This is a genomic window from Verrucosispora sp. WMMA2044, assembly GCF_027497155.1.
In the GTDB taxonomy this organism is placed as follows: domain Bacteria; phylum Actinomycetota; class Actinomycetes; order Mycobacteriales; family Micromonosporaceae; genus Micromonospora; species Micromonospora palythoicola.
Map to the genome: position 1 here is coordinate 3671995 of NZ_CP114913.1, position 57671 is coordinate 3729665.

A 57671-nucleotide genomic window follows, 5' to 3' on the forward strand; every position below is an offset into this window, starting at 1 on the left:
TCGCCGAGTGTGCTCCCGCAGCAGCGACCATACGCGGACCGGGGGCACGCCACAGCCGGCGAGCGTGATGTGCAGGTCCACGGTTGCCTGATCCGAGGTGCGGCGCCAGGTGGACGCATGAGGGGCGCGCTCGTTGCGCCGGGCGCCGGCCATCAGGTCGACAAAGCCCACATCTGTGAGGATGGCCTCGGCGTCGGCATGCCGACGCGGGTCGACGAGCAGATCGACGTCGCGATAGCTGCGGTTCACTGCCTTGCCGTCGTACAACCGGTCAACGATGCTGCGTCCCTTGAGCAGGATCGAATCGATTCCGTGCTGCCGGAAATCCGCGACCAGGCGCGCACCGACCGCGTCCAGCATCAGGCATCGCATCAGTTTTCGATTGAGAAACATCGCGGCCGTAACTGTCTGCTCCCGATCAGGATGGGCTATTCGCCCGGGACCGTACGTCTGCATCTCAACTGCCCCTTTCATAGGTCCTCGCCAGGATGGCCGAACGCCATGATCTCGACCATCCTGGCGACACCTACGAGCGAGACTCGCACCAGTTGCGACTTGACCGCATCCAATAGGCAGCGCGGCCTCGGGAAAGCAGATTCAAGCCACTGGCCAGGCTAGGAGTCCAAGCCGATAAGTGCGTCGAGGATCAGCAACACACCGCTGGCCGTGGCTCCCGCCGCCAGGCGATTCAGGCGCGGGGGCGACCAAACCGGCCTGCTCTCGCCTTGTGACAAGCGGTTCCCCGATCCGCTCGGACGTGACATGCTCATCTTTCCTCCTGTTGAATCTAAGGTGCGGAAAAGCCCGCTTCCCTCTCTTACGGCGTTTGACGCCTCTGCGATTCTGACATTTCACACCGGCATCACGCAGGACATTCGACAGCCCCACCCACCCCCGCAGAAGTTGTTTCCGACCGAAGCCAGCTCGGCCAGGACAGGCAAGGACGAAAGAATTCGCCAACCGAATGACCTCGATGCGGCCAATTTCCGATAATCTTTCATAATGGTGTCGACTGACGGTTCGGAAGCCGCCCGCCACCTGTCCACCACCGTCCGGGTGTCGGCAACGATCAGGGAAGCCGCCGATCACGGCGCGAAGTGCGAGGCGCGTTCACGGGCCTGCGGTGGTGGTGCCGCGACGCTGCGCCGGTCGGCCGTTGCATAGTGACGAAGCCAGCGCAGGTACTTACTCGTCGCCAGCGCTCGGGGCAGCAGCAGCGTGTAATCCCGCGCCACCACCGGATCACCGGCCTGGTCCGGAGTCGGCCAGTCGCGTATCAGCGCGTCGAGACGGGGCAGGTCCATCAGCTCCTGAGTGGCCGGATCCACCCGCGCGGCGGCGAACTCGTCGCGGATCTCGTCGCGCCGGTCGGTGATCCGGTCGTACCAGTCGGGCAGTTGGGCACCGCGAACCACACGCAGTCTGATGCCGTCCGGGACCCGTCCCGCCATGCTGGCGCGGGCGGCGGCCCGACCCCGTCCGCGATGGCGACGCGCCCAACCCGGCTGCCTGGCGGAGAGCTCGATCAGGGCGAGGTCGGCGGTGGGGTCCACGACACGGCCACGGCACCGCACATCGAGAGTGGCCATCACCTCGGCGTGCTGGGCATTGTCGTCGACGAAGCGGCCGAGGCCGGAGATCCTCCGGTAGGCGTCGATGCCGCCGGCGATGCGTGCCGCGAGCGCGGTCGTGGCCAGGTGCGGCCGCAGCGGGCTCGCGGCCAGCCACTGGGCGGCCGTAGACCGGTGGCCACGACGTAGCTCGATCAGTCGGTGCATGGACCCGGGCAGCATCGGACGCAACACCCCCTGGACCAGGGTCTCGCGCCAGCCGCGCCGGGCCGACCAGGCGGCGGCCTCCCGCCACGCCTCAATTAGCCGCCCGGCACGCGCCAGGTCCACCAACCACCGAGGCTCGTCCCGGGAGAAGGTCAGGTTTCCGATGCCGCCGGTGAACAGGATTGACACGTTGTCGGTCACCGCCCGCTGGTGGATGGCTCTGACCCACATCATGTTGAGGGTGTTGCGCACCGGGGTACCTCCGGCCGCGAAATAGGCGTCATCACCGTCGATGGCATGGGCGCCAACGGCGTCGACGAAGGCCGGCGCAAGGTTGGGATGCGCGCCGGCCAGCAGCCTGACCAGGGAGGATTCGTCGGTGTCCCGTCCGTTCGCCGATCCCGTCCAGCCAGCTGGCGGCACCGAGGTGTAGGTGCGCAGCCGCGCGGGGGCGACCTGCTCGGCGAGGGTCGCCGCCACAGCGGTCGAATCCAAGCCTCCACTGAGCATCACGCCGACCCCACCTCGATGCCGAAGGTGCGCGCGTACCGCCTGGTCCATTGCGGTGCGCAGCTCCTCGGCGTGCTCAGCGGCGGACCCGGACCGCCGGGGCGTGTCGTCCAGCGACCAGTAACGTCGGTGTTGCGTCCGCTCAGGGGTGATCCAGATCGTGCTGGCCGCCGGCACGGGAGCGACGTCCCTGATCCAGCTGCGTCGGGTGTCCTGGGCGACAGCCAGGAACTCGACAGCCCGATCGAGGTCCGGTTCCAGCGGCACCTGCGGCATTGCGGCGACCGCGAGCGCGGTGCTGCCGAAGCCGAGCCATCCAGCGCTCTGGTACAGGTGTAGCGGTCGCCGTCCGAGATGGTCGCGGGCGAGTAGCACTCCCCCGCGCCGCCCGTCCACCACTGCGAAGGCAAAGTCACCGCGCAGCCGGCGGCAGCAGTCCGCGCCCCACCGGGTGTAGGCGTGGGCGATCAGCAAAGAGTCCGGTACGGCCGCGGCACCCCGCAGTTCCAACATCCGGCACAACTCCACCCGGTTCGTGAGCACCGCGTCAGCGACCACCACCGTCCCGGCTTCGGCCGACGCCCATGGTTGCCGGTCCTCGTCGTCCTCGGGGACGCGACAGTGCACGACCGACGCCACTGCCGCCGCAACCGCCCCCGTTCGACCGGCCCAGCATCCGCGGGCATCCGCGCCGAGAGCGGTCAGCACGGTGATCGCGCCATCCAGATCACGCTCGGCGTACGGCCGGCCGTCCAGACTTACGAGGCCCGCGAAGCCCGTCATGTGTTCACCCGTCTTCACCCGAAAGCCGACCTACCCGAGAGACGGTATGGCACCATTTGTTCCGTGTCAGTCACTTTGTCATCTCAGGTGGTGCGCAGTTCCGCAGCACTGACCGCCACCGTCAACGACGAGATCGTCATGCTCGACCCCGAGCAGGGTGCGTACTTCGGTCTCAGCCGGGTGGCCTCCCGCATCTGGGAACTCATCGCGGAACCGACCTCCGTGGAGGACATCTGCGCCACCCTGCGCACCGAGTACGGGGTGGAGCCCGACACCTGCCACCACGACGTGACCGCATTCCTGGACGACCTGGTGCGAGCACGCCTGATCACTGTCACTCCGTGACCAGGCCAAGCACGATCGCCCTCGCGCTGGAGGCCGCCGCCCGGCTCACGACCGCCCAGATCCTGGTCGCCGTCTGTTCGGGACCACGACTCATGCGCCTGCTCGGACCAGTCGAGCGGTCCGACACCGCGACGGAGGACGCCTGCCCACGCTGGCCCGCAGCGCGCCGTGTCGCCCGAGTGGTGGACCGAGTCGGAAACCTCCTGCCCTGGCACCCCGTGTGCCTGCCGCGGGCCATGACCACCCGGGCCATGCTGCGACGTCGCGCCATCCCGTGCGAACTGCACCTCGGCGTCACCAGCACCGCACCCCTCGCCGCCCACGCCTGGGTGACGGTCGGCGGCCGGGTCGTACAGGGTGGGTCAGTCGAACACGTCACGCCGTTGGCAACATTGCGTTGAGCGCATCTGGTTCGTGGGTCGGTCGGACGGGTGGGTGATCCGCTCGCTGCGGTACTACGACGACCGGCGCCTGCCGTCCACAGCGCGGACATCGGCTGGACACCGGACGTACCGAAGTCGCGATCGACAAAGTCATCCGCCGGTGCCGGCCGTGCGGGCGGCGTACACGATGCTCCAGGGCCTGCCGCGTCCTGCAACGGGACGGTGATCGGCGGTGACGCCGCCGCGTCCAGCGTTTCGGCGGCGATCTCGGCGAACCGCTCGGCTGCAGGGTGCGGTGACTGCGCCACCGTGCCGCGGCGGTGGTCTTGTGCGGTGGATGACCGATGAGAGGACGCCAGACCACACGCGGCTCACGTCGAGCGGCGTTCTCCGGTTCGAAGGCGACGCCGTGGCCGGCGAGGCAAGCAGTCGCTCGCAGATGGCCGCACACCCGGCAGATGAGGATTCCCGATCACCTCCCGAGCCTTCCTCAGCGGCCATCACGCGGATCCTGCCAGCCGAGTGTGGACCCTCGTCTCCGAACCCGGCTACCGGCGCTACCTGCACCAGCTGCCCTGCGACCACGGACCCGACACGGTCACCAACCCACAGCGCTTCGACGACCTCTAGACACCAGCAGGTCGACCCCGTCGGGCGATCGCGTGATGACCCGGACAGCGGATGCTCCTATTCGCGTTCCTCGGTCCGCCCTTCCATCTGAGCCCGAGGTGGGACGGACGCAGGGCTGGGGAGCAGGCGCCCGGGCGGCCGGCGGCTGGTGGTACGCGGGCGGCTTGGCGAGAGAGATTCCCCGCTGGTCACAAGAGCTGCGGTGAGTAGCGGCCCGTCGACGGTGCGGGAGTCGAGCGCGGCACCGATGTGTGCCGCAACCACCTCCAGGACCGGCATCAGCCGCGAATGCGGCGAAGGACGTAGGCGAGGTGAACCTCGACAGCGTCCCACCAGGGGTGTGGTGGTTGCGGCTTCGTGAAAGTCATGCCGGGCTCGAAACGCTCGACGCGTCGACCGTCACGCCAGTGGGCGAAGCTGTTCATGCCGTCGGCGCCACGCAGGACGCTGAGGGTCTCGGTGCCCTCGGACAGGGTGGTACATGTGCCGGACATGGCGCCGGTGATGCCGTGCTCCTCGAAACAGAACGACCACATGCCCAAGGAACCGGCACGCAACATCGACCCTTCCTGCGCGGTCTCGGCGTACAAGGAGTTGGCCTCGTCGCCGTCGAGCAGGCGGGCGACTCGCGGGTCCGCGCCGTATCGCCCGAGCACTTCCGGGGCCGTGATGGCCCGGGTGAATGTCACACACCACATGGCCAGGCGTGGATCCCCGGCCCACGCCCACTGTCCGGCCGTCGTTTCACTCATGTACGTCTCCTGCGCTGTCCCAGGGGGCCGGGCGGGGCCGGAGGCTTCTTCGGGCCCCCGCCCGGCCACGTCTTCGTCAGCTCACGGCGTGGACGTCGAACTTCTCGGTGTCGAGGACACGCTGGTTCCTCACGAAGGCACCGTACTTGCCGCCGGCGGAGGAGTTCGCGTCTACGTCAACATGGCCGCGTACGCACGGTTCGTTGAAGGTCACCGGCTTGTCTGCCCGAGCCTCGTAGAGCACCCACTGACCGTTCTCGTACAGCGGGAGGATGTCCGCGCACAGCCTGCCGTCCGTTCCTCCCTCGTAGGTGCCGGCGAAGGGGAACTCGTCGCACGAGTCGTTCGGGACGTACTCCGGCATGTACACGAACGGGTCGCTGCTGCCGGCGCCGCAGGTGCGCTCCCGGTTGGCGTCCGCGATGGCCTGGCTGTCGGTCCGGCTCAGCGGAGCCCAGCCACGAAGGTACGCCTGGGCGAACTGGTAGAGCGCGCGGCTTCGCCGTGGTTCCGATCCGAGACGGAGTACTCAAGGATTGCCCGCCGTTCCGGGATGACGCAGCCGGGCGTGCTGAGTTCCGCGTCGCAGCGGATCGGCGCTTGGACGGGGGCTATCCCAGTAGACGTTCGGCGTGGTAGGGATGCTGCCCGCCGTCGTGACATACATGTGGTACTTGGTCTGGATGTTGGTGTCCCGCGCCCCGGATGCCACGGCGCTTCGGTACGTGACCGTGCCGGATGCCGAAGCGCCAGGACCGACATTCCGTGAGCCGGGCCAGGGTCGGTTGGTCGTCGCGGAGCAGGTCGACGTGCAAGCCACATCGAAGGCGATGTCGAGGCTCCTCACCTGCCCCGTCACGCCGGTCACCCGGACAGTGACCGACTCGTTCCACGCGGCGCTGCTCTGGCTGAGGGTCATGCTGGTGACGATGTTCATGACGCCGGTGCCCAGCACCGCGCCCCTGTCGCTGTACAGGGTGTAGGTGACCGTCATGCCATTCAGGCACAGGCCGCTGGTCCGCGTCCACGTCCAGTAGCCGGGCATGGTGATGTCGCAGGCCTCGTTGGCAGCGGTGGTGCCCGCCGAGCCGCTACGGCTCACGGCCTGCGGTGTGGTGTCGACGCAGGATTTCACCGCGCCACCGACAGCGGCGCGAGCGGCCGGCGCGATGGCCGTACATAACTGACCAGTTCGGACTTTCTGCTGACCGCGCCCTACTTCCGTACGGGGAAGGTCAGCAGGGGTGATGGTGGCGATTGCCTGGTGCCGGCTGTCGGCCCGTGGATTCTGGCCCGCGGCGACAGATTCGGCTGCTTGCGCTGGTGCGCCTCCGGAGGCGATTCCGCCGCCCACCAACAAGATGAGGAGGCGACTGATCCACTTCATCCGGCGAGCATCACACAAGGCTACCCCTCCGTCTCTTTGGGTTACGGGAGTGTGGAGGCTACCAAGAGATCAACAGATGCATTGGTCCCGATATTGTCAGCCAGTGCCAATTGATAAGAATGTTTACATGATGGCGATAAGAGACCCCTCGGATTTCACCATAAGTCCCAGCTACAAGGGGAACGTTGCCCGTGTGCGCGCCGGCCGCGCCGAGGGCGCCGCGCTGGTCCTGAACGGCAACTGGCTCCTACTTCACCCGCACCATCGGAACCCTGAGCACGCACCAGCCCGAGTGGTGGGATACCTGCGGCACCAGGAACCTTCTTCCGTAGGGGACCTTCCTGGGGCGGCCGTCACCTCGGTGGGCACTCCGGCCCCCAGGCGCGGGCCCGCCACCCATGACGGCAGATCCGGCAGCGCCGGACATGACGTACTCGGCATCGACAATCTTTAGGAGTAGTGGTGGAGTTGTCCCGGCGCCGGCAGACGAGGGCTTTGGGCTGATGCCCCAGCGGCATTCGAGTTCGAAGTCGAGCCAGGGTGCCAGTTGTCGGCCAGGAGCGTGCTGGGGCGAGGACTCGGCGGCGAGCGCGGTGACCTAGCGTTCCAGGACCTGGCTGCCGCACTCGGCGTCGTGGTGCAGGAGTAGGTGTCCGAGTTCGTGTGCGGATCCATCCGCGAGCAGGCCTTGCCGGTCTTGGCGGGGTTGAGGAAGACGAAGGGCCGTTGGCCGCACCAGCGAGAGAAGTGGTCGACCCGTTCGAAGACCTCGGGTAGTTGCCGGCATTGCCATCGGGTGACAGGCGCTGCGAGCACTCAGCGGTGGCGTCCCGACCTCCAATGAGCCATTTCCAACCTGATGGTGCAGGTCAGCGGCGTGGAGGAGGCCTGTAGCCAGGTGAGGTGAGGCTCCCGGTAAGACAAGCAATCGACCAAGAAAGATGCCCCTCCCGGGAGCCTCGTTGCTGTCCTACCCTGCCTCGATCCCGTTGTCCACTCGATCCCTGAACCACGTCGCCGCCCTGATCCGCACCCATCGCCACCGGCGACGATCCCGGTGGCGGCGCCTCGACCCCGGCCGCCAAGCCCTGCTCGTGCTGGCCCATCTCCGTAACGGCGACACCTTTGCCCGTCTGGCCGCCGGATTCGAGATCGGTCTCGCCACCGCCTGGCGCTATGTCCACGAGGCGATCACGCTGCTCGCCGCGACCACCGACGACCTGCACCAGGCGATGAGCAGGATCCGACGGCTGGCCTACGCGATCCTCGACGGCACCCTGATCCCGATCGACCGCGTGTACGACCAGAAGCCGTACTACTCCGGGAAACACCGACGGCACGGGATGAACGTGCAGGTCATCGCCGACCCGGCCGGACGCCTCGTCTGGACATCGGCGGCGCTGCCCGGCTCGGCACACGACCTGACCGCCGCCCGCACCCACGACATCATCGCCGTGTTGACCAGCGCGAACGTGATGACCTTCGCGGACAAGGCGTACCAAGGCGCCGGCGGTTCAGTCCGCACCCCCTTCAAGCGCCATCGCTACCGCCCAACGCTGTCACGTCGGCAGAAGGCCGTGAACAAGGCCCACGCCCGCATCCGCGCCCGCGGCGAACGAGCCGTCGCCACCCTCAAAACCTGGAAAGTCCTGACCAAGCTGCGCTGCAGCCCATCCCGAACGACCGCGATCGTGCAGGCCATCCTCGTCCTGCACCACGTCGAGAACCCGACCTACCGAGGATGAAAAACGCTCACTGTCCGTCAGTTTCTAGGTGCTGCGTGCGCCGTGTAGCTCTCCAAGGTCTGTTGGGAGTACCGAGTGCGAAGACTGCGTCATCTCATTGCCATTCCCCTTGCGTTCCTGGTGACTCTGTTGATCTCGAAAGTGGCTCTTTCGGCCTTCTGGCCGGGCAGCACCCTCAGCTCTACTGTCTGGTCCGTTGTGATTGGACTCGCGTCGGCGGTCGCCACCGCCGCCGCGACCGCAGCCACGACCGCGAAACCAGTCCCGCCCTCTTCCGCCGCACCTGAGGATCGAGCTACCTACCACGTGTCCGCAACGGACAGCAGCATTGCCATCGGCCAGAACAGCGGGTCGATCGTGTTCAACGCCGAAAGACGAGCCCGGCGTGACTGAGTCTTCGGTACTCCCCAGCGATTCTGAAGGACGACAAGCCGCAGGGTCCACAACCAGCCAGTTCGCCGTCTCTGCAACCGGCCAAAGCTTGGGCATCGGCCAAAACCATGGGGACATACACATCGGCCGCTCGGCGTCGGTCAACGACCGGGTTGCCACGCTTTGCAGCATGAAGCCGAAGGTCGGTTACGACGAGATCTTCCGCGAACTCGACGAGCAGCTCCAGCGGACCCTGCTCACCGAACTGCCCGAGAACCTGGCCATCGCCTTCGTAGGGCTACAGGCCGAGGACGCACCCCGGCAGTGTGGCAGGGTCGTGTCGGGCATGCAAACGGCAGGTGTGTCCATGATCCTGCGTGGCCTGCCACGGTCCGCTGCCGTGCAGGTGCTCAGTTGGATGGTACTCGACCATGCTGGTGACGATCTCGCCGCGCTGCTGCCCCACGAACTCGATCTGGTGGCCCACCTATTAGCTGGAATTGCAGCCGAGCCGGATGACGGCCGTCCCTGCGGTGGCCCGAACCGTACCGTTGCGCTACTTCATCAGGACGCTCTCGAAGCCCGCCGCACCGAGCTACTCGGTGCCCTGCCAGCGTCTGCGGGTACGGTCATGCTTCTGAGCTGCCTTCCAGCGCAGGAGCTGGCGACGGCGCTCCTGCACCAGCCAGAAGACCGGTGCCGCTACCTGCTCGACCGTCTGGCCGCCCGTCATCCAACGACCCTACGAGACGTGCTCAGACACCTCGGTGCCAAGAGCTCTTCTCCGCTGCTTCAGCTCCTGGACCCGAGAGCAGCCGACAAGCTCCTCAACCTACTCAGCCGCCCCGAAGTCATCGACCATCTAAGCCCACTTCCCGGCCAACGGATCGCGGAGCTCCTGCGCTCCATGCCGCTTGCGGATGCTGCAGCTTTGCTGGTCGAGTTGCCTGTAACCCGCGCGGCCGCCGCGTTGGCCAACCTCGACGGCGGCTACCTAGCGCGGCATCTGCTGGATGTAACGCCTTCCCGGTGCCTGGCTCTTCTCCAGGAGCTTGGTACAGCCTTGAAGCCGGATGACCGGGACCCTCGACCCGTTGCACTGGCCACGATGAGCGCCCACCGGTTCGCTGCCACGTTGGTGACGGCGCTGGAGCGGCACGGAGAACCGATGCGTGGCCGCATGGAACAGGTACCAGCTGCCGAGCCGCTCGACGGGTCACGGGTCGAGGCCGTCCATGTCGTAGCTGGCGCCGCAATACGGGCGATCCACCGGATCTTCCGCCATCAATTTGGAACCGGTCCACGGACCAGCTTGCGAACGGAGTGGACTGACCTCGGCCTCCTCTGGTCGATTGTTCGGCGCTCTGCCTCACCCAACATCACTGGCGCGAGCCGTGGTCCGACACAAACCGAGGGTGCTCTGGCTGTCACAAGATTCGCTCTAACAAATCGGCACGTCGCGTTGCCAGCGCTGTCGGCCTGCTCGTCGCGCTCGGACTGCTGGCGGTCTTGGTGAAGCCGAGCAGTCTCCCAGGAATCGGCAAGGACGAGAACGGACACCCCGTACAGGACTCGGCCATGCCTACAGCGTCCTCGCCTGGTACGGCCATCTCGCTCGCGCCGGTGCCATCAGTGGGCTCCTCGGAGCTTGAGCGCATCGAGGCACTGATGCAACTCGACAACCAGTGGCGCGCCAGATGTCCGCCATCGACGCCAGAGATACGCGGGGGAAAGCTGCGAATTTACTGCCTTCTCGCAGATCCGAGCACGGGCATCGGCATCGACCGGTGGGTCCTTCAGTACCCACCGGGAACGAGTGAGTCAGGAAGTCCGGCGTTCTCCGAGGACACCGTGCAGGTCTCGCCACCGCGGACCTGGACAGGACCAGAAAATCACGGCGGGGAGTACTTCACGTATCGGTTGAAAAAGACCGGCGCTCCGGCTGTCTGGTTGCTGGAGGCGAAGCACGACCTGGCCCTACAGCTTGTCGGACCACGGGAGCTACGCGACTTCGAGCCCCTTTTCCAAGTGGCCGCCGATCATGGATACAAACTAGAGCGTTAACTAACCCGTCTGTCACTCGTGGCATGGGTCTTGTGGTCGGGTGAGACTCCCCGCCACCAATCACGGCTTATTAGGCGGAGCGGCTCGCGACGTACCGGCGGGCTGACAGCGGCTGCTACATCCGGCTGGGCTTGCCGGATAGGGCTGTCCAAACCGGAGGTGCGGGACGGAGACCGTTCTGGTCGGGTGGCGATGGTGCCGCTGGCCCACAGCTCGGCGTCGTCGGGGTGGGCCATCACCGTCAGCAACGTGGGGCCGTTCGCCAGGGGCCGCGGGCGTCGATGACGTCGGCCGGACACGGCAGTGGTGCGTGCGCTGGCTTGGCCTGTGAGGGGTCAGCGGTACTCCCAGATTACGGTCGAGACGATCATGTCGCGCCACTCGACGGCCAGGTCTGTCGCACTGTACGCGGATAGTTCGTCCTCGGCCGGTGTCGAGCCGGCGAGGCGGGCAGGCAGCCGAGGGCGAGTCCGCCGGCAAACAGGGTGGCGGCCGTCTTGACGCCGATGCCGCGTACGCCGGGGATGTTGTCGGCAGGGTTGCCGGTAGGGGCGCAGAAGTCAGCCCATTGCGCAGGGCGACCTGGTGCCGTTCGCAGACCTGGGCAGAGCCGATGTGGCGGTGGCCGGATCGCATCTTGGTCGATGGCGGGGCTTGACGCCAGGTTGCAGAAGCCGAAGCAGCCAATCCCTCCTGTCAGAGTCTGGCTACGACCTCGGCGGCGCAGCCCCAAGAGAGCGTGATGCCGGCGCCGCCATGGCCATAGTTGTGGATCAGCGTGGCGCTATCGAGGCGTTGTCCTTCCACTCGGACGCGCGTACGGGTAGGGCGTAACCCAATCCGCTGCCCAAGCACTCGTGTGCCACGAAGACGTGGTTCGACCTCGCTGCACCGATCGATGATCGCTGCAGTCGTGTTCGGGTCAGGCTCCCGACTCCAGTCGCCAGGCTGGGCAGTGCCACCGAGGACGACGGTCTCGCCTTGCGGGTAGAAGTGCAGCAGGTCAGGAGACGGCCCTGTGTCTTCGGTGAAGAACTCGGTGATGCCGGGGTTCTCGACGACGACGAGTTGTCCGCGGATCGGGGTCAGTTCAGGATCCGGTACGAGGGCACGCGCGCCCATGCCGGCACAGTTGACGACAACAGGCGCGACGCCCACAGGTTGGTCGAGCGAGTGGATCCGCCGAATCTCAATTCGGCCGCCGCCCACAGCGAACCGCCGTTCGAGGTAGCCGAGGTAGATGGGCATGTCGACGATCGGCGCGGTATAGCGCCACCCGGTGGCGAAGCCGTCCGGCATCTCGTCCGCCTCGCACAGCCGGAATCCGTCGAGTTGGTTGCCCCACTCGGGCGGGTCGACCGGCTTGCGGGAGGCTTCGATGCCAGGGACGAGGCGTACTCCGGTCTGCGGGTCGGTGGCGAGTTGCCGCAGAACAGCCAGGGTACGGGCGCTCCAGACACGTACCCGGTCGATGGGTTCGGCGAGGTACGGACCCCACATCGCGCCTGCCGCATACGAGGTGGTCTGGTGTGGTGGCTCGGCTGTCCAGATGGTGACGCGGAGGCCGGCTTCGGCGAGGCAGATGGCGGTGGTGAGGCCGGATACGCCAGCGCCGATGACGAGGGCGTCGATGTCGCGGCGGCTCATTGCTCGACCGTAGTGTCAGGTCGGCTGGCGCGCGAGGGCGTTCTCCAGGTTGGGCAGGAGGTCGGCGACGGCGTGGTTGCGTTGGCGGCGGCGTAGCTCCTGGGCGAGGCTGTTGAGCAGGGCGGTGCTGCGGGGTGAGCGGACCTGACCGAGGCGGGGTAGCGCCATCCGGGTAACCGCGCAGGCGTCGTCGAGTTTGCCGTGGGCGGTGTAGCCGAGAGCGAGCCAGGCGCCTTCGTAGAGGGCGCGCCGCTGGTAGGGCGCGTCTGGTCGGCGAGCATATGCACCGGTGCGCAGGAGTGCTTCGCCCTTGCGGAGCAGGGCGCGTCCGTCGCCCCCTCGGCCGGTGGCGACGGTTTGCCGGCCGGCGAGAATCATCGCGTATCCGGCCTGGCAGTCGAGGTGGTTAGGGGTCAGGTAGTACATCCACTCCGGGTCACGATCGTGATGTCGCTTCGCGAGCTGGTCGTGGGACTCTACCCAGGTGCGCTCGCACTGGTCGACGCGGCCGGCGGCGGCGTAGGCGTACGCGAGGCGGGACAGCACGGACGCCTGGACGCTCGCGGCGGACCGGTCGGCCACCCGGCTGGCGGCGACGCCGAGGCGTAGGCCGTCGTCGGCGTCGCCGAGTGAGGCGGCCTGAAAGGACAGGTCGGCCAGGATGTGTGCCTCCATGGAGCGGTAACCGGCGTCGTGGGCGGCGCGGAGGCCGGTGAAGAAGTAGCGCTGGGCCAGGCCATGCTGCTCGGCGTCGAAGGCCTTCCAGCCGGCGAGTTGGGCGAGGTCGGCGAGGGCGACCAGGAGGCGACGGGCGGTAGCGTCGGTGTGGCCACCGTCGCGCAGGACGAGCAGGACCGCGCGGACCTGGGCACCGACGTAGCCGAGGCCGGCGGCGCCTCCTTGTTCGTCGTCGAGCAGTTGAAGGCGCGGCACACTGGCTTCGATCTGTTCGACGAGTGGGTCGTCGGGCGCGGCGGCCGGGGGTGCGGTGCCGGCGGGTAGCTGGGTGTCCAGGTAGATGTTCACCGCCTGGGCGAGGGCGGCCCCGGATACGGAGAGGAACATCCTCCGGTCCACCAGTCCTCCCAGCAGCCAGTCCTCGGCGACCAGCATGGTACTCGCGCGGGTCCACGGTCCGTCCATGCCGGTGCTGGCCGTCATCACCAGGGTGCCATCTACGGCGTCGGGTCGCCCGTGCCAAAGGTCCCCGGCGGTCACGACGCGGCCGAGCCGGCGGGAGAGCACGTACGCGGTCAGTGCCGGCAGTGGTGGACGGGGTACTCCGCCGGCATCACGCCAGTGGTAGGGCGCGGTCTCGGCGAGGGTGCCGGCACCGAAGAGCCGGTTGATCTCTCGGGCGAGGGTACGCGGGGTAAGGCCGGCGTCGGCCATGTGTGTGGCGAGGGTGTGGTTGGTGCGGTCGGGTCGCGCGGCCATCGGCTCCTCCGCAGGGTCGACCGACAGTATCGCGAACGTACCGGATCGTGTTGGTGCTGTCGGTCAATGAATTGACGGTGTTGACGGTTCTATCCCCTGCCTGGGGTGGGCTGGTCCGGGGTCTGCTGGACGTGGCCCCGCCGGCGTACCGCCATCAATGGCTGCGTCGGCGGGTGATCCGACCGGCGAGCGGAGGACCGATGCGCACCTCAGCGATGACCCAGGCGAAGCCGCCGTGGGAGTGGGAGTTCGACTGGCACCTGACGAACCGCTGCAACTTCTTCTGCGAGTACTGCCATCCGCAGATCCGGTACGTGCTCAACCGGAAGCATCTCGACGAGCCGGCACCCGAGTTGGTGGTGAGGCGGTTCGACGAGTTGGGCAAGGTCTGCCTGGTGCACATGTCCGGCGGCGAGCCGTTCATGTACCCCGGCTTCGTCGAGCTGTGCGCGGGGCTGACCACGGGCCACTTCGTCAGCATCAACACCAACCTCGCCTCGGAGGACGTGCAGCGCTTCGCTGACAGCGTGCCGGCGGAGCGGGTGGCGAAGATCGTGGCGGCGATCCACCAGCCGGAGCGGGAGCTGCGCGGGCTGGAGTTGGACGCGTACGCCCGGAACTATTTGATCCTGCGGCGGGCCGGGTTCGATGTGACGGCGCTGTACGTGCTGTATCCGCCGCTGCTGCACCGGCTGGGCGGGGACCTGGCGCGGTTGCGGGAGCTGGGTGTGGACCACGTGCGGGCGAAGGTGTTCAAGGGCGTTCACCAGGGCGTGCGCTATCCGGAGGGCTACACCGAGGAGCAGAAGGCGCTGATCCTGGCCAACTCCGGCGAGTACGTGTTCAACCGGCCGTACATGGACGGCATGCTCTCCTTCTGCGGCCAGCCGTGCACGGCGGGGGTGACCTCGTTCAAGGTGACCGTCACCGGCGATGTCCGTCGCTGCGCCTCCGTGCCGACCGCCTACGGGAACCTCTACGACGGCACCTTCCGGCCCGCCCACGTCAACGAGGCGTGCCCGGCCAGGCGGGTGCTGGTCCTGTCGCAGTGCCTGTCCTATCTGGTCGATCCGCCGGTGCAGGCGGACACCGACGCCGACGACCTCTGAGCCCGAGGGACCTCTTCACATGCAGATCTCGATTCGTCATGCCTGCGTAGCACCCGACGACCAGCCTTTCGATGTAGCCGAGCGAAAGGGCATCGGTCATCCGGACAGCCTGGCCGACCTGGTCGCCGACGCCTTCTCGCAGCGGTACTCGTCGTGGTGCCTGCGGGAGTTCGGTGCCATCCCGAACCACTGGGTCGACAAGGTGAACTTGGTTGGTGCCGCCGCCGATGTCCGCTTCGGTGGCTTCGACATCCGCAAACCGGCCGACTGCTACCTCTTCGGAAAGATCACCGACCGGGTCGGTGACATTGCGGTGCCGGTCGAGGAACTCTTCCGCGAGGTGGTCCTAGACGTCCTTCCAGCCGCGCTCGGCGACGACCGGATCCTCGAACACCTGCGCCTGCACATCAACAACACCCGAGGCAGCGCGGTCGACCACGACCCGAGGTTCTACCGCCCCGACACGGCGCGAGACATCCGCGCAGTGCTCGAAGTCGAGTCGGTGGCCAACGACACCGTCGTCTGCGTCGGCACCAGCCGGCGAGGGCTCGCCGCCGACCTCGCGGTCGAGCTGGAACGCCGGCTCACAAGTGCCGCGTTCCGGCTGGACGTACCTGCTGCGGGCACGGACGTGAAGGTCATGGTGGTCCGGGTCGGCTCGACGCTGGAGGTCACCGCAGCGCTGCCGCTGCACCCGGAGCGGATCGGCTCTTGGGCGGCGTACCGGGTCGCGCTCGGCGAGGCGCAGGTGGTCATCACGGCCGAGTTGAAGGCGCTACTCGACCGCGACCCGCGAGCGCGGAACGTCACCGGCCTGGCATTGCATCTCAACACCAAGGACGTACCGGGACGCGGCTACCTGGCGCCGTTCGGCACCTCGCTGGGCAAAGGTGACTGCGGTGCGGTCGGCCGGGGCAACCGGTACAGCGGCGTCATCGAACCGCTGCGGCCAGCCAGTGGCGAGGCACCCGCCGGGAAGAACCCGGTCCACCACGGCGGGAAGATCTACACCGCCGTCGCCGCCGAGGCCGCACGGCGGGTGCTGGCAGACCTTTCGATGTACGCCGAGGTCACCATCGTCGCCCGCAACGGCGGCGACCTCGGCGACCCGGCTCACGTCCTGGTCTCCGTGGACCGCCCCCTCGACGCCGCCACCACGACCCGCATCGAGAACGCGATCCGTCACACGATCGCCACCACCCCGACCTTCGCCGATCGGTTCCTCACCATCGATCCACTGAGCCGGTTCCGCGACGGAGACCGGCTGTGAGCCGGCCCGTCCTCTCCGAGGTACATCGACGGCACATCACCCGACTACGCGCCCAGCCCGCCACGGTCGATGCCGAAGGGCTGCGCATCGGGGCGCAGTACGTGATGTTCTTCGCCGAGGCGGACCTGATGCGCGAACACGCGCGCCTGCTCACCGAGGGGTGCGACCGGCCACGTGTGCTGGAGGTCGGCCTCGGCCTCGGTGTCTTCGCCACCCAACTAGGCCGGGTCGGCTCGTACACCGCGATCGAGCCGCACCCCGGCGTGGCCCTGATGACCCGTGACCATGTGCTCGACCACGTCACCGCACCCGTGCGGGTGCACGTCGAACCCTGGCAGTTGGTGTCCCTGCCAACCGAGGCTTTCGACGCGATCATGTACGACACCTGGCCGCCGGATGGACACGCCGACGCCGACTTCGCGCAGTTCGTCGCCGAGGTCGCGATCCCCTGCCTGCGACCAGGCGGGAGGTTCAGCTTCTTCCACAGCGGCACCTCGATCAGCCCCGCCCGTCGGCAAGTCCTCGACCGGCATTTCGCCGACTGGACCGCCCACCCTTACACCATGCCGGCCGCACAGACCCCTGCGCACTGGACCAAATCCACCCGTGACTTCCTCATCCCGATCGCCACGAAAGGCGGCAACGCATGACCTCGCCACTCGCGTCAGCCCTCTCCGCACAGCAGATCGACCGCTTCGCCACGCACGGATACCTCGTCCTACCCGACCTGCTGCCCGCAGCCACCATCCAGGAACTCCGGGTCGAGGCCGACGACCTCCTCGACCAGCGGCTCGCCCAGATGGTCGCCACCAGGTGCGCCGACCCTCGGGTGACGTGGTGGCGGCTCCCCGACGGCACACCGTACGTCCTCAAGGTCAAGCCAGTGCTCGACCTGTCCCCGACCGCCACCGCGGTGGCCGACGACACCCGGCTGTGCGGTCTGGTCGCGGACCTGCTCGGCGCTCCGGCTCCGACGCTGATGGACAACAAACTCATGTACAAGCGCACCGTCGACATCGCCGCCGGGTGGGCAGCGTTACCGGTCCTCGGCGAAGAGGTCCGCAAGCACACCGACGCCGCCTACTACGCCGCCCACGGCTACCCCCGAGTGCTCACCGTCGCCGTCTGCCTCGACCCCTGCACCGAAGCCGCCGGCGCACTGCGAGTCTGGCCCGGCAGCCACCGGCGCACCATCGAGATGGTCCCTACCCTGCACCAGGGACCGGTCGTACCCGACCAGGATGCCCCCGACGACGTGGCTGTGACCCTGGTCGCCGCGCCCGGGACCGTGCTGATCTGGGACGCCGCGCTGGTCCACGCCAGCGGATCCAACACCTCCGGCCATTCCCGCCGTCTGCTCGTGCTCGGCTACAGCCCCACACCAGCCGGCAGGCCACGATGAGCAAGATCCTCGTCCTCGGCGGCACCCGGTTCATCGGCCGTCACATCGTCGAGCAGTGCATCACCCGCGACGACGAAATCACCCTGCTCTACCGGGGCCGATCCCCCTCACCGTTCAGCGGCATCGCCCGGCACGTCCTGACCGACCGCCGGGCACCCACCGCCGAGGCCGCCACGGTCCTGGCCGAACCGTGGGACGCCGTCATCGACACCAGCGCACAGGATCTCGATGACCTCCGCCCCGTCCTGCCCCTCCTCACCGACGTCGGCAGGTACGTCCTCATTTCCAGTTGCGGCGTATACCGCCGCGACCTCGGCCGCAACGGTCTCAGCGAACGCTCGCCCACCATCCCCGCCGACGCATCCCACCCGGTACGCGCCTCCGCCACCCGCAAACTGCGCTGCGAGCGCTACCTCGAACGACGCCTCGCCCGCCTGGCCATACCGCTACTCATCGTCCGCCTCGGCCTGGTCATCGGCCGGCACGACGACAGCGAACGCCTCGCCTACTGGCTCGAACGCGCCCTGCGCGGCGGCGACGTCCTCGTCCCCATGCCCGACCGCCAGCCCCTCCAACTCGTCGACGCCACCGACGTCGCCCGGTTCATCCGCACCGCCGCCGAGCAGCAGATGACCGGGATCGTCAACGTCGCCGGCCCTACCACCACCGCCCGCGTCCTGGTCGACACCGTCCTCACCCACGCCGGCCGCGCCGTCACACCCTGCCGCGTCGGCGAGGAGTTCGCCCTCGCCCACGGCATCCGCCCCTGGACCGAGATTCCGCTGTGGCTCCCCGCCACCAGCGCCGAACTCGCCCTCATGTCGGTCAACACCAACCGCGCCGTCAGGGCTGGCCTGACCCACCGCTCGCTCAGCGACTCCATCGCCGAGGCCCTCACCTGGCAGGCACTGCGCCGCCGATGGTCCCAACGCTGGCTCGACCGCACCCGCGAACAGCTCCTCCTGCGGAAGTGGCGCGGGTGAGAACCGTGCTCCCCTACACCCAACCCGCGCCCTACCACTCCCAGTGGGGCGAGGACCGCTGGATCGCCGAGAACCTGCACCTACCCACCCACGGCGTCTTCGTCGACATCGGCGCCGGCGACGGCGTACGCGGCAGCAACACCCTCTACGTCGAGAACCTCGGCTGGCGCGGCCTCTGCGTCGACGCCGACCCCCGCAACCACCAACGCCTCCGCCAACGCTGCTGCGCCGTCGACACCTGCGCGGTCTCCGCCACCACAGGCCTGTGGCCGTTCGGCATGTACCGCCACAAGCCGTCCTGGTCAGGCCTGCACCGCACCGGCACCGACTACCAGCAAACTCTCGTCACCTGCCGAACTCTCGAAGACCTCCTCGACCAGTGGTGCATCAACGGCATCGACCTGCTCAGCATCGACGTCGAAGGCACCGAACTCGACGTCTGGAAATCCTTCAACCCCGACAAACACCAACCCAAAATCGTCATCATCGAGTACGACGACAGCCACCCCGACCGACACCGCCGTACGATTCACGACCGGCTCGGGCAGGAGACCTATGAACTGGTCCATGTCACCCCGGCCAACCTCGTCCTACACCGCACCGACCCTCGCGGGCGGCACCACCGATGAGCCACGGAGCGCACCTCACCGGTCAACTGCCGCTCGACGGCCTCGTCATCATGATCTGTGGCCGGGCCGACGACGCGCAGGCGTGGCAAGAACTACTCGGTTCGCACAGATGCCTCGCGCTCACACTGGACGATGCTCCGCCTCAGGCGCGTACCCGGCCGATACGCGGTGCTTCTGACCAGCTCGTCTGGCAACACGACGCCATCGCGGGCCTCGACGGCTCCGGTTGGCTCGCGGCTCGGGCCGATGCCTTTGACCCCGATCAGAGCGCCTCGCTCCTGCTGCCCGACCCGCTCGACCCACCCCGAACTGGGGACCGGCGGCGCGTCGGTACGCGGCAGCCCGCGTGGCGCATGTTCGAGGACAAAACAACAGTGGACGTGCTCTGGGACGTCGCCGGGATCCCACGCGCACCCTCGGTCATCACCAACAATCCTGCCGACATCGGGTTACTCGGGAAACTGGTCGACCGAGGTGCCGGTGTCGTCTGCTCCTATCAACCTATCGGCACCGGCCCGACAGCGGGCGGAGACGGAATCTGGTGGTGGCGCGACGGAACCCCACCGGCACGGATGCCCATTGCCGAGGTCGGAACGTGGCGGATCCGACTCATGCCCCTGCTCGAAGGCACCCCGGTACGCCTGCACGGGATGGCCCTCGGCAGCGCCGTGGTCCCGTTCCCGCCCATGGAACTCGTCACGCTGCCTCGCCCCGAGCACGGAACCTTCCTCTGCGCGGGCGCCGTACCCACCCTCGGCCACGACGCTGACCTCGTCACCCAGACCACCCGCCTGGGGGCTGGCCTACGCAAGCATCTCGGCTACCGCGGTGGGTTCTCCGTCGATGGCATCCTCACCACCAACGGATTCCTTCCCACAGACTGCAACGCGCGGCTGACCTCCGCCATGGAGGCGGCGCCCTCTGAGCTTCGCGTCCAACTCCACACGGTCAACCTGCTCGCGCGCGAGCGCATCGAGCCCGATACCAGTGCCGTCCAGCAGTTGGCGGAAAAGACCTTCACCGCTGGCGCGAGCTGCACGCTCTTCGGCGCTGCCACGCGCGGCGGTGGGACGAGCCTCCGTGAGACGGCAGTCCGTTGGAGCGGCGACCGACTGGTTGCCGCCCCGAGCGGTGCCGCAGACGGGAGTCTCATTGTCGCTCCGTCTCCGCGCGGCTGGCTGCTGACCGCGACCCTCGCGGCCGACCGGCTTCCGAGTGGTAACCAGATCGGCCCCTGGGCACCCGAGGTGTTCCGGCTCAGCGACGAGGTGCTCGGCACCAACTTCGGCAACCTCGCCCCACCCTTCGATTTCGCTACCGCCGTTGCTGGCAGGGACTGCGGACAGGGTTTGAGGGCACGGCTTGGTCCTGTGCGGCCCGGAACGGCAAGCGCAGAGCATTAGTCGCTGACCGCTCAGCTCCGCGAAGGCCGAGCTGTCGGGTCTACTTCCGAGTCAGGAGCGGACGGCCGGGTGGCACCGGTGACCAACGTCAAGTTGACCGGCGGATCGATCCGCCGGCCGCAATAGGGGTCAGCTCAGGCGGTCGAGTGCGGCCCGTAGGCGAGCCAGGGTTCGCTCACGTCCGAGGGTCTCGATCGACTCGAACAGCGGCAGCCCGACAGTGCGACCGGTCACCGCAACTCGTACCGGTGCCTGCGCTTTGCCGAGCTTGAGCCCTCGCTCGGCGCCGATCGCCTCCAGCGTCGACTTGAGCGCCTCGGCCTGCCACTCGCACGTCTCGTATGCATCGACCACGGCGGCCAGCAGTGCTGGGGCGTCGGCTTTCATGGCCTTCGCCCACGCGGCCTCATCGGTGGCCGGCTCGTCGAGGAAGAGGAAGTCGACCATCGGCACGATCTCGGAGAGCACTGCGATCCGGGTCTGCGCCAACTCGGCGACAGCTGCGAACGCCTTGGTGTCGTACGCCTCCGGTCGCCACGGCGCGGTCTCACCGGTCAACCATGGCTGGCACGCTTCGACGAACTCCTCGACCGACAGCGCGCGGATGTAGTCGCCGTTGAAGGCGCGGAGCTTCTTGACGTCGAAGAACGCCGGTGAGGGGTTGACGTCTTCCAGCCGGAACTCCGCCACGATGTCGTCCCAGGGCAGGATCTCGCGGTCGCCGGAGGGTGCCCAGCCGAGCAGCATCAGGTAGTTGCGCATCGCCTCGGCTAGGTAGCCCTCGGCGCGGAAGTCTTCCAGGGCGACCCGGTCGCGGCGCTTGGACAGCTTCTGCCGCTTCTCGTTGACCAAGATCGGCGCGTGCACCCATACCGGCGGCTCCGCCCCGAGCGCCTCCCACAGCAGTTGCTGCTTCGGCGCGTTGGGCAGGTGCTCCTCGGCCCGGATCACATGGGTGATGCCCATGAGCATGTCGTCGACCACGTTCGCCAGCAGGAACACCGGCGAGCCGTCGCCGCGCGCGATGACGAAGTCCTCGATCAGGGCGTTCTCGAACGTCGGCTTGCCGCGCACCAGGTCGACGATCACAGTTGAGCCCTCGTCGGGGGTACGGAAACGCAGAGCGCAACCGTCCCCGGTGGGCAGGCCACGGTCGCGGCAGTAGCCGTCGTAGCCCTTGTGCTCGCTGCCCGTACGGGCGACGACCTGATCCCGGGCGCAGTCGCAGTAGTAGGCGAGCCCGGCGGCGAGGAGCCGGTCGATGGCCTCACGGTGATGCTGCACGTAGTCGGACTGGAACAGCGGGCCTTCGTAGTCCTCTTGGCCGACGCCCAGCCACGCCATCGCGTCGATGATGCCCTGCACCCATTCGGGCCGGTTGCGGGCCGCGTCCGTGTCCTCGATCCGCAGAACCATCGTCCCGCCCGACTGTCGGGCCAACACCCAGTTGAACAGCAACGAACGGGCATTGCCGACGTGGAACATTCCAGTCGGCGAGGGGGCGAAACGGACACGAACCGCAGAACTGCTCACGGCCCACAGCCTACCGGCCAGGCGACGATCACCAGCGCTGATATCCGCCCGTCCGCACCCGCCGCCGGGCGCGGCAGCGGATAGACGTGACAACGCCTCCCGGCGCGGGCGTTCCTGAGGTGACAAGCTGCGCGGCGACCGCGAGGGACAGCGCTGTACCTTCGCGGTCGAGCACCTTTGCTAGCTTCGATCGATAGGCGGTCGGATGTCGCACGTTGACAAGATCACTGGTGAGCTGCGTGCCCTGCTGACGGGTGTCGAGCGCGCGCAGGGGCTGGCGGCCGCTGCCGACCGGCAGACTCAGGAAGTGGCCGTACGGGCTGCAGGGGCTGGCTTCGCCGCTGTGGCGGCGGGTTTGACCCGGGTCCGTAGCGCCGTCACCGCGATCCAGGGCGGTCTGGGTAGCCTTTCCGGTGCGATTGGCGAGGCGACGAAAGCGACCGCGGCAGTTCCGCGCGAAGCCACTCCGCAGGAAACGATCTCCGGGTTGGCGCCTGTTCAGGCCGCGGTGGACAGTGCCCGTGATGCGGCGGCCGGGACCATCAAGCAGGTCGGTGAGGCGCAGCAACTCGTCACCATGGTGTTGCAGGGTGGGCAGCCTGGGCCGCTGTTGCAGGCATTGGAGAGCATCAAGCAGGTCTTGGTGCTGGTGGTTCAGCGCACCGGCACCGCGCGGCAGTACGTTGAAGCCGCGGTCGCCGAAGCGCGTCAGCTCGGTTCCTCGGGAAACTGAGCGGGGCTGGCGGTCACGAACCGGCCAGCCCGAACACGTCTATCGCCGGAGAGTCAATCAACCCTGCTCCCCTGCATGCTGGTCGCGATTCCGATGAGCACAACCTGCTCCCGTGGAGCCGGCAGCCCACCGGTGTCCTCGGCGGAAGGCCGAGCGGCCCGCGGACGCCGATTCCGCCACGGGAAGACGCACGGGTGCAGCGTGCACTGGAGTTGGAGAACGCCTGCGCCGACACGGTCGCCGGCAAGGGCTACCGGGTCCACCAGAACCCGACAAGACCGGAGATCGCCGCAGCGCGTCAGAACACCGGCGACATCGGGAAGCCGGACAAGGAACCGGACTATCTGATCGAGGGTCACGTTTTCGACTGCTACTCACCGACACCCGCCAAGGCCGTGCGAGGCGTGTGGACGGAAGTGTCGGAGAAGGTGACCAGTCAGCAGACCCAACGGGTGGTGCTGAACCTGCAGGACTGGCGCGGTGACCTCGGTGCCCTGCAGAAGCAGTTCAACGACTGGCCGATCGGCCACCTCAAGGAACTCACGGCGGTGACCCGCAACGGTGACATCATTCAAATCGTCCGGCGAGACTGAGAAGGCAGGCAACGCGTGGCTATCGAGTACCGATTGACGCTGGCGGGGGACATCCCGCTGGAGCAGGTGGCCGCACTCGCCGCTCCGGAAGGCGTCGAGGAGTCGGCCTTGCCGGGCTACCCTCGGCTGCTCGGCGCGGACCTCACACACACCTCCGGGTACTCAGTCAGCGTCTACGGCGGCAGTAACGGCTACTTCGACGCCGAGAACGACGACGGCTCCCAATGGGAATGGGAACCCGGCACCTACGTCAACATCGTCTTCCACATGCCCAAGGACGACCCCGCCGGCAGGGCGGCACCTGACATGGTCGCGGCCGTGGCCCGGGTGCTCGCCGGCCGGCCTGAGGACGCCGCGCTGGTCCTGAACGGCAACTGGCTCCTACTCACCCGCACCGCCGGAACCCTGGCAACGCACCAGCCCGAATGGTGGAACAGCTACGGCGTCAGGGGCCTCCTTCCATAGCCGTTCGTCCCGGAGTAGCCGTCTGTGGCATCTGGGAGTCGTGTCGGCTCCCCACTCGGTCCCACCATTCGCGTCGGCGGACCGCTGACGCCGCTGGTGTCGCCGCCTGTGACCGAGGTGTGATGACGCGACGACGCATGCGGCCGGTGGTCGCCAGTCGACGAGGGATCACGCCGCAGCCATCGCGAGCCAACCTGACTCGGTGACCATCCCGCTCTGCTCGGCGGTGGCGCTTACGCGGTGCCGCGTCGCCGGTTGCTGATCTTGCTGGCGACGGCGTCGGGCGGCGTCGCCCCGGTAGACGAGGGCTTTGAGACTATGCCCCAGCGGCGTTCGAGTTCGAAGTCGAGCCAGGGTGACAGTTCGTCGGCCAGGAGCGTGCGGCGAGGACTCGGCGGCGAGCGCGGCGACCTCGCGTTCCAGGACCTGGCTGCCGAGATCGGCGTCGTGATGCAGGAGCAGGTGTCCGAGTTCGTGTGCGGCCCCCATCCACGAGCAGGCCTTGTCGGTCTTGGCGAGGTTGAGGAAGACGAAGGGCCGTTGGCCGCACCGGCGAGAAGTCGTCGACCCGTTCGAAGACCTCGGGTGGTTGCCGGCATTGCCATCGCGTGGCAGGCGCTGCGAGCACTCAGCGGTGGCGTCCCGACCTCCAATGTGGGACAAGGTCGACAGTGCCTGCAGGTCAATGGCGGGCAGCAGAATCTCCGCGACGCCCACCGGTCCAAGAACCGACCTGTCCGGGCTGCGGGATTTCCGATCCTGCTCTGGCGATCTCGACAGCGGCCACGCGGTCGTCGGCCGCCGGAATGGCGGGCGGGGAGGCCCGGCCCGCGTCATCGCCAGCCTGCTCCCAAACTGCTCCCAATTCAAGGGGTGACAGCCAAGAAGCTCGTTACCGACCCAACCGGCAACGAGCTTCTGACCTGCACATATCGATGGTGGGCGATACTGGGATCGAACCAGTGACCTCTTCGGTGTGAACGAAGCGCTCTCCCGCTGAGCTAATCGCCCTCAGCGCGGATGACTCTACCCGATCGGGCGCGCGGACCGCGAACCCGGGGTCAGTGCGTCGCGAGGTAGTGCAGCACCTGGGCGATCACGTCGATGCCCAGGCTGTACTTGATCGACAGCAGGGCGACGGCGCCGACGAAGACGAGGCCGACCGAGCCGATCACCAGGCGTACGGGCAGGGATTGTTTCTTGACCCAGGCTGTCCAGCCGTGGACGTGTCGGCGGGTGAAGGCGAGTAGGCGTTTGGCCCAGTGGAACTCCACCGCCCAGATGCCGAGGCCGGCGATCACCAGCAGCCAACCGGGGCCGGGCAGCGGGATGAGTGCGATGCCGAGGGTGACCACCAGGGCACCGAACACCCCGAAAATGATCTTTAGTGCGATTCGGCCGGTGGGGTTGGCCCGGATCAGGGCGAGAGTGGTGGATATCCGCTGCCGCCACGGCGGCGGGTCGCGTCGCTCGGACACGGCGACACCACCCCTCTCGCGCTGCACGCCCCCGGTCATCTCCCCACGATGCCCCTTCCCGGTCGGTCTATCCCGGCTTCCCCCCGGGTAGCCACGTCCGTTACGCACCTGGACGGCCGCAGTGCCACGGCCACCCGACCGACCGTGATCGATCACTGACCGACCGTGCCGGTTCCTGCGCTTTTTCGGCACCCCGTACCCCCGCTGTTCGGCTGTGCGGACCGCGACGTTCGACGGGTCTCGCCCGGTCACCGCATCCACTGAGGAGCGCGTCCGCGACCATTTCCCGCCCCAGTGTGGCGCGGGCCGTCACTGCAACCGCCGACTGGACGTTACCGGAGTAAGTCGACGACTCAACAAACCCGATGCCGGGCAGGATGAACCCACTGGGCAGAATCGGAAATTCTACATGAAGTTTCACTTTCATGAGGCCCTTCCGACCCCCTTCCCACCACTGGGTGAAGTCAGCGCATGGCGGAGCGTAGCCAGGAGTAGCGGCTGAGTATGGGAAAAGCGGGACACGCGCGTTCCGCAGCGGTGCCGGGGGGAGAACGTTCATGAGTGTCATCCGACCGACGACCGTAGAGGTCGAGACGTCGCTAAGGCTCGTCGCACCTGACGCCACCGCCCTGCCGGTGCGCGCCAGTCTGCGCTACGACCCTGCTGACCCGTATGCGGTCCATGTCCTGTTCCATGCGGAATCGGCTGGCGGCGAGGCGGTGAGCTGGTCCTTCGCCCGTGAACTGCTGGTGACCGGGCTGGACGAGCCGGCGGGCATCGGGGACGTACGGGTCTGGCCCTGGGCCACCCCGCGCGGCGACTTCGTCGCGCTGGCGCTGTCGTCGCCGGACGGCAACGCCCTGTTCGAGGTGCCGCGCAGTGTGCTGGTGCGTTTCCTGCGGCGGACCTACGTCGTCGTTCCGCGCGGCCGGGAGGCCGAGCACTTGGACGTCGACACCGCGGTGAACCGGCTACTCGCCGGTCGCTGACAGACCGAACCGGGGGCCGCGCGGATCTGCCGAATCCGCGCGGCCCCCGCCTACCCCTCCCCCGCGCCCCGCGACACCCTCCGCGATCTTGCACTTTTGGTCGTTGTTACGCGGCTTCTGCGGCATATGCACCGACACAAACTGCAAGATCGCGGGGGCGGGGCAGGGCGGGGCGGGGATGCTGCGGCGGGGTGGGTGGGTCAGCCGTGGGTGGTCAGGCCGCCGTCGACGGGGATCACCGCGCCGGTCAGGTAGGCCCCGGCTCGGGAGGCCAGGTAGATGGCGGTGCCGGCCATGTCCTCGGGGCGGCCGATGCGGCCGAGGGGAATCTGGGCCTCGATGGCCGAGCGGGAACCGGGGTCGTCGAGCGCGAACGCCATCATCTTGCTCTCGAACGGCCCGGGGGCGATCGCGTTGACGGTGATCTGCTCGCCGGCCAGTTGATGGGCCAGGCTGCGGGTCAGCATGTGCACCGCCGCCTTGGTGGCCGAGTACGCGTACACCTCCATCATCGGCACCCGGATGCCGTCGATGGAGCCGATGTTGATGACCCGCGCCGGATCGTCAGAGTTCGCCGCCGCACGCAGGGCCGGAAGCAGGGCGGTGGTCAGCCGGAAGACCGCCTTGACGTTCACCGCCCACAACTTGTCGAACGCGCTCTCCGGGTAGCTCTCCAACGGCGCTCCCCAGGTGGCGCCGGCGTTGTTGACCAGGACGTCGAGCTTGTCGACCCGGTCCTGGACGGCGGCGGCGAGGTGCTGCGCGGCCTCGTCGCGGCCCAGGTCGGCGGGGATCGCCTCGCAGCGCCCGTGCGCGGCCAACTCCTTGGCCACCGCCTCGCAGACGTCGGCCTTGCGGGAGGAGATGATGACGTGCGCCCCGGCGGCGACGAAACCCCGGGCGATCATCAGGCCGATGCCCCGGGAGCCGCCGGTGACCAGGACGGTCTTGCCGTCGACCGAGAACAGATCCTTCATGCCATCCCCTTGCGGTACCCGGCCTGGGGGCAGCCGGTGTCGGTGCCGCCGTCACGAACCTCGGGGGCGTCACGACGACCAGGTCACTACCGATCAGTAACCTAACCGTCCGGACACTTCGGGAACAACCCCGTCCGTCCGCCGAAGTCGCAACCTCCCAACCGGGTGGGGCGGGATGCGTACGGGCCGGGCTCGGGCTAACGTCGCAGGTGATGGTCCCTTCCGGTCACCTCGCCACGGCGCTGCCCCACGCTGCCGCCAACTCGACCGAGATCGACACGGTCACCCTCGGTGATCTCACACCCGACAACGGGTGGCGACGACCGGTGCTGCTGGACCGCGACGTGATCGTGTTGACCACTAGTGGTCACGGGCTCGCCGAGGTGGATTTCCGAGCCCTGCCCTGCCGGCCCGGCACGCTGCTGCGGATCCGTCCCGGCCAGGTGCTGCGTTGCGCCCTGCCCCAGCTCGACGCCACGGTGGTCCGCTGGCGTCCGGAGGCGCTGGACGGGTTCGACGTCGACGCCGACGACGTGCCCCACTGGGTCCAACTGGCCGGCGAGGACGAGGACGCGATCATCAACGAGGTCAGCCAACTGACCGTCGACGCCAGCCGGCACCGGGACACCCGGGCCGCCCGCAGCCTGTTGCGCCATCAACTCAGCGTGCTGCTGCTGCGGCTGAGCATGCTGCCGTCCGGCTCCGGACAGCTGTCGCGGCCGGAGGACGAGACCTTCCGCCGACTGTGCCGCGAGGTTGAGCGGGGATACCAGGACACTCGGCGGGTCGAGGACTACGCCGAGCGGCTGGGCTGCTCGGTGCGTACCCTCACCCGGGCCTGCCTGGCGATTACCGGGCGCAGCGCCAAGCAGGTGGTGGACGAGCGGGTCGCGCTTCAGGCCAGCCGGTTGCTGGCGGCCACCGACGAGCCGATCGCCCGGATCGGCCGCCAGCTCGGCTTCACCGAACCGACGAACTTCGGCCGGTTCTTCACCCGCGAGGTCGGCATGAGCCCGGGCGCTTTCCGGGCCGCCCGCGAACGGCCCGCGTCGGCAGCGGTGGTGCGCCCCCGCCCACCCGTCGACGCGCGCATCGACGTCCATCGGGCATGACGGTGCGGCGCACGTGACGCGCCGCCGGGCGATCCGGCGGGCTCGGTGCGGCACCGGCGGCCACGGATTGGGCATGATGACGGGGTGCAGATCTCCGCGCGTGGTGACTACGCGGTACGGGCGACACTGAGTCTCGCGGCAAGCTACCCGTCGCTGCTGTCCACCCAGGCCATCGCGGCGGAGCAGGACATGCCCCGCAAGTTCCTGGAGGCGGTCCTCGCCGACCTGCGTCGGGCCGGCATCGTGCGGGCCCAGCGCGGCGCGGAGGGCGGTTACACCCTGGCCCGACCGCCCGGCGAGGTGACCGTGGGCGCGGTGTTGCGGGCGGCGGAAGGGCCGCTGGCCGGCGTCCGAGGCCTGCGTCCGGAGGAGACCCGGTACGAGGGGGTGGCCGCGCACCTGCCCGAGTTCTGGGTCGCGGTTCGCGCCGCCCTGCGCCGGGTCGTCGACGAGGTGAGCCTCGCCGACCTGGTGAACGGGCGGCTGCCTGCCCACGTTCGTCGCCTCACCACCCTGCCGGACGCCTGGGAGCCCCGCTGATGCCCACCCCCACCCTGCGACTGATACTCCACTGCGGATCCGGCCTGGTTTGGCGAATCGACGCAACGGGAATCTTCGAGCCCGAACGGGAAGTCTCGAAGGGAGCCCACAATGGGTGTGATGTTGCGTAAGCGCAAGAAGTTCGGGCCGCTGATCCTGCACTTCACGCAGAACGGCTTCTCGTCCTGGAGCATCAAGCTCGGTCGGTGGTCCTGGAACTCGCGGGCCAAGGCACACCGCGTCGACCTGCCGGGGCCGCTGCACTGGAAGCAGGACAAGTCCTGAGATCCCCAACTCTCAGCGGGGCGCCGGCATCCCCGGCGCCCCAGCACTGTCTCCAGCGGATCGCCGGCTTCTCAGATGTGGTCAAGCGTCTGACCGCACGGGTGTGACCAGCACGTCGCCGCCGAGCCGGCCGTCCGGCGGGGTCCGGGTCACCCGGCCGCTGTCGAGCAGGTCGTTCAGGGCCTGCACGGCGTCCACCGCCCGGTAGGCGGTCTCCGTCACCGCGTACCGGCGCAGCTCGGTGACCGTGCGCGGGCCGTGCCGGGTCAGCTCGCCCAGCAGCGCCCGACCCAACGGGGCCGGGTCCACCGGGGACGCCGGTGACAGTGGCTCGCCGTACGGGTCACGGAGCCGCAACCCGCTCGCCCACAGGGTCTCCTTCAGCTCCTCCAGGCTACGGTCCGATCCGGTGCCGAAGCCGAGCCGCCGGTCGGCGTCGACCAGCTCGACCTCGGTGGCCAGTGCGAACCCGGCGTCGACAAGCGCCGCCCGCAGGTGCCTCGCCGCACCGGCGACCACGAACGCCTCGGCGGTCCGGCCGGCCGCGGCGGCGGTCAGCGCCACCGGATCGTCCGCCTCCAGGTAGGACAGCACCGGCGCGCCCGCGGCACCGGCCGCCCGAAGGGCCACCGGCAGCCGGGCCGGCGGACCGGGCATCAGGTGTACGGCGACCTCGGCCGGCAGTGCGGCCTCGGCGGCACCGATTCTGGTCGGTAGTTCCTCGGTGCCCTCGGCGAGCACGAGGACGGTGAGCCGGCAGCCGGGCAGCCGCGCGGCGTGCTCGCCGGCCAGGCGTACGGTCCGCTCGGCCAGGTGCGGGTCGCTGCCGTCGTACCCGAGGGCGACGGTGGCCCGGCGGGCGCGGCGCAGCGCGGCCGGCAGCCACCGGTCCAGGTGTCGGAGGAACGGCGCGTGCCCTACGGTGTCGATCGGCATGCTGTGGTTCTACCGCAACCGGTCAGGCCGGCTCGCCTGGACGGCGGGTCACACCGGGACCGAGATGCCGACGCCGCCCCGGGTGTCCCCGCCGTAGCGCTGGATCTCGGCGGCCAGGTCGAGACGACCGATCCTGGTCCGGGCGGCGAGGGCGGCGTCGTCGAGCTGGTCGGCGGGCACCAGCCAGACCACCTCGAACTCCAGCCCGTCCGGATCCTGGCCGTAGAGGCTCTTGGTGGTGCCGTGGTCGGAGGTGCCGACCAGCGCACCCGCCTCGGTCAGCCGCCGGGCGGTGGCGGCCAGCTCGTCGAGGGTGTCCACCTCCCAGGCCAGGTGGTAGAGGCCGACGGTGGCCCGGCCGGCGGTCGACCGACCGGCGCCCGCGCCGATCTCGAACAGGCCGAGGTCGTGGTCGTTGGTGGAGCCCGGCGCCTGGAGGAAGGCGGCACCCCGGAAGCCTTCCGGGGTCATCGGTACCCGGCGGAAGCCCAGCACGTCGCGGTAGAAGGCGACGCTGCGGTCGAGGTCGCTGACGTAGAGGACGGCGTGGTTGAGGCGATGGATTCCCATGCGCCAAGGCTAGCCCGAGATTAGTTGAGTGTTCAACTACTGCGCTATGATGCTGGTCATGACCCGCTGGCTGGACCCGGACGAACAGCGCACCTGGCGGGCGTTCCTGACCGCCTCCCGGGCACTGATGGACACGCTCGACCGCGAGTTGCAACGCGACGCCGGGATGCCGCACGCCTACTACGAGATCCTGGTACGGCTCTCCGAGGCACCCGGACGCCGCCTGCGGATGAGCGAGTTGGCCGAGTCCAGCGGCTCGTCGCGCAGTCGGCTGTCGCATGCGGTGGCCCGCCTGGAGGCGGCCGGCTGGGTGCGTCGCGAGGACTGCCCCACCGACCGGCGCGGCCAGATCGCCCACCTCACCGACGACGGTTTCGCGAAACTGGCCGCCGCCGCGCCCGGCCACGTCGAGGGGGTACGCCGGCACCTGTTCGACCCCCTCGACGCCGACCAGGTGGCGCAGCTACGCCGGATCAGCGAGGTGCTGGCCGAACGCCTGAGGTCAGCGTGACCGGATCCTGACCGAACCACTCCGGCGCGGGTCTTGTACTAAACGTCGCTGAATGAGCACGATGGGGCGTGCCCTCCGGCTTCGGTGAACTGACTGATCAGGCGCACGACCTGGTCTCCGCCGGCGATCTCGCCGGCGCCCAACGGCTGCTCGCCGACGCGCTGACCGGCGCCGACCCGCGCCCGGCCAACGCCACGTCCGAGTTGGCCGAGGCGGCCAGCCTGCACGCGCGGGTGCTGGTCGCGCTCGGTGAGCCGCACTCGGCACGCGGCTGGGCCGCCTACGCGTACGCCGCCAGCACCCGGCTGTACGGTCGTTCCGATCCGCGTACGGTGGCCGCCGCAGCCACCCTGGCGGCGGTGCTGCACCGGGTGGGCAGTTGGTCGCGGGCGGCACGGCTGTACCAGGAAGTGATCATCGAGCTGACCGCTTCGGACGGGCCGGAGTCGCTGCGGGTGCTCGCCGCCCACGCCGACCTGGCCACCGTGGAGTACGCCCGGGGTCAGTGCCAGGTCGCCCGCGACCGGCTCCAGGACGCCTGGGAGCTGCACCGCGAGGTCTACGGCGACGGGCACCCGAGCGGGATCAAGATGCTGGCCCGGCTCGGCTCGATGCAGCGCGACTGCGGCCAGTTCGCCGAGGCGCAGGACAACCTGGCGCTGGCCCGTGAACTGGCCCGCCAGCACCTCGCCGCGGACGATCCACTGGCCATCCAGGTGGCGGCGCTGTCCCGGGCGGCGGCCAACCCGGACCACGTCTGCGCCGACAACCCGCCGGTCAGCGCGGAGGAACCGGTTGTGCCGTCCGCCCGCACCCCGCCGACCGAAGACATCCCGCCCGCGTCGACCTGGCCGCATCCGCGCCTGCCCGACGACGACGGTTCCGCCTGGACGGCGTCCGCGCCTACCGAGGCGGACACCACACCTGCCGGAACAGCCGCGGCGGACACCTGGGCCGAACACGAGTCAGGATCCGCCGCGCCGCCGCGTGACACCTGGCCGCCCGCCTGGGCGACGGCACCGGAGGACGAACCGCCGGACGAGCCGACCTGGTCCGCCGCCGCGCCGCCCTGGGGTTCGGACGAGCCGGTGCCCGCCGCTGGGGAGGACCATCCGGCGGAGGGCTACCACCCGAGCCACGGGTACCCGACGGCGGATTCCGCACCGCCCGGTGCCGCCTCGGCGGTGCCCACGCCCCGGCAGCCGGTCGACGGCCCGGCCGGACCGCCCGAGGACTGGTGGGTCGGCCCGGCCGCCGAGCAGCCCGCCCCGAACCCCTATCCGGAGGTGCCGCCACCGGCCGGCGGTGCCGTGCCGCCGAACGTGGTCGGACTGACCGGCACGCCACAGGCCCCCGGGGTGTACCGGCTGCGCCGGGTCGAGCCGGAACGCCCCGGGCCACCGTCGCGGCTGCTGCCGGTTCCGGTACGCCGTACCGCCGCCGCACCGGAACCGGCCGACCGACCGAACCGGCTGGTGCTGATCGTCGCGGCCGGAGTGGCCGTGGTGCTGCTCGGTGCCGCGGCGGTGATCGCCGGGGTGTCCCGGGTCGACGGCGGCGATCCGGCACCGCCGGCGGCCAGCGGTGACCCGAGCGGCGCGGCACCTCCGGCGGCCACCGCCACCGACGGCGCTGCTCCCCCGGCCTCGCCCGGTGCCGCGCCGACCGGTCTGTCGCTGCGCGACAACCGGGACAGTGTGACGTTGCGGTGGACGTACCCGGCCGGGGCGGAGGGGCCGGTGATCGTCTCGGGCGGTCGGAACGGTCAGCCGCAGAATCCGTTCGCGGATCTGCCCGCCGGCAGCGACAGCTTCGTGGTCTACGGACTCAACCGCAGTCTCGACTACTGCTTCACCGTCGCCGTGGCCTGGTCCACCGACACCGTCGCCCGCTCCGACGAGGTCTGCACCGAGCGTCGCTGACCGGCGGAACGCGCTATCTTTGGCAGTTCAGGCACAAAAAAGAACGGCTTCAAAAAGCCGTTCTGAATGCGAATTCTAGCCAATCGGGAGACGGATTGTCAAGGCACTCCGGCGGTTCACCGTCCGACGACGAGATCGGCCGCGAGCAGGAGTACGTCTCGATGCTCTACCAACGCCTCGACGACCTGCGGGACCAGGCGGCGACGCGGTTGACCGAGCAGCTGCGGTCCACCGGTGGCACGTTGCAGGCGCGCTCGCAGCGCGACAGCTCGGTACGCATGTACGCCGATCAGGTCGAGCAGTTCTCGGCGGTGGAGAACGGCCTCTGCTTCGGCCGGCTGGACACCGACAGCGACCAGCGCCACTACATCGGTCGAATCGGCATCTTCGACACCGAAGGTGACTACGAGCCGCTGCTGATGGACTGGCGGGCCCCGGCCGCCCGCGCCTTCTACCTCGCCACCGCCGCCAACCCGCAGGGCATCCGGCGACGCCGGCATCTGCGAACCCGGCAGCGGAAGGTGGTCGGCCTCAACGACGAGGTACTCGACCTGACCGCCGCCTCCCCCGCCGCCCACGAGGAGCTGACCGGTGAGGCGTCGCTGCTCGCGGCGGTGAACGCCGGCCGGACCGGCCGGATGCGCGACATCGTGGAGACCATCCAGGCCGAACAGGACCGGATCATCCGGGCCGACCTGTCGGGGGTGCTGGTGGTGCAGGGCGGGCCGGGTACCGGCAAGACCGCGGTGGCGCTGCACCGGGCCGCGTACCTGCTCTACACCCACCGGCGGGAACTGTCGTCCCGGGGGGTGCTGCTGGTCGGCCCGAACGTGACGTTCCTGCGGTACATCTCGCAGGTGCTGCCGGCGCTCGCCGAGACCGGCGTGCTGCTGCGCACCCAGGGCGACCTGTTCCCGGGGATCACCGCCCACCGGGCCGAGCCGGCCACCACCGCCGCCCTGAAGGGCCGCCTGACGATGGTCGAGGTGCTGACCAACGCCGTACGCGACCGGCAGCGGGTGCCCGACGAGCCGGTGGAGATCGAGTTGCCGCAGCGGGAGGTCCTGGTCCTCGACCCGGCCACCGTGTGGGCGGCGCGCGACCGGGCCCGGCGCAGCGGCCGGCCGCACAACCTGGCCCGCGCGGTCTTCGACATCGAGGTCATTCACGCGCTCGCCGACCAGGTGGCCGAACGCATCGGCGCCGACCCGCTGGGCGGGGAGAACCTGCTGGAGGAGGCCGACCGCGCCGAGATCCGCCGTGAGCTGCGCGAGGATCCGGAGGTACGGGCGGCCCTGGACGAGCTGTGGCCGGTGCTCACGCCGCAGCGCCTGCTCGCCGACCTGTACGCCGCCCCCGAGCGCATCGACACCGCCGCGCCCATGCTCAGCGACGCCGAGCGGGCCGCGTTGCATCGCGAGCCGGGCGGGTGGACGCCGGCGGACGTGCCCCTGCTCGACGAGGCGGCGGAGTTGCTCGGCGAGGACGACCGGGCCGCCGCCGCCCGCCGGGACCGGATCCGTGCCCTGCAACGCGAGTACGCCGAGGGCGTGCTGGAGATCGCCCGGGGTTCGCGCTCGATCGACGTGGAGGACGAGGCCGAGGGGGGCGAGATCCTCGGCGTGACCGACCTGCTCGACGCCGACCGGCTGCTGGAACGGCAGGAGGAGGCGGACCGGTTGACCACCGCCCAACGCGCGGCGGCCGACCGGGGGTGGGCGTTCGGGCATGTCATCGTCGACGAGGCGCAGGAGTTGTCGCCGCTGGCCTGGCGGCTGCTGATGCGCCGCTGCCCGAGCCGCTCGATGACCATCGTGGGCGACGTGGCGCAGACCGGGGCGCTGGCCGGCACCCCGTCGTGGGCGGAGGCGCTGGCGCCGTACGTGGCGGACCGGTGGCGGCTGGCCGAGCTGACCGTCAGCTACCGCACCCCCGCCGAGATCATGGAGGTGGCCGCGGGCGTACTGGCCCGGATCGATCCGGCGCTGCGCCCGCCCCGCGCCGTACGCTCCAGTGGTTTCGCGCCACGGCAGCGGACGGTGCCGGCGGAGTCGCTCGGCGCGGAGCTGGTGGCGACCGCCACCGCCGAGGCGGCCGGGCTGACCGACGGGCGGCTCGGGGTGATCGTCCCGGCCGGCCGGCTCGACGACCTCGGTGCCGCACTGACGGCGGCGCTGCCCGAGGCCGCCGTCGGTGAGCAGCCGGAACTGGAAAGCCGCGTCGTGCTACTGACCGTCGCCGACGCCAAGGGCCTCGAATTCGACTCGGTCATCGTGGTCGACCCCGACCGCATCATCGCCGAGTCCCCCCGAGGCCCCAGCGACCTCTACGTAGCCCTGACCCGCGCCACCCAACGCCTGACCACCCTCAACCCCACCCCTTGACGCCCGTTGATCATGAGGTTAGCGGCACTCACGGAGATCGAAAACGCCGCTAACCTCATGATCAACAAGGTGGAGGTGGGTGGTTAGTCGAAGTTGCCCTGGTGGGTGGTGGGGGTGGAGTTGTCGCTGGTGGAGCCGGCGGACGGGGTGGTCATGCCGCCTGTGGTGGCGTCACCGGTGGTGGTCGGGGCGACCTTGCCGGGGTGGCGCTCCGGTTGGCGGGCCACCCGACGGGCGCTGGCCGGACCGGCGGTGCCGCCGGTCGTGGTGATCGCGCCCTGGCCACGGGTCGGCCCGCCGTCGCGCAGCACGGTCGGGTCGATCGGCACGTCGGCCGGGTCGTCCGGGTCGTCGCGCTGCAACTGGCTCTCCACGTCGGTCGGCGGCACGGTCACCTCGTCCAGGGCACCTTCGCCGTACACACCGCCGGTGATCCGCTCCTCGGCCCGGCGGGCGGCGTCCTGTCGCATCTCGTCCTCACGCACGATCCATCACCTCGCAGAAGGGTCGGTCTCGGTGCGTGCCCGGTGACCGGCGCGGCAAACCCGCACCGCCGGTTCACCCGACCGTCGCGCTGCGCTTGCCTGCCCGCCGCGCCGACTGCCGATGCTGTGCAGCGGATTCGGCGGGAGATCCCCGCAGGAGGGAGAGGACAGCGTGCGCACCGTACGCCGTACCGCCGTCGTGGCTCTGGCCGCGACGACAGTGACGACCATGCTGGCGGCGCCTGCCCCGGCACATCAGCGCCCGGACCGGGACTTCGACCTACAGGCCCACCGGGGCGGGCTCGGGCTACGGGTGGAGAGCACCCTCGCCTCGTTCGGCAACGCCCTCCAGCTCGGGGTGAGCACCCTCGAACTGGACGTGCAGATCACCGAGGACGGACGGGCCGTGGTCACCCACGACCGGCGGGTCAGCGCCGCGAAGTGCACCGACACCGCCCCGGTCGTACCCGGCGACCCCGAGTTCCCGTACGTCGGGAAGTACGTCAACACGTTGACCCTGGCGCAGGTGCGCACCCTCGACTGCGGCTCAATTGCGCTGCCGGACCGGCCCGGGCAGCTCGCCGTGCCGGACGCCCGGATGCCGCTGCTGAGCGAGGTCTTCGCCCTGGTGAAGCGGTACCGGGCGCACGACGTGACGCTCAACATCGAGACCAAGGTGGAGGCGGGGGCGCCGAGCGAGACCGCCCCACGGGAACAGTTCGTCCAGGTCACCGCGAAGGAGATCCGGGCCGCCGGGCTGCTGCGGCAGGTGACCATCCAGAGCTTCGACTGGGGCGCGCTGAGGCGGATGCGTCAGGTCGAGCCCCGGCTGCCGCTGGTCGCGCTGACCAACTACGACTTCCTCCAGGTCGGGCAGCCGGGCGCCTCTCCGTGGCTGGGTGGGCTGGACATCGACGACTTCGGCGGCGACCCGATCCGGGCGATCCGTAGCCTGGGCGTCACCGCCTTCTCGCCGGTGCACGGCTTCCCGCAGAACGGCACCGTCACCGATCCCGGCTACCGGCCGTACGTGACGCGGGAGATGGTGACCCACGCGCACCGCAACGGCATCCGGGTGGTCCCGTGGACGGTGAACGACGTGCCGACCATGGCCAAGCTGATCGACGACGGGGTGGACGGCATCATCACCGACTACCCGGACCGGCTGCGCACGCTGCTCGCCCAGCGCGGCTACCGGCTGCCCCGGGCGTACGCGTCGCCGTTCGACATCCAGGCCCACCGTGGCGGCCGGGCGACCCGACCCGAGAACACCCTGCCCGCCTTCGCCAACGCCCTGGCCAACCCGGCGATCTCCACCCTGGAACTGGACACCGGGGTGACCGCCGACGGCCGGCTGGTAGTGCTGCACGACCGCACCGTCAACGGCTCGCACTGCCTCGACACCGCACCGGTGCGGCCGGGTGACCCGCAGTTCCCGTACGTGGGCAAGCTGGTGCACTCGCTCAGTCTCGCGCAGCTCAAGACCCTCGACTGTGGTACGAGGACCGCCGCCGACATGTCCGGCCAGGTGCCCGCCCCGGGTGCCCGGATCCCCACCCTGGAGGAGGTCTTCGCGCTGGTGAAGACCAGCGGCCGCACGGATATCCGGTTCAACATCGAGACGAAGATCAGCCCGTTGGTGGACGACACCGAGCCGTACCGCGGCTTCACCCGCAGGCTGGTCACCGCCGTGCAGCGCGCCGGCCTCACCGGCCGGGTCACCATCCAGTCCTTCGACTGGCGCACCATCACCTACGCCCGACGCCTGGACCGGCGGATCGAGACGGTCGCCCTGGTCTGGCAGTACGGGCCGACGGAGTGCGCCGGGCTGGCCGACGAGTGTTCGCTGCGGGCGGTGTACGGCGACCCGTCGGTCAAGAGCCCGTGGACCGCCGGACTGGACTGGTGGAAGTACCGGAACCTGGGCCGGCTCACCCGGGCCGCCGGCGCCGCCACGGTGTCGGCGAACTGGCAGGTGCACGACCCGGCGCAGGGGTCGGTCACCGACCCGGACTGGTACCTGCGGCAGGACCCGACGTACTTCCACGGACCGGACGTACGCACCCTCCAGGCCCGGTACGGGCTGAAGGTGATTCCCTACACCGTCAACGACGCGACGGTGATGCAGCGGGTGATCGACCTCGGGGTCGACGGCATCATCACCGACGACCCGGATCTGCTGGTCGGCGTGGCCATCCGCAACGGCCTGCGGTGAGCCGCGGCGCGGGCGACGCGGCACGCCGGCGTCGCCCGCGCCAACGACGGGAATCGCGGACCGGGCCGGCGTTACTGCCCCCGTCGGCGGGGGTAGACGCGGGGTGCCCCCGCCAAGTGCGCGAACCGTGCCGTGGCCGACACGCGGTAGCGGGGCGAGGGTCGCAGGTTACGACTCATCAATCCTGAGGAGGACAGATGAGCACGCAGGCTGCATCTACCAGGCCGATGAACCGTCCGGCGCAGGACGTGCAGAACCGCGCGGCCATGCAGGAGGCACCCACCCGTCAGATGCCGATGATGCAGGACGGGCACCGGGAGCCCATGCCGGGTGCGGGTACCGAGACGAAGCAGTCGTTCCTGACCACCGAGTTCTGGATCTACGCGGCTGCCGTCACCGCCGTGGTCATCGCCGCCTTCTGGCGTGGCACCACCGACTACGGACTGAACCTGAACAACCCGAGCCAGGCGTGGTTCTTCATCACCCTGCTGACCCTCGGTTACCTGGGTAGCCGTGGTCTGGCCAAGGCCGGCAGCGCGAAGCGTTCCGGCGAGGAGCGTAAGCGGGGACGGTGACCCCGCTCGGGCGAGGCCGCGACCGGCCCGCACACGCACGGTGGCCCTTCGGGATTCGTTCCCGAAGGGCCACCGTCCCGTCGTGCCTAGAACTCCTCGAAGCCGCCGAAGTCGCCACCGAAGTCACCGGCGGCCTCGCTCACCTCGTCCTCGGCGCCCTCGAAGGCGTTGCCGATCATGTGGCCGGCGAGCATGCCACCGGCGGCACCGAGCGCGGCGCCGGCCACCACGCCACCCATCCCGGAGCCGTGGCGCTGATGCGGGTGGCCGAACTTCTGCCCGCCGCCGTAGCCGTGCGGGCCGAACGCCTGGGTGCGCAGGGCACCGAAACGGCCGATCGTCTCCTGCAACCAGCCGTCGACCACCTGCACCCAGTCGGAGCGCTCCGCGTCGGTGTGCGCGACCTGGTAGCGGCCGAAGACGTCGTGCCCGGGTGCCAGGAAACCGCCGCGCTTGTCGCACTCCAGCACCACGTCCACGCCGTGCGGGTTGGTGACGAAGGTCAGTTCGAGTTCGTTGATGGTTTGCGCGTACTGCGGGGCGGCGAAGAACTCGATCTCCTGGTAGAACGGCAGGGTCTGGTGCACCCCGTGGATCAGCCCACGCTCCAGATCGGCCTTCTTGAACCGGAAGCCGAGCTGCAGGAACGCCTCCAGGATGCGCTCCTGCACCGGCAGCGGGTGCACGTTGATCTCGTCCAGGTCGCCCTTGTCGACGGCGCGGGCGATCGCCAACTCGGTACGCAGCCCGATGGCCATCCCGTGCAGACGCTGCCCGTAGACCGCGGTGATCGGCGTTTCCCAGGGCAGCGGCAGCTGGAACGGGATGGACAGCGCCTGCTTCGCCGCGAGTTGCAGTGGCCCGCTGACCGACTGGCGGTGGAACTCCATCACACCGGCGTGCTCACCGATCTCGACCCGGGTGACCAGGCTGATGGCGATTTCCTCGATGTCCGCCGCCGCGTCCCCGCCGAGCAGGTTGACCTGGCCGTCGAGGGCGAGTCCGGGTCTGGTGTTCGGGTTGGCCAGGACGGTGTCCACGCTGGGACCGCCCACGCCCAACGCGCTCAGCATCTTCTTGAAGACCATTGGTACTCCTGCGAGGTCTGGTGCCCGTACTCCATTGTGGGAGCGGACGCGGACCAGCGCACCCTATCGACCGGGCCTGTGAGGTCGCTGAAAAACCGGCGATCCCGGTGCGTCCCGGGTGCGTTCCCGGGACACCGACTGGCCGGGCGGCCCGAACCCGGGCCGCCCGGCTGCACGCGCTACCGGTCAGGGACGCCGAATGCTCTTGGTGTTCGGCGAGGAGTACGGACACTGGCTGGAGTATCCGGTACCGACCACGACGTAGCCCGACGGAACGGGCGAGACCCCGCAGACGACGGTGGTGCCGCTGGCGGACGGGATGCGGATGGTCCAGGTGTTCGGCCAGGCGTACGGACACTGGGTGGAGTTGCCCTGGGCCAGGATCACGTAGCCGTCCGGCAGCGGCCCGGCCTTGCAGACCACGGTGGTGGTGCTCGTGGACGGAATCCGGATCGTCATCGTGTTCGGCCACGCGTACGGGCACTGCGTGGAATTACCCTCGCTGAGCATGACGTAGCCGGCCGGGATGGTCGACACCTTGCAGACCGTGGTGGTGCCGGTGGTGGACGGGGTGGTGATGGTCCAGGTGTTCGGGTATGCGTACGGGCAGGAGCTCGACGAGCCCTCGGCGATGATCACGTAGCCGGCCGGTACCGGGGAACTCTTGCAGATGGTCGTGGTCGCCGCGCTGGCCGGCGACGACGCCGCCAGGTTGACGCCGATTGCCGCGGCGAGTACGACCAGCATGGTCAGTACGGCCCGCAACCTCGCATGACCCGCTTGACGCAACAACTGCACTGACGCCTCCACTTGTCAAGACTTCAATCGCTTTTCTGGGAGTCGGCCGCCGCGGCTTGACGCCAATCGCAATGATGCAAGTTAATGCTGACATGAAGTCAAGATCTGGTGGGCGATCAATGACTATCGGCGAGCTGGCCGGCCGGTTCGGCCTGGCTCCACACGTACTGCGGCACTGGGAGGCGATGGGTCTGCTCGCCCCCGACCGGCAACCCAACGGACGGCGTCGTTACCAGCAAAAACACGCCGGTCAGGTCGGTCTGATCCTGCTCGGCAAGGAGGCCGGGTTCAGCCTCGGCCAACTGCGGGCACTACTGGCCAACCGGGACGACCCGACGGTATGGCGGCAGCTGCTGACCGAACAGCGAAACGTACTCCGCCGGCGAATAAGTGACTCACGCACCTCGTTGGCAATTATTTCCCACGCTCTGGACAGCGATCACCGGGACCTCACCGAATGCACCGAACTGGTGAATTCGATGAACACGACCGATGCCCGGTCGGAGTCCTCCCCCATTTCCGGCGAACCCGACTGAGCCCTTTCCACCTCGACCCCGACGCAGCGGTGGCCGGGCCCGTGCAGGCCCGGCCACCGACGGTGCGAGATCAGCTCGCGGTGCAGCTCACCGCGGGAGCCGAGTTGGTCCCGTTCCAACTGCCGAGGAAGCCGAAGTTGGTGCTTGCCCCGGCGCCGAGGCGGCCGTTGTAGGAGACGTTGCGGGCGGTCACGGTGGACCCGCTGCTGGAGATCGTCGTGTTCCAGGACTGGGTCACCGTCTGCCCGTTGGCGTACGTCCAGCGCACCGTCCAGCCGTTGATGGCGGTGGAGCCGGCGGTCACCCGCACGTCGCCCTGGAAACCACCCTGCCACTGCCCGGTGATCGAGTAGGTCGCCGTGCAACCGGCGCTCGGCGGCGGGGTCGACGGGGGCGGCGTCGAGGGCGGCGGGGTCGAGGGGGGCGGCGTGGACGGTGGCGGGGTCGACGGCGGCGGCGTGGTCGGCGGGATCGAGTCGTAGACGCTTGCCTGCCGCGCGGTCTGCCGGATGCCGTTGGTGCCGTTGAACAACCGCTCACCCCAACTGGTCAGCTGGTTGGGGTTGAAGTTGGTGGCCATGTCGAGGTACTCCACGCCACCGCTGTTGCCGCTCCACGACCAGCCGAGCCAGCCGATGCCGTTGGCCTGGGTGTAGGCGAGGATCGCGTCCTCGTCGGGGTTGCCGTCGGAGTGGTTGTGCCCGAACTCGCCGACCACGATGGGCAGGCCACGGCTGCGGAACCGGCCCAGGTAGTCGCTGATCTCGGCGGCGGTGTCGAAGACGCCGTACATGTGGACCGAGAAGACCGTGTTGCCGGCCGGGTCGGCGCTGAACACGGTGGGCGCGCTGTCGCGCATGGTGAACGACCAGTCCTGCCCCCAGTTCGGGGCGTCCACCATGATGGTGTGGGTGAGGCCGCCGGTGCGCAGCCGACGGATCGCGTTGGCGGTGTCGGTGGCGTACGACGAGTAGTTCTGGTTCCCGTACGGCTCGTTGCCGATGTTGACGATGACGTACGCTTCCTGGCCGTTGAGCGCACTGGCGATGCTGAGCCAGTAGTCGACCGCGCGGTCCAGGCTGACCGCCCCGCTCTGCTCGCCGTACCCGGTGGTGTCGTGCACCTCCAGCACGCAGATCAGCCGGTTGGCCTTGCAGAGCTGGATCACGTTCGACACGTCACTGGCGCTGTTGCGGGTCCACCGGTCGCCGCTGGAGAGCACGACCCGCACCGAGTTGGCGCCGAGTGCCTTGACGTCGGCGAAGGAACTGGTCTGGTTCGGGTACCAGGTGTGCGCGTGGTTGACCCCACGCATGATGAACTCGTTGCCGTTGGCGTCGTAGAGCCGTCCGTTGCTGACCGTGAAGCCGGCGGCGGCGTGGGCCGAAGGTCCGAAGGCGAACACTGCGGCGACGGTCGCCAGCAGGACGGCGCCGACGGCCGCGAACAGTTTTCTCATGCATTCCTCGCAGGAGATGTCTCCCCCGTGCCCAGGGGGTGCGGTGAGTGGCAGGTGAGCGGCTGCAGCCCGACAGCCGCGTTCAGACCCGGCGAGGCATCAGCGTATGCCGATGGGATGGCGAAAGCAACCGGTTCAGTACGCCGGCTACCCGTGACGACCCAGGAGACACCGAGTCGTCACGGGGGCGGACATCCCCACCACAGGACGTACACCACGCCGGCATCTGAACCGGTTCAGACAACGGTAGGCACGGGCCGGGCGCACCGTCAAGCGTCGAACAGGGGTTGACCGATCCGGGCCGGGGTATCCGGAATGACCTGCCCCCGGCCCGAAGGAGACGTCAATGGTCAGCGTCGGCTACACCCTGATGTGCGAGCAGGCAGGTCCGAAGGAACTCGTCGACCACGCCGTACGGGCCGAGGCGGCGGGCTTCGACCACCTCGTCATGTCCGACCACTACTACCCTTGGCTGGAGTCGCAGGGGCACTCCCCGTACGCCTGGTCGGTGCTGGGCGCGGTCGCGCACGCCACCTCCCGCGCGGCGCTGATGTCCTTCGTGACCTGCCCGATCCGCCGTTACCACCCGGCGGTGGTGGCGCAGAAGGCGTCCACGCTGGGGGTGCTCTCCGACGGTCGGTTCACCCTCGGACTCGGTGCCGGGGAGAACCTCAACGAGCACGTGGTGGGCGGCTGGCCGCACGTGCAGCAGCGGCACGAGATGTTCGAGGAGGCGTTGCAGATCATCCGTCCGCTGCTGAACGGCGAGACGCTGACCTTCTCCGGCAACCACTTCGACGTGCCGGACGCCTACCTCTGGGACCGACCGGACACGCCGGTGCCGATGGCGGTGGCCGCCTCCGGCCGCCAGTCGGCGACCCTGGCCGCCGAGTACGCCGACGGCATGATCGCCACCGATCCGGAGCCGCACCTGGTCGAGATGTACGAGCAGGCCGGCGGGGCCGGGCGTCCCCGGTACGGGCAGGTGGCCATCTGCTACGGACCGGACGAGGCCGAGTGCCGCAAGATCGCCCACGACCAGTTCCGCTGGTTCGGACTGGGCTGGAAGGTCAACACCGACCTGCCCGACACCGACTCCTTCGCGGCGGCCACCCGCAGCGTCCGCGAGGAGGACGTGGCCGCAGGGCTCTCCTGCGGCCCGGACGTCGACAAGCACGTGGCGGCGTTCAAGAAGTTCGTCGACGCCGGCTTCACCCACGTGGCCCTGGTCCAGGTCGGCGGCGACACCCAACCGATGTTCCTGGACTGGGCGCAGGACGAACTGCTGCCCCGACTGCGTGACCTGTGAACAGGAAGGTGTGATCGTCGATGCGATTCGGTAACACGGAGATCCGACCGGCCGGCGGCGGCGTCGGCTGCCTCCTGATGATCCTCTTCTCCCTCGTCGCCTCGGTCGTCCTGACCGTCCTGCTCAACCTGCTCCTGTGACCGCCGCCGGCGGGGTGAGGACGAACTCGGCGACCAGGGGGTAGTGGTCGGAGGCGTGGTCGGTGTGGGGGGTGCGGACCACCTCCACGTGGGTGAGGTGGGTGGCCAGGGTGGGGGTGGCGAGCAGGTAGTCCAGGCGCACGTCGGGGAACTCGGCGCCACCGTGGGCGGTGGGCACGGTCGGGCCGGCGTCCGCGCCGAGATCCACCAGGCCGGCGGCGAGCAGCCGGGCCACCGCGCGGGTCTCCACCGTCCGCCCGTCCCGACGCAGATGCCGTCGCCGGTACCCGGGCGGTAGCCGACCCACCCGGTCAGCGTGCTCGGCGTACGGGTCGAGGGTGTTCAGATCACCGGCGAGCAGCGCCAGGCCGTCCCGGTCGGTACGCACGGCGCCGGCCGCCCAACCCGCCTCGACCAGCCGTCGGGTGCCCGAGTACGGGTCGAGGTGGGTGCCGAGCACCGTCAGCGGACCGGCGGCGGTGCCCACCACCACACGTTGGGCCGCGTGGTGGAACGGCCGACGTACCGGTGCGGCGGCCAGCACCGGCCACGGCGCCCGCACCAGCACCGCGACCGGCTGCCCGAACCAGGAGCGGGCCAGGTACGGCCGGAGCTCGACGTCGCCGGCGAAGCCCGCGACGTCGAGACCACCCAGTTCCTGCAGGGCGAGCACGTCCGGCCGCTGCCCGGCGACGACCCGGGCCACCAGCTCGCGCCGGTCCGGACCGCCACGGTCCCGGCCGCCGGTGCGGATGTTCCAGGTCATCACCCGCAACACGGGCGGCTCAGCCGGGCCGGCCGGCCCGGGCCAGCTCGTCGTCGAGGGTGTCCACGTCCTCCGACTCGATGGCCGGCTGGTTGCCCTGCCGGACGTCCTCGTTGGGGCGAACCACCCAGTACAACAGCCCGATCCAGAGCGTGGTGAGCAGGATCGCGCCCATGAAGTCCGTCGGGTGGTGCATCCCCCGGTACATCCGGGAGATCGCCACTCCCACCGGCATCACCACGGCGAGCGCCACGAAAACCCACCGCCACCACCGGTCGGTACGCGGGAAGACGATGACGGCGATCGCCACCCAGATGCAGAGCGTGGCGGCGATGTGCCCGGACGGGAACGACGAGGTCGGCATCGGCCCGTCCAGGTTCTCCACCGGCGGGCGCGGCCGGTCCACCGCCGCCGCGCTGGCCAGGAAGAGAGTCAACTCGCCGAACATGGTCAACGCCACGAACAGCACCGGTCGCCACCGCCGCCAGATGGCCAGCACCAGCGGGCAGAAGACCAGCGAGATCGCCAGGATGGCGTGGGTGTCGCCGACCTTGCTCCACCACCAGCTGACATCGTCGAGCGCGGCGGTACGCCGATCGGCGAACCAGGTGGGCACCGTCTCGTCGAGGCTGGCCAGGAAGGTGTTGTCGGCGTAGTAGCTGACGAACATGCCGAAGCCGTAGAGGGCACCGAACACCAGCACCCAGCCGACGATGATCTCGGCGACGCCGGCCCGGGCGTGCGGCAGCAGCTTCTCCTCGTCCGGCGCGGGCGCCACCTCCTGCCCGGCCTCCGGCTCCAACCCCTCGGTCAACGGCGCCGCGGGCCGCCCCCGCTCCAACCGCCACAACCGGAACGCGTACGCGGTGACGCCCAGCCAGGCCGCGCCGAGCAGCCAGGCGCCGATCACGTCGGAGAGGAAGTGCACGCCGAGCGCCACCCGGGTGAACCCGATCAGGAAGACGACGGTGGCGACCAGGGCCATCGCCGGCCGGCGCCAGCGGGGTGCCATCGCCGGCAGGAACACCAGCAGCAACGCGCCGTAGGCCACCATCGACCCGAGGGCGTGACCGCTGGGGAAGCTCTGTCCCGCGTACGCGCCGATCGGCACCTCCACCTCGGGACGCAGCCGGTCGACGAGCGTCTTGAGCGACGGGTCGAGGATCAGCGCGCCCGCGCCGGTGACGATCAGGAACACCGCGAGGCGGCCCTGCCGGCGGATCAGCAACCCGACCACGGCGACGGTCACCAACCAGATGATGACCGCCCGCCCACCGAGGTCGGTGATGGCGGTGAGCACCGTCACCAGCGGCCCGATCGGTGACACCTGGTCGTTGAGCCACTGCGCCACGCCGTGGTCCACGTCGTACAGCGGCGACCACCGCACCCGGACCAGCACCAGCAGCAACCCGAAGCCCACCCCGGCACCGAGCACGAGCGCCAGACCGGCGAGCGTACGTTCGGTGAAATGTCCGAGGGGTCGTCGCAGTACGTCCCTGACCGCGCCCACGGCAGCCTCCTTCGCTTCTGGCGTGGCGCAGTACCCGATCCGCCGCCGCGGTACACCCGGCGCCCGGCTGGGTCAGAGCGCGGTCATCTCGCCGGTGTCGTGCACCGGTACCCGCTGTACGTTCGGCTCCCACAGGTCCGGCTTCGCCGGCTCCTGCACGCCGATCCGTACCGCCTCCAGTTGCGCCGCGAACGAGAGCCCGCCGAACAGCGCCATGCCGGTGAGGTTCGCCCAGAGCAGCAGCGCCATGATCCCGGCCAGCGCGCCGTAGGTCTGCCCGAAGTCCTCGCTGAACCGCACGTACCCGGCGAGCAGCAGACTGGCCAGCCACCACATGGTGGTCGCGATGCCGGCACCGAACAACAGCCAGGACAGGCCGGGCTGGTGACGGCGGGGCGCGTGGCGGAACAGCACCGCGACGGCGAGCACCGTCAGGCCCAGGCTGAGTGGCCAACGCACCACGTCCCACACCGTTCCGGCGACATCACCCCAGGCGTAGTGGCGTTCCACCGAGTCGCCCATCGGCCCACCGCCGACCAGGATGAGGAACCCGGCCAGCGCCGGGAGGCCGGCGGTGACGGCGAGCACGGCGGCCCGCAGGTACTTCCACAACGCCGGGCGGTCCCGTTCGACGCCGTAGATCCGGTTGGCCCCCCGCTCGATCTGGGCCATGGTGCTGGTCAGCGCCACCAGGCCGGTGATCATACCGAGGGTCAGCGCCACCTCGCCGGCCTCCTCGACCCGCTCGGCGCCCGCGTCGTCGCCCCCGCCGAGCAGCTCGGCGACCATCTGGTCACTGGTGCCGGGGGTCAACGCCAGCACCGTGTCGGCGACCACCTCCCCGCCCTCGGCCACGCCCAGCTCGGAGATCAGCCCGGTGAGGGCGATCAGGAACGGCACCACGGCCAGGCAGAGCTGAAACGCGAAGGCGCGGGAGTGGCTGAACCCGTCGCCGTAGCGAAACCGGGTGAACGCGTCCCGCAACAGGTGCCAGCCGCCCTCCCGGCGCAACGTCTGCCAGGCATGGTCGGCGCAGAGCTGTTCGTCGGACATCAGCCGGGTCTCCGGCACGATCCTGGTGCTGCTCACCCGACCAGCCCTCCGTTCGCGACTGCGGGGCTCGCAAGCTCACTCCTCGCGCTCACCCGACCAGCCCTCCGTTCGCGACTGCGGGGCTCGCAAGCTCACTCCTCGCGCTCACCCGACCAGCCCTCCGTTCGCGACTGCGGGGCTCGCAAGCTCACTCCTCGCGCTCACCCCTGCCCTCCTCGACGAGGTGTTCGCCGCGCTCGGCGGCGGCCGACGCGTCCTCGGCCAGGTCGGGCGCCTGCTCCGGCCGCGGTACGCACAGCCACAACGCTCGCCGCCGGATCTGCACCCGCAGCTGGCGACCCGGTTCGATCAGGTCGCCGTCCAGTTCCCGAGGCTGGCTCCGGTTGCTGGTTATCTCCACTCGACGGGCGCGGTACACCTCCATCCGCGGCACCCGGTCGCGACGGCGCAGCACCGCCCAGCCGAGGGTGAGCCAGTGCCGCAGCGTGCGCGGGGTGAGCACGGCGACGTCGAGGTAACCGTCGTCGGGCTCCGCCTCGGTGAGCAGGGTGACCCCGCCCTGGAGCCGGCCGACGTTGGCGACCAGCACCGAACGGGCGCGGCGGCGCAACGGCGGCTGATCGTCCAGGCGGATCGACACCCGCATCGGCCGGTCCCGCAGGTGTCGTGCCGCCCCGACCACGTACGCGGGCCAGCCGATCCGGCGCTTGGTGGTCTCGCTCGTGGCATCGAGCATCTGGGCGTCGAAACCCATGCCGGCCATCACCGCGAAGTGGTGCCCGTCCACCGCACCGACGTCGAGCAGGCGGCGGCCACGCTCGATGGCCACCGCCAGCCCGGCGGGCAGTTCGTCGGAGAGTCCCAGGTTGGCGGCGAGCAGGTTGCCGGTGCCCTGGGGCAGCACGGCGAGCGCCGCCTCGGTGCCGACCAGAGCGTCGACGCAGGCCATCACCGTACCGTCGCCGCCGCAGGCGAAGACCACGTCGACCCCGGCGGCGAGCGCCTTCTCGGTCTGACCGCGACCGGGATCGTCGGGGGTGGTCTCGAACCACAGCGGTTCCGGCCAGCCGGCCGCGTCGAGCGTGTCGCCGACGGTCCGGCGCAACGCGTCGAGATCGGTCACCTTGACCGGATTGACCACCACCGCGCTACGCAGCGGCCCTTCGTCCCGTCCAGCTTCCACGGCGTCAGTGTGCAGCACGGTGCCGGGTTGGGCGACCCGACGCCGATGTGCCTCGATTCACCCCGCCGACGCCCCGTGCCGACGTTTCGACCGACGTTCGTCGGGGGACGCGGAGCAGTCGGTCGTCAGGCGCTGGCACGCAGCGCGACCTCGACCCGCTGGCGTACGTCGGCCAGGTCGACCCCGGCCTCGGTGAGCGCCAGCGCGGCGAGGCCGTTGCCCTCCCGCAGCAGGCCGAGCAGGATGTGCTCGGTGCCGATGTGGCGGTGCCGCAGCCGGATCGCCTCGCGCAGCGACAGCTCCAGCACCTTCTTCGAACGGGCGGAGAAGGGACCACCGGTCGGCCGTCGCCGGCCCCATCGGCGGCGCGGTGCCGGCACCGCCTCGCGCAGGGCGTCCTTGCCGAACGACTCCTCGATTCGGGTGACGATGGCGGCCAGGTCGATGCCGATCTCACGCAGCGCCGCCGCATCGGCTTCACCCAGGCCACTGCCCCCGGTCGCGGTGTGGCGGCGGACCCGCTCGCGCAGGTCGTCCGCGGTGACACCCGCGTCGCGGAGCACCCGCGCGGCCAGGCCGTCCCCGTCGGCGAGGACGGCCAGCAGAAGGTGCTCGGTGCCGACCGGCCGTTGGCCCTCGGCGCGGGCCTCCTCGCGGGCCCGTCGCACCACCTCGCGGGCACGGTCGGTGAATCGTTCGAACATCACGCCTCCCAGGAGGAATCGACCGCCGGTCGCCCGGCGTGCTTCTTGTGCACCGCCTGCCGGCTGACCTCGAGCGCGTCGGCGATCTCCTGCCACGACCAGCCCTGCCGTCGGGCGTTGTCGACCTGGACCACCTCAAGCCGTTCGAGCAGCCGGCGCAGGGCGCGGACGGCACGCAGGCCGACCCGGGGGTCGGTGCTGCCGGCCGCGGCCGCGAGTTCCGTCGCCTGACTCATGGCGTCAACTTACATTGACACCACAGCAGCGTCAACCCTAGTTGACACCCGAGGTGTGGTCCCCTTCGCTAGGGTCGTGGCCGCGCGGGCGTTCCGCGCCAGCCGTAGGTTGGAGGCCCGGTGAGCCAGGACGCGGACTACCAGGCAAGCCGTTTCACGCTCACCGACCTGACTCTCGAAATGGCCGGCGGCAGCGTGATCGGCAGCCGGTACCGCGACAACTACGACGTGCTCCACGTCGATCCCACGCTTCCCTTCGCCGTGGTGGCCGACGGTATGGGCGACGGTGCGGGCAGCCGTCGCGCCGGTGCCGCCGCGGTACCGACGTTCGCCGCGCTCGTCCGCGAGGCGTGGCTTGAGGTCGGGGCCGATCAGCTGCGCACCGCTGCCGACGCGGTCCAGTCCGCCGTACTCGAGGCCGGCCGGGGTAGCCCCCAGCTGACCGGCTGCACGCTCACCGGTCTGGTCGTCGAGCCGGAGGGCAGCCGGGGCTGGGTGGTCCAGTTGGGTGACTCGCGGGCCTACCGGCTCCGAAACGACCTGCTGGAACTGATCACCACCGACCACACCATCGCCTGGCTGGGGGTGCTGCACGGCTGGTACCCGGCCGACTCTCCGGCCGCCGCCCGGGCCCGGTACCAGCTCACCCGCTACGCCGGCCACCCGGCCGCACCGGAAGCCGACCTGCTGGCCGTGACCGTGCGTCCCGGCGACACCTGGCTGCTCTGCACCGACGGGGTGAGCGACCAGGTCAGCTACCACGTGATGCAGGAGGCACTCATCCGGCCCGAGCCGGCGGACGCGGTCCGGACTCTGCTGCGCGCCGCACTGGACGCTGGTGGGGCCGACAACGCCAGCGCGGTCGTCGTCCGGGCCTGGCCGGCGTCCTGACCACCCACCGGCGGTGCGGCGATCACGCCCCGGAGCAGCACCGGCGCGACTAGCCTCAACAGCAGGCCGAGCGCGACAGCTGCGGGGGTGATGGCGGATGGCCGCAGCCAGCGACGCGCCGGTGCTCGTCGGCGTCGGTCCGGAGGACGCCCTGCCGGTGGCCCGACTCGCCGCCCGGGTCGCCGCCGCCCACGGACGCGGACTGCACCTGCTGCACGCCTTCAACTGGGCGGCCTTCGACGCACCGGCGGTCTCCAGCTCCCGGGCCGCCGCCGAACAGTTGATCGCCGAGGCGACCGCGGCGGCCAACGCGAACGAGCCGGGCGTGCCGGTCACCGCCGAGATCGCCGAGGGCTCGGCGGTGGCGAACCTGGTCCGCCGGTCGGAGGCCGCCTTTCTGGTGGTGGTCGGCGACGGCGGTATGGCCCACTGCGACCGCTGCATACCGGCGGACAGTCCCGCCGTGCAGGTGGCCGCCCGCGCCGAGTGCCCGGTGCTGGTCGCCCGGCGGGAACCACCACCCGCCGGCCCGGTCCTGGTCGGCATCGACGGCTCGGCCTCCGGCGAGATGGCACTGGACTGGGCGCTCACCTGCGCCATCCGGCATGGGGCTCGGCTGCTGGCGGTCTGGGTGGTCGACTCCGACGGCATCGTCGAGGATGCCACCGCACGGCTCAGCGAGACGGTGGCGCGCCATCGGGCCGACCATCCCGACGCCGCCGTCGAGTGCCACGTCATCCGGGGCGAGCCCGGTGACGTGCTGGTCGACCAGTCCCGCTCGGCACAGTTGGTGGTGGTCGCCGCCCGGGGCGAGGAGCCGCTGCGCGGGATGCTCGGCGCGGTCAGCCAGTCACTGCTCTACCACGCGCCGTCCCCCGTCCTGGTGATCCGTGGCGTGACCGACACACCGGACCCGGACGGGTCGTGACACCCGGGCCGGCGGGACCAACGGCCCTGATCCAGGATCGCCGATTCGGCGAAGCTGACAGAGGAAACCGCGTTGCGGATGCGAGATTCACCGACCCGCGAGAGGCTCAAGCAGTATGGACACCGCTGTAGACCTGCGAAGCCCCCTGACCGATGACGAACTGCGCCGGCTGGACGCCTACTGGCGGGCGGCGAACTACCTCACCGTCGGGCAGATCTACCTGCTGGACAACCCCCTGTTGCGCGAACCGCTGGCCCCCGAGCACGTCAAGCCCCGGCTGCTCGGGCACTGGGGCACCTCTCCCGGACTGAACCTGATCTACGCCCACCTGAACCGTGCCATCGTGGCGCGCGATCTCAGCGCCATCTACATCACCGGACCCGGGCACGGCGGACCGGCGCTGGTGGCGAACACCTGGCTCGAAGGCACCTACAGCGAGCTCTACCACGACATCGGTCGCGACGAGGCCGGCATGGCCCGGCTGTTCCGCCAGTTCTCCTTCCCCGGCGGCATCCCGAGCCACGTCGCCGCGGAGGTGCCGGGTTCGATCCACGAGGGCGGCGAGCTGGGGTACGCGCTCAGTCACGCCTACGGCGCCGCCTTCGACAACCCCGACCTGCTGGTCGCCTGCGTGATCGGGGACGGCGAGGCGGAGACCGGCCCGCTGGCCGGCAGCTGGCTGTCCAACGTGTTCCTCAACCCCGCCCGCGACGGCGCGGTGCTGCCCATCCTGCACCTCAACGGATACAAGATCGCCAACCCGACGGTGCTGGACCGCATCCCCGAGTCCGACCTGCTCGACCTGATGCGCGGGCAGGGCTACCAGCCGTACGTGGTGGCCGGCGACGATCCCGCCGTGGTGCACCAGACCCTGGCGGCCACCCTGGACCGCGCGCTCGACGAGATCGCCGAGATCCAGCGCCACGCCCGTTCCGGCGCGACCGTCGAACGCCCGCGCTGGCCGATGATCGTCCTGCGTACCCCGAAGGGCTGGACCGGGCCGCACGATGTCGACGGCAAGCGGGTCGAGGGCACCTACCGCGCGCACCAGGTGCCGATCTCCGAGGTCCGCAGCAACCCGGATCACCTCGCCGAGCTGGAGAGGTGGCTGCGCAGCTACCGTCCGCAGGAGCTGTTCGACGCCACCGGCGCGCCCGTCGCCGAGCTGGCCGAGCTGCCGCCCAAGGGACCACGACGGATGAGCGCCAACCCGGTCGCCAACGGCGGCACGCTGCTGCGCGACCTGACCCTGCCCGACTTCCGCGACTACGCCGTCGAGGTGCCCCGGCCCGGTGGGACGGTCACCAGCGCCACCGGCGAACTCGGCAAGTGGGTCCGGGACGTGATCAGCGCCAATCCGCAGACGTTCCGGCTGTTCGGACCGGACGAGGTCGCCTCCAACCGGCTCCAGGCCGCCTTCGAGGTCACCGATCGGGCGTGGGTGGCCGGCACCGTCGACGGGGACGACCACCTCTCCCCCGACGGACGGGTGATGGAGGTCCTCTCCGAGCACCTGTGCCAGGGCTGGTTGGAGGGCTACCTGCTCACCGGCCGGCACGGCATCTTCACCAGCTACGAGGCGTTCATCCACATCGTCGACTCGATGGTCAACCAGCACGCCAAGTGGCTGAAGGTCACCCGTGGCATCCCCTGGCGGCAGCCGGTCGCCTCGCTGAACTACCTGCTGTCCAGCCATGTCTGGCGGCAGGACCACAACGGCTTCTCCCACCAGGATCCGGGCTTCATCGACCACGTGATGAACAAGAAGGCCGAGGTCGTACGGGTCTACCTGCCGCCGGACGCGAACACCCTGCTCTCCACCATGGACCACTGCCTGCGGTCTCGCCACTACATCAACGTGGTGGTGGCCGGCAAGCAGATCGCGCCCAACTGGCTCACCATGGACGAGGCCGTCGCGCACTGCCGGCGTGGCCTGGGCATCTGGGACTGGGCCAGCACCGACGACGGCAGCGAACCGGACGTCGTCCTCGCCTGCGCCGGCGACGTGCCGACACTGGAGACGCTCGCCGCGGCGGACCTGCTGCACCAGCACCTGCCCGAGCTGAAGGTACGAGTGATCAACGTCGTCGACCTGATGCGGCTCCAGCCGGACTCCGAGCACCCGCACGGCCTGCCGGACTCCGAGTTCGACACGCTGTTCACCCGCGACAAGCCGATCATCTTCGCGTACCACGGCTACCCGTGGCTGATCCACCGGCTCACCTACCGCCGCACCAACCACCACAACCTGCACGTCCGCGGGTACAAGGAGGAGGGCACCACCACCACACCGTTCGACATGGTGATGCTCAACAACCTCGACCGCTTCCACCTCGTGATCGACGTGATCGACCGGGTTCCCGGCCTGGCCGCCCGCGCCGCGCACCTGCGCCAGGAGATGACCGACGCGCGCCAGTCCGCCCGCGACTACACCCGTCGGTTCGGCGAGGACGACCCTCGGGTCGCGGAGTGGCGCTGGGTCCGCGAGACCGACCCGACCAACCGGTGAGGAGATGGCCGTCATGAGCGAGCACGGCGCGGGCGCGGAGATCCTGGTGGGCTACGACGGCTCCCCGGACGCCGCGGCGGCCCTGGAGTGGGCGCTCGATCAGGCCCGCCGCGACGGCCGGCCGGTCCGGTTGGCGTACGTCTTCGAGTGGTTGACCGTGGCCGGCTGGGTCGGTCCGGGCGTCACGCCGGGGATGTGGCCCGACGAGCAGGCCCGCCGGCAGGTCGAGGAACTGGTCGGCAAGGCCGCGGCGGACGCCGCCGCCACCCACCCGGGACTGGACGTACGCGGCGAGGTGCTGGACGGTCCGCCCGCCCTGATCCTGGAGGAGGCTTCGACGCAGGCCGGCCTGCTGGTGCTGGGCAACCGGGGGCACGGCGGCTTCGCCGGCCTGCTCGCCGGCTCGACCGCCGTCGCCGTCACCGCGCACGCACACTGCCCGGTGGTGGTGGTCCGTCGCCGGCCTACCGAGAGCGACCGGGCCGGGCACGTCGCCGTCGGCGTGGACGGCTCGGAGCATTCGCTGCTGGCCCTCGGCTACGCCTTCGAGCAGGCCGCACTGCGTCGGGTACCGCTGCACGTGGTGCGCGCCTGGCAGCCGCGACGCGACCAGTGGAGCCTACCCGGCGAGCAGGCCCGCGACGCGGCGCTCGCCGACCAGCGTGCCGAGCTGGACGAGGCACTGCACCGCTGGCAGGACACCTTCCCCGAGGTGGAGGTGACCGTCGAGACGGCCGCCGCCGCGCCGGCCGGTCTGCTCGTCGACGCCAGCCGCAACGCGCAGCTGATCGTCGTCGGCACCCGGGGACGCGGCGGGCTGCGGGGCATGCTGCTCGGCTCGGTCAGCCAGCAACTTCTCCAGCACGCCCACTGCCCGGTCGCGGTGGTCAGGGAGCGCTGAGGTGCACCGTGGGCCGGCCGCTGTCAGGCCGGCCCACGGGAACCGCCCCGGAGCGCGCGCAGCGCGTTGAGGATCACCAGCACGTCAATGCCCTCCTGCAGGAACGCGCCCGCCACGGGCGGCAGCCGACCGGTCGCCGCGAAGCCCATCGCGAGCAGCGCCAACCCCATGCCGACCGTGGCACTCTGCACCGCGATCCGACGGGCGTACCGGGCCACCTCGACCGCGTCGGCCAGCGGATCGAGGCGGTCGACGCTGAGCACGGCGTCGGCGACGTCGGCCGAGGCGGTCGCCCCGGTGGCTCCCATCGCCACTCCGACGTGCGCCTCCGCCAGCGCCGGAGCGTCGTTCACCCCGTCGCCCACCATCACGGTCACCGCCCGGCCCGCCTCGGCTCGGACCCGGGTCGCCTTCTCCTGCGGCGTGCACCGGGCCAGCACGTCGTCGACGCCCACCGCGTCGGCGACCCGGCGGGCGTCCTCCGGCCGGTCGCCGGTGACCATCACGATCCGGGTGAGACCGGCGGCACGCAGCCGAGCCACGGTCCGGCGGGCGTCGGGCCGTACCGGATCCTCCAGCAGGACGGCGCCCAACGGCCCGGTCACCTCGGCCACCCAGACCAGCGAGTGTCCCGCCGCGCCGGCCCGACGGCTGGCCCGCTCGGCCCACTGCGGCAACTCACCGGCGAACTGGCCGACCCGGACGCGCCGGCCGTCCACCCGCCCGCTCACCCCCCGGCCCGGCTCCTCGGTCACCTCGGCCGGGGTGGCCAGTCGAAGACCGCGCTCGCCGGCGGCGCGCACCAGCGCCGCCGCCAACACGTGCGAGGACAACTGCTCCACCGAGGCGGCCAACCGCAACACCTCGTCGGGGTCGCCGCCGGGGGCCACGACGATGTCGGCGACCCGGGGACGGCCGGCGGTCAGCGTCCCAGTCTTGTCGACGAGCAGGGTGCGCGCCCGGCCCAGGACCTCCAGCGAACCGCCGTCGCGGACCAGCACCCCGCGTCGGGCCACCCGGGACAACCCGGAGACGATGGCGATCGGGGTGGCCAGCAGCAACGGACACGGTGTCGCCACCACCAGCACCGCCACCGCCCGGAGGAAGTCGCCGGAGAGCACCCAGCCCAGCCCGGCCAGCGCCAGCGTGAACGGCACGAAGGCGGCGGCGTACCGGTCGGCCAGCCGCACCGTCGGTGCCCTGCGGGCGGTCGCCTCCTCGGCCAGCCGGACGATGCCGGCGTACGTGCTGCGTTCGGCGCTTTCCGCGGCCCGCAACCCGAACGCGGGTCCGGCGTTTACCACACCGCTGGCCACCCGGGCCCCGGCCGCCCGCTCGACGAGCCGGGACTCCCCGGTGACCACCGACTCGTCGAGCGTCGAGGCGCTCTCGGTGACACCGTCGACGGCGACCACGTCACCCGGACCGACCAGCAACCGGTCACCGGCCGCCACCCGGTCCACCGGTACCTCCTCGACCGCACCCTCGGCGGTTCGCCGCCGTGCCGTACGGGGTGCCCGCTCCAGCAGCGCCCGCAGATCACGGGTCGCCCGACGCTGCGCGTACGCCTCCAGCGTCCGCCCGGTGGCCAGCATCACCGCGACCACCGCGCCGGCCAGGTACTCGCCGACGACAAGTGCGCCGCCCAACGCCAGCACGGCGATCACATCCACGCCGAACTGCCGCCGCAGCAGGTCCCGCAGCACCGACACGGCCGCCGGCAGCAGCGCCGCCAGGGTCGCTGCCGCCCACAGCGCGTCGGCGACGCCGGGACGCCCGGCCGGTCGTACCGCCGCACCGGCCAGCACCAGCAGCGTGAGACCGGCCAGCGGGATCCACGACCACCAGCTGCCACGCCGCCGACGGGATGCCTCGGGTTGCGGACGCACCGGCTGGTCCGGCAGGCACTCGTCCCCGCCCCGGTCACCTGCCGACCGCTGCTCACCCACCTGCGGATCGTCTCAGCCGGACCGGGCGGTCGCGGCGGAACGCGGGCCACACGTCCCGCCGGGTAGGGACGTGCGGATCGTGCGACGCGGCGGCCGATGACGCACGATGAACCGGACCGCGCCCACAGCCGTACCGAGGTGCGGCACGATGGGCAGAGACGGAAAGGTCGTGAGGATGAGCCACCAGACGCCGGCTACCCACCGCCCGCTGACCACAGCGCTCGCGGAGGCCGCCGCGATGGCCGGTCACGCGCCGTCGGTGCACAACAGCCAGCCGTGGCGCTGGCGGGTGCTGCCCGACGCGCTGGAGCTGCGGATGGTACGCGACAGCAGGTTGGCCGCCACCGACCCGGAGGGCGAGTTGGTCACCCTCAGCTGCGGTGCGGCGCTGCACCACGCCCGGCTGGCGTTGGCCGCCGAGGGGTGGGCTACCGACGTGCGGCGGATGCCCGACCCGAGCGACCCCGACCTGCTCGCCCGGCTCACCGAGCCGCGGGCCACCGGCGCCGACCCGGACGCGATGCGGGCGGTGCAGTGCATGCAGGTGCGGCACACCGACCGGCGTCCGGTCAGCGACGAGCCGGTCCCCGACGACTCCTTGAGCGCCATCGCGGCGGCCGCCGTGCAGGAAGGTGCCCGGTTGGAGGTCCTCGACCGCGACCAGGTGCTGCAACTGGCCGCGTCCGCCTCGCAGGCCGCCACGGTCGAGGCGGAGGACTCCCGACTCCGGGAGGAACTGGAGTACTGGACCAGCCGTGCCGGCGGCACCGGGCTCACTC

56 protein-coding genes and 1 tRNA gene (2 of these 57 only partly in view) are annotated in these 57671 nt (G+C 70.0%); 32 read left to right on the forward strand and 25 right to left on the reverse strand.

Features of this window, described 5'->3' with window-relative positions; all coding sequences use genetic code 11:
* Positions 1-393 carry the beginning of a nucleotidyltransferase family protein gene (locus tag O3597_RS16620; RefSeq protein WP_164445453.1) on the reverse strand. 546 nt of this gene lie to the left of the window's left edge, so 393 of the gene's 939 nt are visible here — the first part of the coding sequence; the start codon lies at positions 391-393; its stop codon lies off the left edge, out of view.
* Positions 394-1085: 692 nt separating this feature from the next.
* Positions 1086-3071, reverse strand: a complete 1986-nt coding sequence (locus O3597_RS16625; RefSeq protein WP_281601701.1) for an asparagine synthase-related protein — start codon at positions 3069-3071, stop codon at positions 1086-1088.
* 63 nt (positions 3072-3134) lie between these two features.
* On the opposite strand from O3597_RS16625, the gene O3597_RS16630 reads away from it, so the two are divergent.
* Positions 3135-3416: a PqqD family peptide modification chaperone gene (locus tag O3597_RS16630; protein ID WP_164445455.1), complete on the forward strand. Its 282-nt coding sequence runs from the start codon at positions 3135-3137 to the stop codon at positions 3414-3416.
* Positions 3413-3817, forward strand: a complete 405-nt coding sequence (locus O3597_RS16635; protein WP_164445456.1) for a lasso peptide biosynthesis B2 protein — start codon at positions 3413-3415, stop codon at positions 3815-3817. The genes O3597_RS16630 and O3597_RS16635 overlap by 4 nt, the downstream gene beginning before the upstream one ends.
* An 890-nt stretch (positions 3818-4707) precedes the next feature.
* Here O3597_RS16635 and O3597_RS16640 read toward each other — a convergent pair.
* Together O3597_RS16640 and O3597_RS16645 are read right to left on the reverse strand one after the other, a co-directional pair.
* Complete coding sequence (locus O3597_RS16640) at positions 4708-5118, reverse strand: DUF6461 domain-containing protein (RefSeq protein ID WP_348650288.1); 411 nt, start codon at positions 5116-5118, stop codon at positions 4708-4710.
* Positions 5119-5257: 139 nt separating this feature from the next.
* Positions 5258-5545, reverse strand: a complete 288-nt coding sequence (locus tag O3597_RS16645; RefSeq protein WP_281601702.1) for a hypothetical protein — start codon at positions 5543-5545, stop codon at positions 5258-5260.
* On the opposite strand from O3597_RS16645, the gene O3597_RS16650 reads away from it, so the two are divergent.
* Positions 5544-5669, forward strand: a complete 126-nt coding sequence (locus tag O3597_RS16650; protein ID WP_281601703.1) for a hypothetical protein — start codon at positions 5544-5546, stop codon at positions 5667-5669. The genes O3597_RS16645 and O3597_RS16650 overlap by 2 nt on opposite strands.
* Positions 5670-5710: 41 nt before the next feature.
* On the opposite strand, the gene O3597_RS16655 is transcribed toward O3597_RS16650, so the two are convergent.
* Positions 5711-6568, reverse strand: a complete 858-nt coding sequence (locus O3597_RS16655) for a hypothetical protein (RefSeq protein WP_281601704.1) — start codon at positions 6566-6568, stop codon at positions 5711-5713.
* Between the two features lie 962 nt (positions 6569-7530).
* On the opposite strand from O3597_RS16655, the gene O3597_RS16660 reads away from it, so the two are divergent.
* From O3597_RS16660 to O3597_RS16670, 3 genes are all read left to right on the forward strand, one after another.
* Positions 7531-8313 (forward strand): transposase family protein, encoded by a 783-nt coding sequence (locus tag O3597_RS16660; protein WP_281601705.1) that lies wholly within the window; start codon positions 7531-7533, stop codon positions 8311-8313.
* Positions 8314-8388: 75 nt separating this feature from the next.
* Positions 8389-8706, forward strand: coding sequence for a hypothetical protein (locus tag O3597_RS16665; protein WP_281601706.1), 318 nt, complete (start codon positions 8389-8391; stop codon positions 8704-8706).
* A gap of 169 nt (positions 8707-8875) precedes the next feature.
* Entirely contained in the window at positions 8876-10201 is a 1326-nt protein-coding gene (locus O3597_RS16670) for a hypothetical protein (protein ID WP_281601707.1), read from the forward strand.
* Positions 10202-11445: 1244 nt separating this feature from the next.
* Here O3597_RS16670 and O3597_RS16675 read toward each other — a convergent pair.
* A complete protein-coding gene (locus O3597_RS16675) occupies positions 11446-12396 on the reverse strand; it encodes an FAD-dependent oxidoreductase (protein ID WP_281601708.1) in 951 nt (316 codons plus the stop codon).
* Between the two features lie 15 nt (positions 12397-12411).
* Positions 12412-13833, reverse strand: a complete 1422-nt coding sequence (locus tag O3597_RS16680; RefSeq protein ID WP_210938864.1) for a hypothetical protein — start codon at positions 13831-13833, stop codon at positions 12412-12414.
* Between the two features lie 215 nt (positions 13834-14048).
* Between O3597_RS16680 and O3597_RS16685 the strand changes: the two genes are divergently transcribed.
* The 7 genes from O3597_RS16685 to O3597_RS16715 are packed head-to-tail and all read left to right on the forward strand — an operon-like array spanning position 14049 to position 20629.
* Entirely contained in the window at positions 14049-14942 is an 894-nt protein-coding gene (locus tag O3597_RS16685; RefSeq protein WP_210938924.1) for a radical SAM protein, read from the forward strand.
* A 19-nt stretch (positions 14943-14961) separates the two neighbouring features.
* Positions 14962-16212 carry a methionine adenosyltransferase gene (locus tag O3597_RS16690; protein WP_210938863.1) on the forward strand — a complete coding sequence of 417 codons (1251 nt, stop codon included), beginning with the start codon at positions 14962-14964 and terminating at the stop codon, positions 16210-16212.
* Positions 16209-16862: a class I SAM-dependent methyltransferase gene (locus O3597_RS16695; RefSeq protein WP_210938862.1), complete on the forward strand. Its 654-nt coding sequence runs from the start codon at positions 16209-16211 to the stop codon at positions 16860-16862. The genes O3597_RS16690 and O3597_RS16695 overlap by 4 nt, the downstream gene beginning before the upstream one ends.
* Positions 16859-17614, forward strand: coding sequence for a phytanoyl-CoA dioxygenase family protein (locus tag O3597_RS16700; RefSeq protein WP_281601709.1), 756 nt, complete (start codon positions 16859-16861; stop codon positions 17612-17614). The genes O3597_RS16695 and O3597_RS16700 overlap by 4 nt, the downstream gene beginning before the upstream one ends.
* The gene (locus O3597_RS16705) at positions 17611-18597 is read left to right on the forward strand and encodes an NAD-dependent epimerase/dehydratase family protein (RefSeq protein WP_210938857.1); all 987 of its coding nucleotides are present in this window, start codon (positions 17611-17613) and stop codon (positions 18595-18597) included. The genes O3597_RS16700 and O3597_RS16705 overlap by 4 nt, the downstream gene beginning before the upstream one ends.
* On the forward strand, positions 18594-19226 hold the full coding sequence (locus O3597_RS16710; RefSeq protein WP_281601710.1) for an FkbM family methyltransferase: 633 nt from the start codon (positions 18594-18596) through the stop codon (positions 19224-19226). The genes O3597_RS16705 and O3597_RS16710 overlap by 4 nt, the downstream gene beginning before the upstream one ends.
* Entirely contained in the window at positions 19223-20629 is a 1407-nt protein-coding gene (locus O3597_RS16715) for a hypothetical protein (RefSeq protein WP_281601711.1), read from the forward strand. The genes O3597_RS16710 and O3597_RS16715 overlap by 4 nt, the downstream gene beginning before the upstream one ends.
* A gap of 129 nt (positions 20630-20758) precedes the next feature.
* Here the strand turns inward: O3597_RS16715 and gltX are convergent, their stop codons facing one another.
* Entirely contained in the window at positions 20759-22162 is a 1404-nt protein-coding gene (gltX, locus tag O3597_RS16720; protein WP_210938855.1) for a glutamate--tRNA ligase, read from the reverse strand.
* A gap of 205 nt (positions 22163-22367) precedes the next feature.
* Between gltX and O3597_RS16725 the strand changes: the two genes are divergently transcribed.
* The 3 genes from O3597_RS16725 (at position 22368) to O3597_RS16735 (ending at position 23953) form a co-directional block, all read left to right on the forward strand.
* A complete protein-coding gene (locus tag O3597_RS16725) occupies positions 22368-22895 on the forward strand; it encodes a DUF6244 family protein (RefSeq protein ID WP_210938853.1) in 528 nt (175 codons plus the stop codon).
* A gap of 194 nt (positions 22896-23089) precedes the next feature.
* Positions 23090-23488, forward strand: coding sequence for a hypothetical protein (locus O3597_RS16730; protein ID WP_210938851.1), 399 nt, complete (start codon positions 23090-23092; stop codon positions 23486-23488).
* Positions 23489-23503: 15 nt separating this feature from the next.
* A complete protein-coding gene (locus O3597_RS16735; protein ID WP_210938849.1) occupies positions 23504-23953 on the forward strand; it encodes a SitI3 family protein in 450 nt (149 codons plus the stop codon).
* 168 nt (positions 23954-24121) lie between these two features.
* Here O3597_RS16735 and O3597_RS16740 read toward each other — a convergent pair whose 3' ends face one another.
* The 3 genes from O3597_RS16740 to O3597_RS16750 form a co-directional block, all read right to left on the reverse strand.
* Positions 24122-24670 (reverse strand): hypothetical protein, encoded by a 549-nt coding sequence (locus O3597_RS16740; RefSeq protein ID WP_281601712.1) that lies wholly within the window; start codon positions 24668-24670, stop codon positions 24122-24124.
* 219 nt (positions 24671-24889) lie between these two features.
* Positions 24890-24964 (reverse strand) — tRNA-Val (locus O3597_RS16745).
* A 50-nt stretch (positions 24965-25014) separates the two neighbouring features.
* The gene (locus O3597_RS16750) at positions 25015-25692 is read right to left on the reverse strand and encodes a TIGR02611 family protein (RefSeq protein ID WP_281601713.1); all 678 of its coding nucleotides are present in this window, start codon (positions 25690-25692) and stop codon (positions 25015-25017) included.
* A gap of 296 nt (positions 25693-25988) precedes the next feature.
* On the opposite strand from O3597_RS16750, the gene O3597_RS16755 reads away from it, so the two are divergent.
* Positions 25989-26420, forward strand: coding sequence for an SsgA family sporulation/cell division regulator (locus O3597_RS16755; protein ID WP_007457244.1), 432 nt, complete (start codon positions 25989-25991; stop codon positions 26418-26420).
* 200 nt (positions 26421-26620) lie between these two features.
* Here the strand turns inward: O3597_RS16755 and O3597_RS16760 are convergent, their stop codons facing one another.
* Positions 26621-27397 carry a glucose 1-dehydrogenase gene (locus tag O3597_RS16760; protein ID WP_281601714.1) on the reverse strand — a complete coding sequence of 259 codons (777 nt, stop codon included), beginning with the start codon at positions 27395-27397 and terminating at the stop codon, positions 26621-26623.
* Between the two features lie 212 nt (positions 27398-27609).
* Between O3597_RS16760 and O3597_RS16765 the strand changes: the two genes are divergently transcribed.
* From O3597_RS16765 to O3597_RS16775, 3 genes are all read left to right on the forward strand, one after another.
* The gene (locus O3597_RS16765; protein ID WP_281601715.1) at positions 27610-28509 is read left to right on the forward strand and encodes an AraC family transcriptional regulator; all 900 of its coding nucleotides are present in this window, start codon (positions 27610-27612) and stop codon (positions 28507-28509) included.
* Between the two features lie 84 nt (positions 28510-28593).
* Positions 28594-29049 carry an Rrf2 family transcriptional regulator gene (locus O3597_RS16770; protein ID WP_281601716.1) on the forward strand — a complete coding sequence of 152 codons (456 nt, stop codon included), beginning with the start codon at positions 28594-28596 and terminating at the stop codon, positions 29047-29049.
* A 111-nt stretch (positions 29050-29160) separates the two neighbouring features.
* Complete coding sequence (locus tag O3597_RS16775; protein ID WP_093402924.1) at positions 29161-29334, forward strand: DUF4236 domain-containing protein; 174 nt, start codon at positions 29161-29163, stop codon at positions 29332-29334.
* A gap of 81 nt (positions 29335-29415) precedes the next feature.
* Here O3597_RS16775 and O3597_RS16780 read toward each other — a convergent pair whose 3' ends face one another.
* Entirely contained in the window at positions 29416-30270 is an 855-nt protein-coding gene (locus O3597_RS16780) for a hypothetical protein (protein ID WP_281601717.1), read from the reverse strand.
* A 48-nt stretch (positions 30271-30318) separates the two neighbouring features.
* Positions 30319-30840, reverse strand: coding sequence for a VOC family protein (locus tag O3597_RS16785; protein WP_281601718.1), 522 nt, complete (start codon positions 30838-30840; stop codon positions 30319-30321).
* A 49-nt stretch (positions 30841-30889) separates the two neighbouring features.
* Between O3597_RS16785 and O3597_RS16790 the strand changes: the two genes are divergently transcribed.
* From O3597_RS16790 to O3597_RS16800, 3 genes are all read left to right on the forward strand, one after another.
* Positions 30890-31351, forward strand: a complete 462-nt coding sequence (locus O3597_RS16790; protein ID WP_164445466.1) for a MarR family transcriptional regulator — start codon at positions 30890-30892, stop codon at positions 31349-31351.
* 68 nt (positions 31352-31419) lie between these two features.
* Positions 31420-33273 carry a tetratricopeptide repeat protein gene (locus O3597_RS16795; RefSeq protein ID WP_281601719.1) on the forward strand — a complete coding sequence of 618 codons (1854 nt, stop codon included), beginning with the start codon at positions 31420-31422 and terminating at the stop codon, positions 33271-33273.
* 161 nt (positions 33274-33434) lie between these two features.
* A complete protein-coding gene (locus O3597_RS16800; RefSeq protein ID WP_281604564.1) occupies positions 33435-35657 on the forward strand; it encodes an AAA family ATPase in 2223 nt (740 codons plus the stop codon).
* Between the two features lie 83 nt (positions 35658-35740).
* On the opposite strand, the gene O3597_RS16805 is transcribed toward O3597_RS16800, so the two are convergent.
* Complete coding sequence (locus O3597_RS16805) at positions 35741-36142, reverse strand: hypothetical protein (RefSeq protein WP_164445467.1); 402 nt, start codon at positions 36140-36142, stop codon at positions 35741-35743.
* A 172-nt stretch (positions 36143-36314) separates the two neighbouring features.
* On the opposite strand from O3597_RS16805, the gene O3597_RS16810 reads away from it, so the two are divergent.
* The gene (locus tag O3597_RS16810) at positions 36315-38357 is read left to right on the forward strand and encodes a glycerophosphodiester phosphodiesterase family protein (RefSeq protein ID WP_281601720.1); all 2043 of its coding nucleotides are present in this window, start codon (positions 36315-36317) and stop codon (positions 38355-38357) included.
* Between the two features lie 197 nt (positions 38358-38554).
* Positions 38555-38932 (forward strand): hypothetical protein, encoded by a 378-nt coding sequence (locus O3597_RS16815; protein ID WP_164445468.1) that lies wholly within the window; start codon positions 38555-38557, stop codon positions 38930-38932.
* Positions 38933-39018: 86 nt separating this feature from the next.
* Here O3597_RS16815 and O3597_RS16820 read toward each other — a convergent pair whose 3' ends face one another.
* On the reverse strand, positions 39019-40020 hold the full coding sequence (locus O3597_RS16820; protein WP_164445469.1) for a sporulation protein: 1002 nt from the start codon (positions 40018-40020) through the stop codon (positions 39019-39021).
* Between the two features lie 186 nt (positions 40021-40206).
* On the reverse strand, positions 40207-40818 hold the full coding sequence (locus O3597_RS16825; protein WP_164445470.1) for a hypothetical protein: 612 nt from the start codon (positions 40816-40818) through the stop codon (positions 40207-40209).
* 119 nt (positions 40819-40937) lie between these two features.
* Here O3597_RS16825 and O3597_RS16830 point away from each other — a divergent pair, with 119 nt between their 5' ends.
* Positions 40938-41354 (forward strand): MerR family transcriptional regulator, encoded by a 417-nt coding sequence (locus O3597_RS16830; protein WP_164445471.1) that lies wholly within the window; start codon positions 40938-40940, stop codon positions 41352-41354.
* Positions 41355-41424: 70 nt separating this feature from the next.
* Here O3597_RS16830 and O3597_RS16835 read toward each other — a convergent pair whose 3' ends face one another.
* Positions 41425-42813, reverse strand: a complete 1389-nt coding sequence (locus O3597_RS16835; RefSeq protein ID WP_164445472.1) for a cellulase family glycosylhydrolase — start codon at positions 42811-42813, stop codon at positions 41425-41427.
* 346 nt (positions 42814-43159) lie between these two features.
* Between O3597_RS16835 and O3597_RS16840 the strand changes: the two genes are divergently transcribed.
* A complete protein-coding gene (locus O3597_RS16840; RefSeq protein WP_164445473.1) occupies positions 43160-44122 on the forward strand; it encodes a TIGR03557 family F420-dependent LLM class oxidoreductase in 963 nt (320 codons plus the stop codon).
* A gap of 123 nt (positions 44123-44245) precedes the next feature.
* Here the strand turns inward: O3597_RS16840 and O3597_RS16845 are convergent, their stop codons facing one another.
* The 6 genes from O3597_RS16845 to O3597_RS16870 all read right to left on the reverse strand — a co-directional run bounded on the left by O3597_RS16845 (position 44246) and on the right by O3597_RS16870 (position 49714).
* The gene (locus tag O3597_RS16845) at positions 44246-45040 is read right to left on the reverse strand and encodes an endonuclease/exonuclease/phosphatase family protein (RefSeq protein ID WP_281601721.1); all 795 of its coding nucleotides are present in this window, start codon (positions 45038-45040) and stop codon (positions 44246-44248) included.
* 7 nt (positions 45041-45047) lie between these two features.
* Positions 45048-46538 (reverse strand): phosphatase PAP2 family protein, encoded by a 1491-nt coding sequence (locus O3597_RS16850; protein WP_281601722.1) that lies wholly within the window; start codon positions 46536-46538, stop codon positions 45048-45050.
* A gap of 72 nt (positions 46539-46610) precedes the next feature.
* Positions 46611-47627, reverse strand: a complete 1017-nt coding sequence (locus O3597_RS16855; protein WP_164445476.1) for a YihY/virulence factor BrkB family protein — start codon at positions 47625-47627, stop codon at positions 46611-46613.
* Between the two features lie 151 nt (positions 47628-47778).
* Positions 47779-48774: a diacylglycerol kinase family protein gene (locus tag O3597_RS16860; RefSeq protein WP_281601723.1), complete on the reverse strand. Its 996-nt coding sequence runs from the start codon at positions 48772-48774 to the stop codon at positions 47779-47781.
* Positions 48775-48899: 125 nt separating this feature from the next.
* Positions 48900-49478: a Clp protease N-terminal domain-containing protein gene (locus tag O3597_RS16865; protein ID WP_164445478.1), complete on the reverse strand. Its 579-nt coding sequence runs from the start codon at positions 49476-49478 to the stop codon at positions 48900-48902.
* Positions 49478-49714, reverse strand: coding sequence for an HTH domain-containing protein (locus tag O3597_RS16870; RefSeq protein WP_093402906.1), 237 nt, complete (start codon positions 49712-49714; stop codon positions 49478-49480). Before O3597_RS16870 ends, O3597_RS16865 begins: the two co-directional genes overlap by 1 nt.
* 120 nt (positions 49715-49834) lie before the next feature.
* On the opposite strand from O3597_RS16870, the gene O3597_RS16875 reads away from it, so the two are divergent.
* The 4 genes from O3597_RS16875 to O3597_RS16890 all read left to right on the forward strand — a co-directional run bounded on the left by O3597_RS16875 (position 49835) and on the right by O3597_RS16890 (position 54943).
* Entirely contained in the window at positions 49835-50605 is a 771-nt protein-coding gene (locus tag O3597_RS16875; RefSeq protein WP_281601724.1) for a protein phosphatase 2C domain-containing protein, read from the forward strand.
* A gap of 97 nt (positions 50606-50702) precedes the next feature.
* The gene (locus tag O3597_RS16880; RefSeq protein WP_164445479.1) at positions 50703-51533 is read left to right on the forward strand and encodes a universal stress protein; all 831 of its coding nucleotides are present in this window, start codon (positions 50703-50705) and stop codon (positions 51531-51533) included.
* A 115-nt stretch (positions 51534-51648) separates the two neighbouring features.
* The gene (locus O3597_RS16885; RefSeq protein ID WP_164445480.1) at positions 51649-54042 is read left to right on the forward strand and encodes a phosphoketolase family protein; all 2394 of its coding nucleotides are present in this window, start codon (positions 51649-51651) and stop codon (positions 54040-54042) included.
* Positions 54043-54055: 13 nt separating this feature from the next.
* A complete protein-coding gene (locus O3597_RS16890) occupies positions 54056-54943 on the forward strand; it encodes a universal stress protein (protein ID WP_281601725.1) in 888 nt (295 codons plus the stop codon).
* Between the two features lie 23 nt (positions 54944-54966).
* Here O3597_RS16890 and O3597_RS16895 read toward each other — a convergent pair whose 3' ends face one another.
* Positions 54967-56832 carry a heavy metal translocating P-type ATPase gene (locus O3597_RS16895; protein WP_281604565.1) on the reverse strand — a complete coding sequence of 622 codons (1866 nt, stop codon included), beginning with the start codon at positions 56830-56832 and terminating at the stop codon, positions 54967-54969.
* 235 nt (positions 56833-57067) lie between these two features.
* Here O3597_RS16895 and O3597_RS16900 point away from each other — a divergent pair, with 235 nt between their 5' ends.
* Positions 57068-57671: the 5' portion of a nitroreductase family protein gene (locus O3597_RS16900; RefSeq protein ID WP_281601726.1), read on the forward strand. Its footprint extends 404 nt past the window's final position; 604 of the gene's 1008 nt are visible here — the first part of the coding sequence; it begins with the start codon at positions 57068-57070; its stop codon lies beyond the right edge, outside the window.

Coding starts and splice junctions, on each gene's coding strand:
- O3597_RS16865 (WP_164445478.1), bottom strand. CDS start 49,478: ATGTTCGAACGATTCACCGACCGTGCCCGCGAGGTGGTGCGACGGGCC.
- O3597_RS16780 (WP_281601717.1), bottom strand. CDS start 30,270: ATGCCGATCGACACCGTAGGGCACGCGCCGTTCCTCCGACACCTGGAC.
- O3597_RS16830 (WP_164445471.1), top strand. CDS start 40,938: ATGACTATCGGCGAGCTGGCCGGCCGGTTCGGCCTGGCTCCACACGTA.
- O3597_RS16885 (WP_164445480.1), top strand. CDS start 51,649: ATGGACACCGCTGTAGACCTGCGAAGCCCCCTGACCGATGACGAACTG.
- O3597_RS16890 (WP_281601725.1), top strand. CDS start 54,056: ATGAGCGAGCACGGCGCGGGCGCGGAGATCCTGGTGGGCTACGACGGC.
- O3597_RS16755 (WP_007457244.1), top strand. CDS start 25,989: ATGAGTGTCATCCGACCGACGACCGTAGAGGTCGAGACGTCGCTAAGG.
- O3597_RS16650 (WP_281601703.1), top strand. CDS start 5,544: ATGTACACGAACGGGTCGCTGCTGCCGGCGCCGCAGGTGCGCTCCCGG.
- O3597_RS16785 (WP_281601718.1), bottom strand. CDS start 30,840: ATGGGAATCCATCGCCTCAACCACGCCGTCCTCTACGTCAGCGACCTC.
- O3597_RS16625 (WP_281601701.1), bottom strand. CDS start 3,071: ATGACGGGCTTCGCGGGCCTCGTAAGTCTGGACGGCCGGCCGTACGCC.
- O3597_RS16675 (WP_281601708.1), bottom strand. CDS start 12,396: ATGAGCCGCCGCGACATCGACGCCCTCGTCATCGGCGCTGGCGTATCC.
- O3597_RS16715 (WP_281601711.1), top strand. CDS start 19,223: ATGAGCCACGGAGCGCACCTCACCGGTCAACTGCCGCTCGACGGCCTC.
- O3597_RS16835 (WP_164445472.1), bottom strand. CDS start 42,813: ATGAGAAAACTGTTCGCGGCCGTCGGCGCCGTCCTGCTGGCGACCGTC.
- O3597_RS16840 (WP_164445473.1), top strand. CDS start 43,160: ATGGTCAGCGTCGGCTACACCCTGATGTGCGAGCAGGCAGGTCCGAAG.
- O3597_RS16775 (WP_093402924.1), top strand. CDS start 29,161: ATGGGTGTGATGTTGCGTAAGCGCAAGAAGTTCGGGCCGCTGATCCTG.
- O3597_RS16680 (WP_210938864.1), bottom strand. CDS start 13,833: ATGGCCGCGCGACCCGACCGCACCAACCACACCCTCGCCACACACATG.
- O3597_RS16670 (WP_281601707.1), top strand. CDS start 8,876: ATGAAGCCGAAGGTCGGTTACGACGAGATCTTCCGCGAACTCGACGAG.
- O3597_RS16765 (WP_281601715.1), top strand. CDS start 27,610: ATGGTCCCTTCCGGTCACCTCGCCACGGCGCTGCCCCACGCTGCCGCC.
- O3597_RS16705 (WP_210938857.1), top strand. CDS start 17,611: ATGAGCAAGATCCTCGTCCTCGGCGGCACCCGGTTCATCGGCCGTCAC.
- O3597_RS16700 (WP_281601709.1), top strand. CDS start 16,859: ATGACCTCGCCACTCGCGTCAGCCCTCTCCGCACAGCAGATCGACCGC.
- O3597_RS16815 (WP_164445468.1), top strand. CDS start 38,555: ATGAGCACGCAGGCTGCATCTACCAGGCCGATGAACCGTCCGGCGCAG.
- O3597_RS16760 (WP_281601714.1), bottom strand. CDS start 27,397: ATGAAGGATCTGTTCTCGGTCGACGGCAAGACCGTCCTGGTCACCGGC.
- O3597_RS16790 (WP_164445466.1), top strand. CDS start 30,890: ATGCTGGTCATGACCCGCTGGCTGGACCCGGACGAACAGCGCACCTGG.
- O3597_RS16820 (WP_164445469.1), bottom strand. CDS start 40,020: ATGGTCTTCAAGAAGATGCTGAGCGCGTTGGGCGTGGGCGGTCCCAGC.
- O3597_RS16800 (WP_281604564.1), top strand. CDS start 33,435: ATGCTCTACCAACGCCTCGACGACCTGCGGGACCAGGCGGCGACGCGG.
- O3597_RS16880 (WP_164445479.1), top strand. CDS start 50,703: ATGGCCGCAGCCAGCGACGCGCCGGTGCTCGTCGGCGTCGGTCCGGAG.
- O3597_RS16685 (WP_210938924.1), top strand. CDS start 14,049: ATGACCCAGGCGAAGCCGCCGTGGGAGTGGGAGTTCGACTGGCACCTG.
- O3597_RS16645 (WP_281601702.1), bottom strand. CDS start 5,545: ATGCCGGAGTACGTCCCGAACGACTCGTGCGACGAGTTCCCCTTCGCC.
- O3597_RS16690 (WP_210938863.1), top strand. CDS start 14,962: ATGCAGATCTCGATTCGTCATGCCTGCGTAGCACCCGACGACCAGCCT.
- O3597_RS16725 (WP_210938853.1), top strand. CDS start 22,368: ATGTCGCACGTTGACAAGATCACTGGTGAGCTGCGTGCCCTGCTGACG.
- O3597_RS16655 (WP_281601704.1), bottom strand. CDS start 6,568: ATGAAGTGGATCAGTCGCCTCCTCATCTTGTTGGTGGGCGGCGGAATC.
- O3597_RS16870 (WP_093402906.1), bottom strand. CDS start 49,714: ATGAGTCAGGCGACGGAACTCGCGGCCGCGGCCGGCAGCACCGACCCC.